The 55230-nt window shown below is 64.2% G+C and carries 55 protein-coding genes (2 of these 55 only partly in view); 23 read left to right on the top strand and 32 right to left on the bottom strand.

Annotation, left to right across the window (positions count from 1 at the left end):
- The 3 genes from AC6I6U_RS12245 to AC6I6U_RS12235 form a co-directional block, all read left to right on the top strand.
- A protein-coding gene (locus AC6I6U_RS12245; protein ID WP_497882195.1) for an alpha-L-glutamate ligase-like protein crosses the window boundary here: on the top strand, window positions 1-695 show its 3' portion. Its footprint begins 292 nt before the window's first position; only the last 695 of its 987 coding nucleotides appear in the window; its start codon lies off the left edge, out of view; its stop codon occupies window positions 693-695.
- 117 nt (window positions 696-812) lie between these two features.
- Window positions 813-2156 (top strand): aminodeoxychorismate synthase component I, encoded by a 1344-nt coding sequence (gene pabB, locus AC6I6U_RS12240; RefSeq protein WP_497882194.1) that lies wholly within the window; start codon window positions 813-815, stop codon window positions 2154-2156.
- A gap of 128 nt (window positions 2157-2284) precedes the next feature.
- A complete protein-coding gene (locus tag AC6I6U_RS12235) occupies window positions 2285-3019 on the top strand; it encodes a phosphoadenylyl-sulfate reductase (RefSeq protein WP_497882193.1) in 735 nt (244 codons plus the stop codon).
- 121 nt (window positions 3020-3140) lie between these two features.
- Here AC6I6U_RS12235 and cysB read toward each other — a convergent pair whose 3' ends face one another.
- From cysB to AC6I6U_RS12215, 4 genes are all read right to left on the bottom strand, one after another.
- Window positions 3141-4115, bottom strand: coding sequence for an HTH-type transcriptional regulator CysB (cysB, locus tag AC6I6U_RS12230; RefSeq protein ID WP_029532283.1), 975 nt, complete (start codon window positions 4113-4115; stop codon window positions 3141-3143).
- Between the two features lie 110 nt (window positions 4116-4225).
- Window positions 4226-4726 carry a universal stress protein gene (locus AC6I6U_RS12225; protein WP_497882192.1) on the bottom strand — a complete coding sequence of 167 codons (501 nt, stop codon included), beginning with the start codon at window positions 4724-4726 and terminating at the stop codon, window positions 4226-4228.
- A gap of 94 nt (window positions 4727-4820) precedes the next feature.
- A complete protein-coding gene (locus AC6I6U_RS12220; RefSeq protein ID WP_497882191.1) occupies window positions 4821-5780 on the bottom strand; it encodes a putative 2-dehydropantoate 2-reductase in 960 nt (319 codons plus the stop codon).
- Window positions 5777-6163 carry a thioredoxin family protein gene (locus tag AC6I6U_RS12215; RefSeq protein WP_497882190.1) on the bottom strand — a complete coding sequence of 129 codons (387 nt, stop codon included), beginning with the start codon at window positions 6161-6163 and terminating at the stop codon, window positions 5777-5779. Before AC6I6U_RS12215 ends, AC6I6U_RS12220 begins: the two co-directional genes overlap by 4 nt.
- 3 nt (window positions 6164-6166) lie before the next feature.
- Between AC6I6U_RS12215 and AC6I6U_RS12210 the strand changes: the two genes are divergently transcribed.
- The gene (locus AC6I6U_RS12210) at window positions 6167-6328 is read left to right on the top strand and encodes a hypothetical protein (RefSeq protein ID WP_497882189.1); all 162 of its coding nucleotides are present in this window, start codon (window positions 6167-6169) and stop codon (window positions 6326-6328) included.
- A gap of 126 nt (window positions 6329-6454) precedes the next feature.
- The gene (locus tag AC6I6U_RS12205) at window positions 6455-7531 is read left to right on the top strand and encodes a 3-deoxy-7-phosphoheptulonate synthase (RefSeq protein WP_497882188.1); all 1077 of its coding nucleotides are present in this window, start codon (window positions 6455-6457) and stop codon (window positions 7529-7531) included.
- A gap of 69 nt (window positions 7532-7600) precedes the next feature.
- Here the strand turns inward: AC6I6U_RS12205 and AC6I6U_RS12200 are convergent, their stop codons facing one another.
- On the bottom strand, window positions 7601-7882 hold the full coding sequence (locus AC6I6U_RS12200) for a GNAT family N-acetyltransferase (RefSeq protein WP_010448985.1): 282 nt from the start codon (window positions 7880-7882) through the stop codon (window positions 7601-7603).
- A gap of 641 nt (window positions 7883-8523) precedes the next feature.
- On the opposite strand from AC6I6U_RS12200, the gene oprI reads away from it, so the two are divergent.
- Entirely contained in the window at window positions 8524-8775 is a 252-nt protein-coding gene (gene oprI / locus AC6I6U_RS12195; RefSeq protein WP_011335311.1) for an outer membrane lipoprotei OprI, read from the top strand.
- A gap of 125 nt (window positions 8776-8900) precedes the next feature.
- Here the strand turns inward: oprI and AC6I6U_RS12190 are convergent, their stop codons facing one another.
- The 3 genes from AC6I6U_RS12190 to AC6I6U_RS12180 form a co-directional block, all read right to left on the bottom strand.
- Window positions 8901-9869, bottom strand: coding sequence for a L,D-transpeptidase family protein (locus AC6I6U_RS12190; RefSeq protein ID WP_497882187.1), 969 nt, complete (start codon window positions 9867-9869; stop codon window positions 8901-8903).
- A 108-nt stretch (window positions 9870-9977) separates the two neighbouring features.
- Window positions 9978-10271: a hypothetical protein gene (locus AC6I6U_RS12185; protein ID WP_497882186.1), complete on the bottom strand. Its 294-nt coding sequence runs from the start codon at window positions 10269-10271 to the stop codon at window positions 9978-9980.
- Between the two features lie 56 nt (window positions 10272-10327).
- On the bottom strand, window positions 10328-10933 hold the full coding sequence (locus AC6I6U_RS12180) for an arylesterase (protein ID WP_497882185.1): 606 nt from the start codon (window positions 10931-10933) through the stop codon (window positions 10328-10330).
- Window positions 10934-10943: 10 nt separating this feature from the next.
- Here AC6I6U_RS12180 and AC6I6U_RS12175 point away from each other — a divergent pair, with 10 nt between their 5' ends.
- From AC6I6U_RS12175 to greB, 3 genes are read left to right on the top strand one after another with little or no spacing between them, the layout of a single operon-like run.
- Window positions 10944-11627, top strand: a complete 684-nt coding sequence (locus AC6I6U_RS12175; protein WP_497882184.1) for an ABC transporter ATP-binding protein — start codon at window positions 10944-10946, stop codon at window positions 11625-11627.
- Window positions 11627-14131 (top strand): ABC transporter permease, encoded by a 2505-nt coding sequence (locus AC6I6U_RS12170; RefSeq protein WP_497882183.1) that lies wholly within the window; start codon window positions 11627-11629, stop codon window positions 14129-14131. The genes AC6I6U_RS12175 and AC6I6U_RS12170 overlap by 1 nt, the downstream gene beginning before the upstream one ends.
- A gap of 34 nt (window positions 14132-14165) precedes the next feature.
- A complete protein-coding gene (greB, locus tag AC6I6U_RS12165) occupies window positions 14166-14663 on the top strand; it encodes a transcription elongation factor GreB (RefSeq protein WP_497882182.1) in 498 nt (165 codons plus the stop codon).
- Between the two features lie 164 nt (window positions 14664-14827).
- On the opposite strand, the gene AC6I6U_RS12160 is transcribed toward greB, so the two are convergent.
- The 3 genes from AC6I6U_RS12160 to AC6I6U_RS12150 all read right to left on the bottom strand — a co-directional run bounded on the left by AC6I6U_RS12160 (window position 14828) and on the right by AC6I6U_RS12150 (window position 17377).
- Complete coding sequence (locus AC6I6U_RS12160) at window positions 14828-15136, bottom strand: class I SAM-dependent methyltransferase (RefSeq protein ID WP_497882181.1); 309 nt, start codon at window positions 15134-15136, stop codon at window positions 14828-14830.
- Between the two features lie 269 nt (window positions 15137-15405).
- Window positions 15406-15840 (bottom strand): DoxX family protein, encoded by a 435-nt coding sequence (locus tag AC6I6U_RS12155; RefSeq protein ID WP_497882180.1) that lies wholly within the window; start codon window positions 15838-15840, stop codon window positions 15406-15408.
- 103 nt (window positions 15841-15943) lie between these two features.
- A complete protein-coding gene (locus AC6I6U_RS12150; RefSeq protein ID WP_497882179.1) occupies window positions 15944-17377 on the bottom strand; it encodes an MltF family protein in 1434 nt (477 codons plus the stop codon).
- Window positions 17378-17615: 238 nt separating this feature from the next.
- Between AC6I6U_RS12150 and AC6I6U_RS12145 the strand changes: the two genes are divergently transcribed.
- The 3 genes from AC6I6U_RS12145 (at window position 17616) to AC6I6U_RS12135 (ending at window position 20305) form a co-directional block, all read left to right on the top strand.
- Window positions 17616-18422, top strand: a complete 807-nt coding sequence (locus tag AC6I6U_RS12145; RefSeq protein ID WP_497882178.1) for a TatD family hydrolase — start codon at window positions 17616-17618, stop codon at window positions 18420-18422.
- 86 nt (window positions 18423-18508) lie between these two features.
- A complete protein-coding gene (locus tag AC6I6U_RS12140) occupies window positions 18509-19987 on the top strand; it encodes a methyl-accepting chemotaxis protein (RefSeq protein WP_497882177.1) in 1479 nt (492 codons plus the stop codon).
- Window positions 19988-20071: 84 nt separating this feature from the next.
- Window positions 20072-20305, top strand: coding sequence for a terminase (locus tag AC6I6U_RS12135; protein ID WP_497882176.1), 234 nt, complete (start codon window positions 20072-20074; stop codon window positions 20303-20305).
- 10 nt (window positions 20306-20315) lie between these two features.
- Here AC6I6U_RS12135 and AC6I6U_RS12130 read toward each other — a convergent pair whose 3' ends face one another.
- From AC6I6U_RS12130 to AC6I6U_RS12105, 6 genes are all read right to left on the bottom strand, one after another.
- Window positions 20316-21113 (bottom strand): acyl-CoA thioesterase, encoded by a 798-nt coding sequence (locus AC6I6U_RS12130; protein WP_497882175.1) that lies wholly within the window; start codon window positions 21111-21113, stop codon window positions 20316-20318.
- A gap of 134 nt (window positions 21114-21247) precedes the next feature.
- A complete protein-coding gene (locus AC6I6U_RS12125; RefSeq protein ID WP_497882174.1) occupies window positions 21248-22012 on the bottom strand; it encodes a CHAD domain-containing protein in 765 nt (254 codons plus the stop codon).
- Window positions 22013-22017: 5 nt separating this feature from the next.
- Window positions 22018-23988, bottom strand: a complete 1971-nt coding sequence (locus AC6I6U_RS12120) for a transglutaminase TgpA family protein (protein ID WP_497882173.1) — start codon at window positions 23986-23988, stop codon at window positions 22018-22020.
- A complete protein-coding gene (locus AC6I6U_RS12115; RefSeq protein ID WP_497882172.1) occupies window positions 23985-24968 on the bottom strand; it encodes a DUF58 domain-containing protein in 984 nt (327 codons plus the stop codon). Before AC6I6U_RS12115 ends, AC6I6U_RS12120 begins: the two co-directional genes overlap by 4 nt.
- On the bottom strand, window positions 24938-25855 hold the full coding sequence (locus AC6I6U_RS12110; RefSeq protein WP_497882171.1) for an AAA family ATPase: 918 nt from the start codon (window positions 25853-25855) through the stop codon (window positions 24938-24940). Before AC6I6U_RS12110 ends, AC6I6U_RS12115 begins: the two co-directional genes overlap by 31 nt.
- Before the next feature lie 121 nt (window positions 25856-25976).
- The gene (locus AC6I6U_RS12105; protein ID WP_497882170.1) at window positions 25977-26255 is read right to left on the bottom strand and encodes a hypothetical protein; all 279 of its coding nucleotides are present in this window, start codon (window positions 26253-26255) and stop codon (window positions 25977-25979) included.
- A 190-nt stretch (window positions 26256-26445) separates the two neighbouring features.
- Here AC6I6U_RS12105 and AC6I6U_RS12100 point away from each other — a divergent pair, with 190 nt between their 5' ends.
- Window positions 26446-27486, top strand: a complete 1041-nt coding sequence (locus AC6I6U_RS12100) for a patatin-like phospholipase family protein (protein WP_497882169.1) — start codon at window positions 26446-26448, stop codon at window positions 27484-27486.
- Between the two features lie 53 nt (window positions 27487-27539).
- Here AC6I6U_RS12100 and AC6I6U_RS12095 read toward each other — a convergent pair whose 3' ends face one another.
- From AC6I6U_RS12095 to kdpF, 6 genes are all read right to left on the bottom strand, one after another.
- Window positions 27540-28235: a response regulator gene (locus AC6I6U_RS12095; RefSeq protein ID WP_497882168.1), complete on the bottom strand. Its 696-nt coding sequence runs from the start codon at window positions 28233-28235 to the stop codon at window positions 27540-27542.
- Between the two features lie 36 nt (window positions 28236-28271).
- Entirely contained in the window at window positions 28272-30923 is a 2652-nt protein-coding gene (locus tag AC6I6U_RS12090) for a DUF4118 domain-containing protein (protein WP_497882167.1), read from the bottom strand.
- An 83-nt stretch (window positions 30924-31006) separates the two neighbouring features.
- Window positions 31007-31558: a potassium-transporting ATPase subunit KdpC gene (kdpC, locus tag AC6I6U_RS12085; protein WP_497882166.1), complete on the bottom strand. Its 552-nt coding sequence runs from the start codon at window positions 31556-31558 to the stop codon at window positions 31007-31009.
- An 86-nt stretch (window positions 31559-31644) separates the two neighbouring features.
- Window positions 31645-33699 carry a potassium-transporting ATPase subunit KdpB gene (kdpB, locus tag AC6I6U_RS12080; protein WP_497882165.1) on the bottom strand — a complete coding sequence of 685 codons (2055 nt, stop codon included), beginning with the start codon at window positions 33697-33699 and terminating at the stop codon, window positions 31645-31647.
- A gap of 10 nt (window positions 33700-33709) precedes the next feature.
- Window positions 33710-35419, bottom strand: a complete 1710-nt coding sequence (gene kdpA, locus AC6I6U_RS12075) for a potassium-transporting ATPase subunit KdpA (protein ID WP_497882164.1) — start codon at window positions 35417-35419, stop codon at window positions 33710-33712.
- Between the two features lie 11 nt (window positions 35420-35430).
- A complete protein-coding gene (kdpF, locus tag AC6I6U_RS12070) occupies window positions 35431-35520 on the bottom strand; it encodes a K(+)-transporting ATPase subunit F (RefSeq protein WP_081005946.1) in 90 nt (29 codons plus the stop codon).
- A 577-nt stretch (window positions 35521-36097) separates the two neighbouring features.
- On the opposite strand from kdpF, the gene AC6I6U_RS12065 reads away from it, so the two are divergent.
- From AC6I6U_RS12065 to xopAW, 4 genes are all read left to right on the top strand, one after another.
- Window positions 36098-36388, top strand: coding sequence for a response regulator transcription factor (locus AC6I6U_RS12065; RefSeq protein ID WP_497882163.1), 291 nt, complete (start codon window positions 36098-36100; stop codon window positions 36386-36388).
- Between the two features lie 335 nt (window positions 36389-36723).
- Window positions 36724-37488: a response regulator gene (locus tag AC6I6U_RS12060; RefSeq protein WP_497882162.1), complete on the top strand. Its 765-nt coding sequence runs from the start codon at window positions 36724-36726 to the stop codon at window positions 37486-37488.
- Entirely contained in the window at window positions 37488-38540 is a 1053-nt protein-coding gene (locus tag AC6I6U_RS12055; RefSeq protein ID WP_497882161.1) for a sensor histidine kinase, read from the top strand. Before AC6I6U_RS12060 ends, AC6I6U_RS12055 begins: the two co-directional genes overlap by 1 nt.
- A gap of 114 nt (window positions 38541-38654) precedes the next feature.
- Window positions 38655-39485, top strand: coding sequence for a XopAW family type III secretion system calcium-binding effector (gene xopAW / locus AC6I6U_RS12050; RefSeq protein WP_497882160.1), 831 nt, complete (start codon window positions 38655-38657; stop codon window positions 39483-39485).
- Window positions 39486-39661: 176 nt separating this feature from the next.
- Here the strand turns inward: xopAW and AC6I6U_RS12045 are convergent, their stop codons facing one another.
- The 6 genes from AC6I6U_RS12045 to AC6I6U_RS12020 form a co-directional block, all read right to left on the bottom strand.
- Window positions 39662-40714: an AI-2E family transporter gene (locus tag AC6I6U_RS12045; RefSeq protein ID WP_497882159.1), complete on the bottom strand. Its 1053-nt coding sequence runs from the start codon at window positions 40712-40714 to the stop codon at window positions 39662-39664.
- Between the two features lie 72 nt (window positions 40715-40786).
- A complete protein-coding gene (locus AC6I6U_RS12040) occupies window positions 40787-41605 on the bottom strand; it encodes a DUF4892 domain-containing protein (protein ID WP_497882158.1) in 819 nt (272 codons plus the stop codon).
- A 129-nt stretch (window positions 41606-41734) separates the two neighbouring features.
- On the bottom strand, window positions 41735-42589 hold the full coding sequence (locus AC6I6U_RS12035; protein WP_497882157.1) for an alpha/beta hydrolase: 855 nt from the start codon (window positions 42587-42589) through the stop codon (window positions 41735-41737).
- Window positions 42586-43395 (bottom strand): alpha/beta fold hydrolase, encoded by an 810-nt coding sequence (locus AC6I6U_RS12030; RefSeq protein ID WP_497882156.1) that lies wholly within the window; start codon window positions 43393-43395, stop codon window positions 42586-42588. The genes AC6I6U_RS12035 and AC6I6U_RS12030 overlap by 4 nt, the downstream gene beginning before the upstream one ends.
- A gap of 111 nt (window positions 43396-43506) precedes the next feature.
- The gene (locus AC6I6U_RS12025) at window positions 43507-43950 is read right to left on the bottom strand and encodes a hotdog fold thioesterase (RefSeq protein ID WP_497882155.1); all 444 of its coding nucleotides are present in this window, start codon (window positions 43948-43950) and stop codon (window positions 43507-43509) included.
- 24 nt (window positions 43951-43974) lie between these two features.
- Window positions 43975-45630, bottom strand: a complete 1656-nt coding sequence (locus tag AC6I6U_RS12020) for an AMP-binding protein (RefSeq protein WP_497882154.1) — start codon at window positions 45628-45630, stop codon at window positions 43975-43977.
- A gap of 213 nt (window positions 45631-45843) precedes the next feature.
- Here AC6I6U_RS12020 and AC6I6U_RS12015 point away from each other — a divergent pair, with 213 nt between their 5' ends.
- Complete coding sequence (locus tag AC6I6U_RS12015) at window positions 45844-46665, top strand: pentapeptide repeat-containing protein (protein ID WP_497882153.1); 822 nt, start codon at window positions 45844-45846, stop codon at window positions 46663-46665.
- Between the two features lie 9 nt (window positions 46666-46674).
- Here the strand turns inward: AC6I6U_RS12015 and sixA are convergent, their stop codons facing one another.
- The 3 genes from sixA to AC6I6U_RS12000 are packed head-to-tail and all read right to left on the bottom strand — an operon-like array spanning window position 46675 to window position 48505.
- Window positions 46675-47124 carry a phosphohistidine phosphatase SixA gene (gene sixA, locus AC6I6U_RS12010; protein ID WP_497882152.1) on the bottom strand — a complete coding sequence of 150 codons (450 nt, stop codon included), beginning with the start codon at window positions 47122-47124 and terminating at the stop codon, window positions 46675-46677.
- On the bottom strand, window positions 47121-47456 hold the full coding sequence (locus AC6I6U_RS12005) for a DUF4389 domain-containing protein (RefSeq protein ID WP_497882151.1): 336 nt from the start codon (window positions 47454-47456) through the stop codon (window positions 47121-47123). The genes sixA and AC6I6U_RS12005 overlap by 4 nt, the downstream gene beginning before the upstream one ends.
- A 23-nt stretch (window positions 47457-47479) precedes the next feature.
- On the bottom strand, window positions 47480-48505 hold the full coding sequence (locus tag AC6I6U_RS12000) for an NAD(P)H-dependent glycerol-3-phosphate dehydrogenase (protein ID WP_497882150.1): 1026 nt from the start codon (window positions 48503-48505) through the stop codon (window positions 47480-47482).
- A 200-nt stretch (window positions 48506-48705) separates the two neighbouring features.
- Between AC6I6U_RS12000 and AC6I6U_RS11995 the strand changes: the two genes are divergently transcribed.
- The 5 genes from AC6I6U_RS11995 to fabB all read left to right on the top strand — a co-directional run.
- Window positions 48706-50832 carry a TonB-dependent receptor plug domain-containing protein gene (locus AC6I6U_RS11995; RefSeq protein ID WP_497882149.1) on the top strand — a complete coding sequence of 709 codons (2127 nt, stop codon included), beginning with the start codon at window positions 48706-48708 and terminating at the stop codon, window positions 50830-50832.
- A gap of 2 nt (window positions 50833-50834) precedes the next feature.
- Window positions 50835-51779, top strand: a complete 945-nt coding sequence (locus AC6I6U_RS11990) for an ABC transporter substrate-binding protein (protein ID WP_497882148.1) — start codon at window positions 50835-50837, stop codon at window positions 51777-51779.
- Entirely contained in the window at window positions 51776-53671 is a 1896-nt protein-coding gene (locus AC6I6U_RS11985; RefSeq protein ID WP_497882147.1) for an ATP-binding protein, read from the top strand. Before AC6I6U_RS11990 ends, AC6I6U_RS11985 begins: the two co-directional genes overlap by 4 nt.
- Before the next feature lie 238 nt (window positions 53672-53909).
- A complete protein-coding gene (fabA, locus tag AC6I6U_RS11980) occupies window positions 53910-54425 on the top strand; it encodes a 3-hydroxyacyl-[acyl-carrier-protein] dehydratase FabA (RefSeq protein WP_497882146.1) in 516 nt (171 codons plus the stop codon).
- 11 nt (window positions 54426-54436) lie between these two features.
- Window positions 54437-55230, top strand: the 5' portion of a protein-coding gene (gene fabB, locus AC6I6U_RS11975; RefSeq protein ID WP_497882145.1) for a beta-ketoacyl-ACP synthase I. 427 nt of this gene lie beyond the right edge of the window; only the first 794 of its 1221 coding nucleotides appear in the window; it begins with the start codon at window positions 54437-54439; the stop codon falls past the right edge of the window.

Genomic DNA, 55230 nt, shown 5'->3' with positions numbered 1-55230 from the left:
TCGCCGACCGCTTCGAGGGGCGCTACCGGACCATTTCCGGGCGGATCATCAGCCACGAGGAAATCGAGCACCAGGTGTCCAGCATCCTTACCGGGCTCTACTCCCTCGGCGGCCATCGCGACCGCGCGCTGATCGAATACCGGGTGACCCCCGACCAGATTTTCAGGAGCATCAGCTACGAAGGCGTGCCGGATATCCGCATCATCGTGTTGATGGGCTACCCAGTGATGGCCATGCTGCGGCTGCCGACCCGCCAATCCAGCGGCAAGGCCAACCTGCACCAGGGTGCCATCGGCGTCGGTGTCGACCTGGCTACCGGCCTGACCCTGCGCGGCACCTGGCTGAACAACATCATCCGCAAGCACCCCGACACCACCAATGCGGTGGATGGCGTGCAACTGCCCAACTGGGACGGTTTCATGAAGCTCGCCGCCGGTTGCTACGAGTTGTGCGGCCTGGGCTACATCGGCGTCGACATGGTCCTGGACCAGGACAAGGGCCCGCTGATTCTCGAACTCAACGCCCGCCCCGGACTGAACATCCAGATCGCCAACGACTGCGGCCTGACCACTCGCGCCCAAGCCGTCGAGGCGCACCTGGAGGCGCTGACGGCTGCCGGCACCAGCGAAACCGTGGAGGAGCGGGTGCGTTTCGTCCAGGGCCTGTTCGGTCACGTCGCGCCACGCAATACCTGACACCTGTGGGGGCGGCTTGTCGGGACATGGATATAACCACTACCGACATCCCTCTAGGAGCATTTCCTACAGGAGATTACAATCGCCCTCCCCGACCCCAAGGCTGATTCGCCCCGCATGTCGACCTGTTCCGTACACCCGCTGCCCTACACCCCCGATCCCGCCCGTTATTTCGCGGCCATTCGCCATGCTCCCGGCGCGGTGCTGCTCGACAGCGGCAGGCCGGCGGCGGAGCGTGGGCGCTACGACCTGCTCAGTGCCTGGCCGCTGGAGCAACTGGCGGTGTTGCCGAATGAAGGTGGCGAAGATTTCCTCACGCGCTTGCGCAACACCCTGGCACAACTGGGGCGGGCGGAATTGCCCGTCGGCGTCGAACTGCCGTTCGCCGGTGGCCTGATCGGCTATCTGAGCTACGATTTCGGACGTCACCTCGAAGCGCTGCCCAGCCACGCCCAGGATGACTTGCACCTGCCCGACGCGCGCTTCGGCCTGTACGCCTGGGCACTGGTCAGCGATCACCAGCAGGCCACCAGCCAACTGGTGTTCCACCCGGCGCTGGAACAGGACGAACGCGAACGCCTGGTCCTACTGTTCAGCCAGCCATCCACAAGCGGGCACGAGTACTTCCGACTGACTGCGCCGATGACCGCCGACCTCGACGCCGATTCGTACCACCAGGCCTTTGAACGCATCCAGCAGTACATTCAGGCCGGCGACTGTTATCAGGTCAACTTCGCCCAGCGGTTCCGCGGACAATGCCAAGGCGATCCGTGGCTCGCCTACCAGGCCTTGCGCGCCGCCTGCCCGACACCGTTCTCGGGCTTCCAGAGCCTGCCGGACAACGGCGCGGTACTGAGCCTGTCGCCGGAGCGCTTCGTCCGGGTCAGCGCCGGCCAGGTGGAAACCCGTCCCATCAAGGGCACCCGGCCACGCGGCCGAGACGCCCATGAAGATGCCGCCAATGCCCGGGAACTGCTGGACAGCCCCAAGGACCGCGCGGAAAACCTGATGATCGTCGACCTGCTGCGCAACGACCTCGGTCGCACCTGCAGGATCGGCAGTGTCCGCGTGCCGGAGTTGTTCAGCCTGGAGAGCTACCCGAACGTGCATCACCTGGTCAGCAGCGTGACCGGCGAACTGGCTGCCGGGCGCGATGCCCTCGACCTGATCGGCGGCAGCTTCCCTGGCGGCTCGATCACCGGCGCACCGAAGATCCGAGCCATGCAGATCATCGACGAACTCGAACCGACGCGCCGGGCCCTGTACTGCGGCTCGCTGCTGTACCTCGACGTACGCGGCGAAATGGATAGCTCGATCGCCATCCGCAGCCTGCTGGTAAAAGATGGCCAGGTCAGTTGCTGGGGCGGTGGCGGGATCGTCGCCGACTCCGACTGGCAGGCCGAATACCAGGAATCCATTACCAAGGTGAAGGTGCTGCTCGATACCTTGCAGACACTCTGAACCAATCAGTATCACCTGGTGTGGGAGCCAGCAAGCGGAGCTCCGCCCGGCCGTCTTCCACAAGCAGTATTTTGTTACTATTGCCGCCTATATGAGCGCAAAGCGCCAATGACTGTAGGAACCGCCTGATGAGTCAATCGTTCGACGTCGCCGAACTCGCCGCGACATACGCCACAAAATCGCCCCAGGACATCCTCAAGCTGGCCTTCTCCCAGTTTGGCGACGACCTGTGGATATCCTTCAGCGGCGCCGAGGACGTGGTGCTGGTGGACATGGCCTGGAAACTGAACAAGAACGTCAAGGTGTTCAGCCTCGACACCGGCCGCCTGCATCCGGAAACCTATCGGTTCATCGACCAGGTCCGCGAGTTCTACAAGATCGACATCGAGCTGGTTTCCCCGGATCACACCCGCCTCGAACCCTTCGTCAAGGAAAAGGGCCTGTTCAGCTTCTACAAGGACGGCCACGGCGAATGCTGCGGCGTACGCAAGATCGAGCCACTGCGGCGCAAGTTGTCCGGCGTGCGCGCCTGGGCCACCGGCCAGCGTCGCGACCAGAGCCCTGGCACCCGCAGCCAGGTGGCCGCACTGGAAATCGACAGCGCCTTCTCGACGCCGGAACGCACCCTGTACAAGTTCAACCCACTGGCGCAGATGAGCAGCGAGGAAGTCTGGGGTTACATCCGCATGCTGGAGCTGCCCTATAACAGCCTGCATGAACGCGGCTTCATCAGCATCGGCTGCGAACCCTGCACCCGTCCGGTATTGCCGAACCAGCACGAGCGTGAAGGTCGCTGGTGGTGGGAAGAGGCCACGCAGAAAGAGTGCGGCCTGCACGCAGGCAACCTGATCAGCAAAGGCTGAAGCCCACGCCGAACCGCAGCGAAGAGGGCCTGGAGAACGCTTTCACTGTTTTCACACCAGCCCCCATGAAAAAGCCCCGAACCAGTCGGGGCTTTTTCGTGTTCGCGATTGCACCGAAAAATCAGTGCACCGGCAGTTCGACACCCTCGAACAGATCTTCCAGCTCCTGCTTGTTGTGGCACTGGATCGCCTTGGCCATCACTTCGCGGGTCAGGTGCGGCGCAAACTTCTCGATGAAATCGCACATGAAGCCGCGCAGGAAGGTGCCACGACGGAAACCGATCTTGGTGATACTGGACTCGAACAGCTCGCTGGCATCGAGCACCACCAGGTCCTTGTCGAGCACGGTATCGACCGCCATCTTCGCCACGATCCCCACGCCCAGGCCCAGGCGCACATAGGTCTTGATCACGTCGGCGTCGGCAGCGGTGAACACCACCTTCGGCGTCAGGCCGCGATGGCTGAAGGCTTCGTCCAGCTTGGAGCGCCCGGTGAAACCGAACACGTAGGTGACGATCGGGTACTCGGCCAGGGCCTCCAGGGTCAGCTTCGGCAGCTTGGTCAGCGGATGCCCCTGGGGCACCACGACGCAGCGGTTCCAGCGGTAGCACGGCATCATCACCAGATCACCGAACAACTCCAGCGCCTCGGTGGCGATGGCGAAGTCGACGGTGCCGTCGGCAGCCATCTCGGCGATTTGCATCGGCGAGCCCTGGTGCATGTGCAAGGCAACATCCGGGTACTGCTTGATGAAGTTGCTGATCACCGGTGGCAAGGCGTAGCGCGCCTGGGTATGGGTGGTAGCGATCGACAGGGTGCCTTTCTTCTCGTTGGAGAACTCCTGGGCGATCTGCTTGATGCTCTCGACCTTGCGCAGGATTTCGCCGGCGGTGGTGATGATGCGCTCACCGGCCGGGGTCACCCGGGTCAGGTGCTTGCCGCTGCGAGCGAACACTTCGACGCCCAGCTCGTCTTCGAGCAGGCGGATCTGCTTGCTGATACCCGGCTGTGAGGTGTAGAGGCTTTGCGCCGTCGCGGAAACGTTGAGGTCGTGGTGCGCCACTTCCCAGATGTAGCGCAGTTGTTGAAGCTTCATATGTATCCCTCAAAGCAGGTAGACGCCACAGGCAGCAGCGGCGATATATAACTATATGAAAGGTTTGAAGAATAAATCTAGAACTTTTTATCAATTCGCTGAATTTCGCCTCAGCTATCGTCGTGCCGACGGCGTTGCAGCAACGGCACGAGGTACACGGGTACTGGCGACAGCTGCAGCACCCGCGTTGCAGTACGACCCAAGTGTGGCTCCGCGCCAGTGCCATGGCTGTGACCTCCGACAATCAACAGGTCGACTGCCAGCCGTTGCGCGAGGGCGAGAATGACGTGCGAAGGATCACCCTGGAGCACCTGGACCGACTGGATCATCGCCAGGTCCTGCTGCCCCTCCCCCAATTCCTCGCGAAAACTGTCCAATACCCGCTGCTCGATATTGGCCATCACGGTGTTAAGACCCTGGCTGTGCAATTGGTTCAATGCCTGCTCATCCAGGTAACTCTGCAACACCGACTCCGCAAACAGCCCCATGGGTTCCACTGCATGCACCACATGCAGGTCAGCCTTGAAAGTTCGTGCCAGGCCCAGTGCATGCTGCATGACGTAAGGCGCATACAGGCCGAGGTCGGTTGCATACAGCATCGAACGAATCATGGGACCTCCTCGATTGCCAGAATGGCGGAGATGGATTGAGCTTAGCAGCGCGCCGACCAGTTCGGCGCCCTGCTGGTCGGGCTAATCCGTAGCCTCAGGCATTGTTAGCATCGATGAAAGCCAGGGCCTGGTACAAGGCGCGAATCCTCGGCAGCTCGCAACCGGCTTGACGGGCCGCAGCCAGCGGACGGGCATACACCGCATCGAGTTCCAGCGGCCGCCGGTGCACGAAATCGTGGTGCATGCTCGGCCAGTAATCCGGCATCCGTTCCGTGACCTTGAATAGATGCTCGGCGTAGCCCGCTGGCAACACATAACCACAGGCCTGCGCGCCTTGCACCACCTCGGCCATCAGCGCCTGGATCAGTTCACGGCTGCTGGTATCGCTCATCAGCGGCGTAGTGCTGGCCCGTAACAGCACCGAGAGGCCGTTATAGGGAACGTTCCACACCAATTTCTGCCAGCGCGCCTGCTGCAGGTTGGCCATCGCCTGGGACTCGATGCCAGCCTGGCGGAACAGCCCTGCGCCCTCCTCGACCAGTGCCTGGCGCGCGGCTTCGTCGTCCTGCAACGGACCGCTGTGATAACCGATGCTCACCGCCCCCAGGGCCTGGTGCACAACGGCTCCGGGACCGGTGCGGTGTACGCAGATGAAACACAGCCCGCCGAGCAGGTGCAGCGAATCGGGCAGCAGCGGGCGCAGGTCCTCTTCCACATCCAGGCCATTCTGCAATAACAGCACCTTGGCGCCAGGTGCCGCGGCCTTGGTGATCAATGGGGCAAGGCCGGCATTGGCAGTCGTCTTGGCGCCTACCAGCAACCAATCGCAGGGCGGCAAGTCGTCGGCCGAGGCGTAGGCCTGGACCGGATCCAGGTGCAGCGGGCCATGCACCGCACTGTCGATATGCAGCCCGCCATCGGCCACCGTGCAAAATTCGCTGCGCAGCAGAAAGTGCACGTCGAAGCCGGCACGCGCCAGCATCACGCCATAGAAACCGCCGATCGCACCGGTACCGATAATACCGATACGCGGCCTTTGAACTGAAAGGGTCATGGCAACTCCTCGGGGATTCGCATCAGGGCCTGCTGCAGGCCGTCGGTCAACTCGCGCAGGCCCAACCGGGAGCGCAAGGCACCATAAAATTCGCCATCCCTGACCACGAACAGGGCCGGCAGGTGAAACACTTCATAACGCTGGACCAGCCCGCCATTGTCAGCGGCGTCGATCCAGCACAGCCGCTCGACTGGCAGCCCCAGCTCGGGCAGGACCTGGCGGGCAAAGCGACAGGATGCACAGCCGACGCTGGTAAAGATCACCAGCGATACCCCTGGCTGGTCCAGCAGATACCGGTCCGCGTCAAAATCGGACAACTCGACCCCCTTCACTATACTGGGAAAGGGTTTTTCCGGTGACCGGCACAGGGAGTCGTTTCTCATGAAATGCGTATTCCGAGCCTGGGCGAAAGCGCATGTTACTCCGGCTACGTGGCCTGGTGCCTGAAACGCAGGCCTGTATTTCTGGTGGGCACCGCCTTTGTCGATCCGCAAACCCGGTTCGGCGCTCGCCTCGAACAGCCCTTCACCAGGGCCCTGCTGGATTAAACAGGCCTCTGCCCATTGCCCGGCCACGGCCTAACGCGCTAAGGTTCGGCTCCCCGACACGCTCATATCGCTGTGCTCCGCCGCGCGGGGCTGGCGACCGGCACCCGTGACCTGACGAGTAACACGATGGCTGATTTACCGATCAACGACCTAAACGTCGCCTCCAACGAGACGCTGATCACGCCTGATCAGCTCAAGCGTGACATTCCCCTGAGCGAGGCTGCCCTGCGCACCGTCACCAAGGGCCGCGAGGTGATTCGCAACATTCTCGATGGCAAGGACCATCGCCTGTTCGTCGTCATCGGGCCCTGCTCGATCCACGACATCAAGGCAGCCCACGAATATGCCGAACGCCTCAAGGTACTCGCTGCCGAGGTTTCGGACAGCCTGTACCTGGTCATGCGCGTGTATTTCGAGAAGCCGCGGACCACGGTCGGCTGGAAAGGCCTGATCAACGATCCGTACCTGGACGACTCGTTCAAGATCCAGGACGGCCTGCACATCGGTCGTCAGTTGCTGCTGGACCTGGCCGAAATGGGCCTGCCGACCGCCACCGAAGCCCTCGACCCGATCTCCCCGCAGTACCTGCAGGACCTGATCAGTTGGTCGGCCATCGGCGCGCGTACCACCGAATCGCAGACCCACCGGGAAATGGCCTCCGGCCTGTCCTCGGCCGTCGGTTTCAAGAACGGCACCGACGGTGGCCTGACCGTGGCGATCAACGCCCTGCAATCGGTTTCCAAGCCACACCGCTTCCTCGGTATCAACCAGGAAGGCGGCGTGTCTATCGTCACCACCAAGGGCAACGCTTATGGTCACGTGGTACTGCGTGGCGGCAACGGCAAGCCCAACTATGACTCGGTGAGTGTCGCCCTCTGCGAGCAGGCGCTGAGCAAGGCCGGGATCCAGAACAACATCATGGTCGACTGCAGCCACGCCAACTCCAACAAGGACCCGGCCCTACAGCCGCTGGTGATGGAAAACGTCGCCAACCAGATCCTCGAAGGCAACCAGTCGATCATCGGCCTGATGGTCGAAAGTCATCTGAACTGGGGCTGCCAGGCGATTCCGAAAGACCTCGCCGACCTGCAGTATGGCGTATCGATCACCGACGCCTGCATCGACTGGGACAGCACCGAGAAAACCTTGCGCAGCATGCACGCCAAGCTCAAGGATGTACTGCCCAAGCGTGGCCGCGGCTGATAGCACGGCCAACGCACGCAAACGAAAACGCCGGGCAATGCCCGGCGTTTTCATGTGTGTTCGATGGATTCAGGTCTTGGCGGCGTGCCGCTGATGCCGCTCCATGTAGCGTTCCACATAGGAGCAGGAAGGAATGACCGTGTAGCCCATGCGCTCGGCATATTCCAGCGCCTGCTCGGTCAATGCCGCCGCAATGCCCCGGCCACGCAATGCGTTGGGCACGAAGGTGCGGTAGATATCCAGGGTCTGCTTACCCAGGTCCATATAGGTCAGGTAGGCACGATGACCGTCCACATTGGTCTCGAATTGATGACCAGCCTGGTCATGGTGGATGGACAACGCCTCGCTCATCACTACTCCTCGCGGGTCTTGGTATTCGACCCTACCTTACCGATGTTTATCCGGCGAAGGAACCTCTACGCCACCCCGTGCCTGTTTGGACAACGAGAAAAGCCGACCGCTCCCTGAAAAAACGAGCACGTATCAAATAGTAGGCACCCTTGGCAAAAATGCTCAAGACACGCTCGTCACGTCAGCCAGCGCCATGTCGATCATAGCGCGGGCAAACATTCCCTTGCGGGTGAAAAGCTGAACGCTGGCTGAAAATTGCCGGAATGTCATGCTGTATGACGCACGCTCCCGGTTAAAGTCACTTTTCAACTAGCAAAAGACACTCCCCGTCCAATCGACGGCAGAGAAAAAGAGTCACCCGTTACAGTTAGAACGATTGCCTGATACAAGCCAGAACTTGCCATCACTATCACATCATTGTGGCGAAAGCTTGTACAGAGCGCTCGGTACGGGTGTTGCAGCTGCATATTTTTTATACAGCGTGATGAAAAGTTAGCTCAAAGACATTCTGTATCAAGAATTTTTTTTGCTTCTTGCGTTACGTCAGTTTACTTACTACAAGTAATGGGTAGTATGTACGCCGACCATTTCCTCACTCTGGGGTTATGGTCATTAATAGAAAGTCCTTGAAGGGGAACACGATGAACAACGTTCTGAAATTCTCGGCTCTGGCCCTGGCCGCCGTTCTGGCTACTGGTTGCAGCAGCGCATCGAAAGAAACCGAAGCTCGTCTGACTGCTACCGAAGACGCAGCTGCTCGTGCCCAGGCTCGTGCTGACGAAGCCTACCGTAAAGCTGATGAAGCTCTGGCTGCTGCTCAAAAAGCACAACAGACTGCTGACGAAGCTAACGAGCGCGCTCTGCGCATGCTGGAAAAAGCAAGCCGCAAGTAATAGTCCTTCGGGGCTGTTATCAAGCCGATCCATTCTTGGATCGGCTTTTTTATGTCCGCATGCTTTATATCCGGGCATGAAAAACCCGCCTGGAGTACAAGCCCCAGGCGGGTCGTTCAAAACCGTTACTGCTGCAAGTCGAGCGGCGCGCTCGATGCCACCGGTGCCACGCCCGGCACGGCGATTTCGGTGGGCAGACCATCTTCGGCAGCGACCACATCCCGCACTTCGTCCCAGTTCACCCGCAAGTTCTTCGCCAGGTCTTCACGCTTGAGCAGGGCATTGATCACCGCAGTGTGCTTGTCGACCACCGATGGGTTGCCATTGTCGTCCAGCGGCGTATGCGCCTCCAGGTAGACCTTGCCGCCACTGATGCCGAACTTGTAGGCCTCGTTGATGATCCGCACCGAAGTCCCCACCGGCACCATGCCGGCCATTTCCAGCACGTTGTTGTTGAACATGCGGAAGCAGCCATGGCTGGTGCGGGTACCGATGCCGAACTTCATGTTCGAACCATGGATCAGATAGCCCGGCGTACCCAGGGTGAACTTGAACGGCCCCAGCGGGTTGTCCGGGCCGGCCGGCACCACGTTGGGCAGCGGATCGCCATTGGCAGCGTGCTCGGCCTTGATCGAGGCCGGGGGTGTCCAGGTCGGATTCGGCGTCTTCGCGGTGATGGTGGTGTGGGCGATCGGCGAGCCCCAGCCCTCACGCCCGATCCCGAGCGGGAAGGTGTAGACCACGTTGCGGCCCTTGGGGAAGTAGTACAGCCGGTACTCGGCCAGGTTGATCACGATGCCTTCGCGCGGCCCCGGCGGCAGGATGAAGCGAGTCGGCAGGACGATATCGGTGCCCGTGCCCGGCAACCAGGCGTCGACGCCCGGGTTGGCCGCGACCATCTCCGAATAGCCCAGGTCGTAGGTGGTGCCCAGGTCGGCAAAGGTATCTTCATACTTGGCCTTGATCACCTGGACCTGGCCGACGATATCCTCGCCCGGCGGCGGCAGCGGCAACTCCAGTGCGGAAACGGGACCTGCCGCACACAGGGCGGCAATGGACAGGCAACGGGTGACGGCAGGAAAGCGCGACAACATCCGGGAAATCCTTCGCATGATCAACGGAGAAATAAAACGCGATTGTACACCCGCCACTGGCCGCCCGGCAGGGACATTGGCGGCGCTTCAGCAGGCAGACAGGCTGGTTTACAGTTCGAAACGCAATTCTGGCCAGATCGGTGGCGTCCCGCGCTTCTGCGATTCGAGAATTGCCCGGCAGAACGGACAAAGGCGCTGGTCGTGGAAAATCGACTTGTCCACGCCCGACCAGCGCGGCTGCGCCGGCAGCAGGCTGCCGCAAAGCGTGCGATCGGCCGAACCACCCAGTTCCAACTGACGCGTGACCAGATGCACCCGCACTTCCTGGCAGGCGAACAGATCCAACTGCTCGTCGGGCTCGATCAGTTGGTAGGCAAATAGGGACCAGGCGGGACGCTGCATCGGGGGCTCCTGACAGGGGGGCGCCACCTTAGCCGAAAAACCGCCGGTAAAAAAGCTCAAAGCAGCGGTTTCAGGGCCGGCCAGACGTTATTGAGCAATTTGTCCTGACCAGCGGGCCCCGGGTGAATCCCGTCGGCCTGCATCAAGTCCGGATGACCGCCCACGCCCTCAAGGAAAAACGGCACCAGTGCGACGTTTTTCTCTTGCGCCAGCGCCGGGTAGACCTCGGCGAAGGCCTTGGTATAGCGAGCACCATAATTGGGCGGCAATTGCATGCCGAGCAACAGCACCTTGGCACCACTGGCGTGGGAGTTGTCGATCATCGACGCAAGATTTTGTTTCAATTGCGTCGGAAGCTGCCCACGCAAGCCATCGTTGCCCCCCAGTTCGATGATCACCAGGTCCGGTTTGTGTTGCGCAAGCAGCGCCGGCAGCCGCGCCTGGCCGCCTGCACTGGTGTCGCCACTGATCGAAGCATTGACCACCTGGTCCTTGAAACCCTCGGTCTTGAGGCGTTTTTCCAGCAGGGCGACCCAGCCGATACGGGTATCCAGGCCGAAAGCCGCGCTGATACTATCGCCAACGATCAGGACCGTGCCCGCCGCAGCATTCTGAGCCATGCACATCAGGGCCAGGGCGGCACTCAAAAACCAAACTCGCATCGGATTCTCCATGGGCGAAAGCATTCTAATCGCGCAGAACCTTAGCAAAGTGGTTCCCAGCGCGGAAGGCGAACTGACCATCCTGCACCCTCTCTCCCTGCACCTGAACAAGGGCGACAGCCTGGCCATCATCGGCGCCTCCGGCTCAGGAAAGTCGACCCTGCTCGGCTTGCTGGCCGGTCTCGACCTGCCCAGCGGCGGCGAGGTAACCCTGGCCGGCCGGACCCTGAGCAACCTCGACGAGGACCAGCGCGCACGCGTACGCGCCGAGCATGTCGGCTTCGTATTCCAGAGCTTCCAACTGCTCGACAGCCTCAATGCCCTGGAAAACGTCATGCTGCCGCTGGAGCTGGACGGTCGCACCGATGCCCGCGAGCGTGCCCTCGGCCTGCTGGAGCGGGTCGGCCTCGGCAAGCGACTGACCCACTCGCCACGGCAACTGTCCGGCGGCGAACAGCAACGGGTGGCGATAGCGCGGGCCTTTGCCGCCGAACCGGACGTACTGTTCGCCGATGAACCCACCGGCAACCTCGACAGCCATACCGGCGAGCGCATCAGCGACCTGCTGTTCGAGTTGAACAAGGAACGCGGCACCACCCTGGTGCTGGTGACCCACGACGAACGCCTGGCCCATCGCTGCCGGCGCCTGATCCGTCTTGATGCCGGCCAGTTGGTCGCGCCCCTGGAGCCTTGATGGCACGCCTGCCGCTGTTGCGCCTGTTCAGTCTTGCCACCCGCCAACTGCAGCGCGATGCCCGCGCCGGTGAGTTGCGGGTGCTGTTCTTCGCCCTGCTGGTCGCGGTGGCGGCGAGTACCGCCATCGGTTATTTCGGCGCCCGCCTGAACGGTGCGATGCTGTTGCGCGCCACCGAATTCCTTGCCGCCGACCTGGTCCTCGACGGTACCTCGCAAGCCCGTCCGGAACAGATCCAGAGCGGTCGCGACCTCGGCCTCCAACACGCCCGGGTGGTCGAGTTCTCCAGCGTGATCGCCACCGACAACGGCATCCAGCTGTCGAGCATCAAGGCCGCCGACGAGCACTACCCCCTGCGTGGCGAACTCAAGAGCGCCGCCGAACCGTTCGCTGCCCAAACCCCTGGCGGCGGCCCGGCTCCGGGCGAGACCTGGGTGGAGGCGCGGCTGATGACCGCACTCGACCTGAAGATCGGCGACAGCATCGACGTCGGCATGAAGACCGTACGTATCGCCCGCGTGCTCACCTACGAGCCGGACCGGGCCGCCAATTTCTACAGCCTGACCCCGCGGGTGCTGATCAACTTGGCGGACCTGCAAGCCACCGGCGTGGTGCAACCCGGCAGCCGAGTGACGTTCCGGGAGCTGTGGCGCGGTCCGGCCAGCGCCCTCGCGACCTACCGTGACCTGCTCAAGCCGGGGCTGGCGGCCAACCAGCGGCTGCTCGATGCCCGCGACGGCAACCAGCAGATCGGCGGCGCCCTGGGCAAGGCCGAACGCTACCTCAACATGGCGAGCCTGGTCGCGGTGCTGCTGTCCGGTGTGGCGGTAGCACTCAGTGCCAGCCGTTTCGCCGCCCGTCGCTTCGACGCCAGTGCCCTGCTGCGCTGCCTCGGTTTGTCCAGGCGCGAGGCCATGACCCTGTTCAGCCTGCAACTGGCGATCCTCGGCCTGTTCGCCAGTATCAGTGGCGCCCTGCTCGGCTGGTTGGCGCAGTTGGGCCTGTTCCAGTTACTCCATGACCTGCTGCCGGCCGACGTGCCACCTGGCGGCCTGACCCCGGCCCTGGCCGGCATCGGCACCGGGCTGGTGGCCCTTGCCGGTTTCGCCCTGCCACCGCTGGCCGCGCTGGGCCGGGTACCGCCGCTGCGGGTATTGCGTCGCGACCTGCTGCCGATTCCGGCCAGTACCTGGATGGTCTATGGCACCGCCCTACTGGCCCTCGGCCTGATCATGTGGCGCCTGAGCCTGGACCTGGTGCTGACCTTCGCCCTGCTCGGCGGCGGCGTAATTGCCGCGCTGGTGCTGGGCAGCCTGCTGCTGCTCGGCCTGCAAAGCCTGCGCCGGCTGCTGGCCGGGGCCCCGCTGCCCTGGCGCCTGGGCCTGGGCCAGTTGCTGCGCCATCCGCTGGCCGCTGCCGGTCAAGCCCTGGCCTTCGGCCTGATCCTGCTGTCCATGGCGTTGATTGCCCTGCTGCGCGGCGAATTACTGGATACCTGGCAGAACCAGTTGCCGAAGAATGCACCGAATTATTTCGTGCTGAATATCCTGCCGGCGGACAAGGACGGCTTCCGCGACCACCTGATCAAACTACAGGCCCAGTCCGCGCCGATCTACCCGGTGGTCCCGGGGCGCCTGATCAGCATCAACGGCGAGCCGGTGCAAGAGATCGTCAGCAAGGACTCCGCCGGCGACCGGGCTATCCAGCGCGACCTCAGCCTGACCTGGGCCGCCGAACTGCCGTCGGGCAATACCCTGACGGCAGGCAACTGGTGGTCGAACCAACCCGGTGGCGATATTCCCGAGGTATCGGTGGAAGCCAAGGTCGCCGCCAGCCTGAAGCTCAAGCTTGGCGACCACCTGGTGTTCAGCGTCGGCGGCAGCCAGCGCGAGGCCAAGGTCAGCAGCCTGCGCAGCATCAACTGGGACAACTTCCAACCGAATTTCTTCATGATCTTCCAGCCCGGCACCCTGCAGGACCTGCCGGCCACCTACCTGACCAGCTTCTACCTGGCGCCCGGTCACGACAAGGATATCGTCGAGCTGTCCCGGGCCTTCCCGGCGGCGACGATCCTGCAGGTCGAGGCCCTGCTCGAACAACTGCGCAGCATCCTCGCCCAGGTCACCATCGCCGTGGAGTACGTGCTGCTGTTCGTCCTGGCGGCGGGCATGGCGGTATTGTTCTCCGGGCTGCAGGCGACCCTCGACGAACGCATTCGCCAGGGGGCGCTGCTGCGCGCGCTGGGAGCCGAGCGGCGTTTGCTGGTCAAGGCGCGGCGTATCGAGTTCGGCCTGTTGGGTGCCGCCAGCGGCCTGCTGGCCGCGCTGGGTGCGGAACTGGTGAGCCTGGTGTTGTACCGTTTCGCCTTCGACCTGCCCTGGCACCCGCATCCGTGGCTGCTCCTGCTGCCGTTGCTGGGCGCACTGATGGTCGGTGGTGCAGGCGTGTTCGGCACCCGCCGGGCCCTTAATGCCAGCCCGCTGACAGTGCTGCGCGAGGGCTGATAGACTCGCGGCCTGTCTCGCAGATGGAATGCCGATGAGCCGCTATCGCCCTCCCCGTACCGCTGGCACCGCCCTGATCACCCCCGAGGGCGAGGCCCGCATGCGCGCCGAGCTGCATGAGCTGTGGCATGTACGTCGGCCGCAAGTCACCCAGTCGGTGAGCGAGGCGGCCGCCCAGGGCGATCGTTCGGAAAATGCCGAGTACACCTACGGCAAGAAGATGCTGCGCGAGATCGACAGTCGCGTGCGCTTCCTGACCAAGCGCCTGGAAAACCTCAAGGTGGTCGGTGATCGCCCCAGCGATCCGAACAAGGTCTATTTCGGGGCCTGGGTAACCATCGAGAACGAGGATGGCAAGGAATCGCGCTATCGAATCGTCGGCCCCGACGAACTGGACCTGAAGCTGAACCTGATCAGCATCGACTCACCCCTGGCCCGCGCGCTGATCGGCAAGCCCCTCGACGCCGAGGTGAAAGTCATGACCCCGACTGGCGAGCAGTTGGTGTACATCACGGCCATCGACTATCCCTGATCCGCGATGCCCCTCCTGAACCGTGGTGACTTCATTCGCGGATAAACCGGGGCGCCGGACCGCCGGCTCCCATGGTTTTGTGGCGCTCACAGGAATGGTGATCGCTGCGATACCCCGTATGAGCAGGATTCATCCGCGAAGGGCCCACCTCAATCCCGACAGGCTCACCGCCGGGTAATCAGCCCCTGCCGCGCCACCCGCGTCAGTTGGTGAATCACCGCCTCGGCCTGCTCCGCGCTCGGCGACTGGATAACCGCCATGTCGAAGCTGTCGTCGGCAAAGCGCTCCAACGAATCGCCATCTTCGGCAAACTGGATGAGGAAGGCCGAGGCGCGCCCCTTGCGGCGCGGCCAGCCATCCAGGCAACGCAGCAGCGTCGGCTGGTTCTTGCCGCACAGGAGAATCTTCGGATTACGTTCGGGAAGGTTAGCCGTGATCGGCACCAGACGTATGACGGGGCGTGGATTGTTCAACGTGCGTGTCTCCGCCTCAACGATCTGCCGGGCAGGTGTGAGGCAACACCGAACCAGCGCTTTAGCGGTATTTCGAAGCCTGGAGCAGACTTCTGGCGGAGTCCTGTCGACTCCCCTGGCGCCCCGCAAGTAGCTGTTTAAATCGGCGCATGAACAGCATCCTAGAGAAGCGCAGGGGCCACTGTCAAGAATCGCACCCGACGCCGCGACGCCAAATACCCAACGAAAAAGGCCCGCGAATGCGGGCCTTTGGTGATGATCCAGGGATTTCAGCGGTTGATGACGCCATCGACCGAGGCCTTGCCGGCACCTTCGATCAGTACTGCCAGCGTGCCGCCCAGCAGGGCCAGGGCAAACTCATAGCCGTTGTTGCTCATGAACAGACCGTTGTGGATATGCACCGAGAAGATCGCCACCACCAGGGTAAAGCTCAGGCCCAGCGCCGCTGGCCGCGCCAGCAGGCCGATGATCAGGGCCAGGCCACCGAAGAACTCGGTACCACCGGCCAGCAGCGCCATCAGGTGGCCTGGCGCCAGACCGATGCTCTCCATCCATTGGGCGGTGCCCGCCAGGCCGTAGCCACCAAACAGGCCGAAGAGTTTCTGCGCACCGTGGGCGGCGAAGATAACCCCCACCAGAATCCGCAGGACAGTCAGGCCGTAGCCGGCACGGGTGTTCAGAACGCGTTGGGTCAGAGTGCTCATGGTTGAATCCTTAATTCAAATGTCGAGTTGATGGGCGCTATATTAATCAGTTTTTAAAATGAAAAAAGCGCAAAAAATCCGACATAACAATCGAATTGATCGATCATTTCCGTGAGGCAATCTTCCTTTCGCTACGTTCCAGAGAATCCCTTTCCAGGGAACCACGCTCCCGATCGAACGCCAGGTAGTACTTGTTCACACTATTAACATAGTTGACCGGCGCCATGCCCACCTGCTCCATCGCCACCCGTTCGACCTGGAAGAACCACTGGTTGGGGTTGAGGCCGCGGCGCCGAGCCTCGGCGCGCATGGCCTGGACCCGCTCCGGCCCCATGTTGTAGGCCGCCAGGACAAAGGCCATGCGCTCGCGCTCGTTGAGCTTGGGGCTGGCGAAGAACTTGCGGCGGATCATCGCCAGGTACTTGGCCCCGGCCTGCACGTTGTTATCGACATTCTGGATATTACCGACGCCGACCCGCTGCGCCGCCGACGGCGTGATTTGCAACAGCCCGGTGGCGCCGCTCGAACCGCGGGCGTTTGGGTCCAGCGCCGACTCCTTGAACGCCAGCGCCGCCAGGTTCAGCCAGTCGATGCCCTGGGCCTTGGCATGCCGCTGCAACACCGGCCGCAGCTTCTCCAGCTTCTGCCGGTCGTCACGGGCCAACGGATAATGCACCTGGTACAGGCGCCGGTAGATCCGCAGGAAGGCCACATCCTGGTTGTCGGGCGCCTTGTAGGTCTTGAAAAACCGATCGATGCTGGCCAGCAGCATGGAAGCATCTCGGCGCACGAACCAGTGCATCTGCCCCGGCTCGCCGACCAGCACCTGCCGATCGAAGCGCAGCTTGGGCATGACCTTGGCCCACCGCTCGGCAATCGGTTGCTCGACGATGGTCAGATGAAAGATCCCGCCCTGGACCATTTCCAACACGTCTTCCACCGCCAGGCTCGGGTCGACCCATTCGACTTTCACTGGCGGCAACTTGTGCAGCGCCAGCTTCTGGTTGATCTGGTTGACCCCATCGGCGGCGGCGCTGCCGGTGGTCAGGGTCAGCGTTCGTCCGGAGAGTTGCTCGACTCGGCTGAAACGCTTTTCGCCCTTGAGCCCCACCAACAGCAACGGCACCGGATTGCCGATCGGCTCGCTGACGCCAACCGCATGGCCAGGCTGGGCTTCGAGCAATTCGCCCGGAGCGACCAGGTCGCCTTCGCCACGCTGCAGCGCGCCGAGCAACTGGTCCTTGGCCTTGGGAATGAGCTTGAGGGTGATTTCCTGATGATCGCGGGCATGGCCGTTCAGGTACTGCTCGAAGGCGCGCAGCCGGTGATACTCTACACCGATCGCCTCGCCCTGGATTTCCCCCGAACTGTTGCGACTCTGGTTGACCAGCACCCGCAGGACCCGACTGCCACGGATTTCTGCCAGGTCGCGAACCTTGGCCGCATGGCCGATTTCCGGTGGTCCGGCCAGCCGAGCAAGCGCCGGCAACGGCAACAGGGACAGGCACAGCAGGAGCAACAGCGAGGGTCGCTTCATCCGTTCTCCGCAAAGAATACTGTCCCGCCGCAAGTCCCCGGACTTGATACGGGTCGATGGAAACCGAGCGTCTCTTGAACGCGATTAAAAGTGCGCAAGACGACCAAGGCGGCGGCGTGAAAGCTGGCGCGGGTGGCTTGCGGCCTTAAGAGACAGTCATAACTCGTTGTAGTTCTTGGTTTTTATTATAAATCTACAGCTCTGGTATGCTTTCCGGCCTGTGGCCTGAGGACGAACCATGCAACTCATCGATATCGGCGTCAACCTGACCAACTCGGCTTTTTCCGGAAAACACCGGGAAATACTCGACCGCGCACAGGCCGCCGGGGTCTGCCAACTGGTCATCACCGGCACCAGCATCGAGGGTAGCGAACAGGCCCTGGAGCTATGCCGGACGCTGGATGAGAGCGGTCGCCAGCTGTTCGCCACGGCGGGTATCCATCCCCATTCCGCCAGCGACTGGAATGCCGACAGTGCCGCTCGTCTGAAAGCCCTGCTCAAGGAGCCGAACGTCTGCGCGGTCGGTGAATGCGGGTTGGATTTCAACCGCGACTTTTCCCCGCGTCCGCAACAGGAAAAAGTCCTCGAGGAACACCTGGCCCTGGCGGTGGAACTGCAACTGCCGGTGTTCCTCCACGAGCGCGATGCCAACCTGCGCCTGCTGGAAATCCTGCGTGACTACCGCGACCGCCTGCCGGCTGCCGTGGTGCACTGCTTCACCGGCGAGCAGCGGGCGCTGTTCAGCTATCTGGACCTGGACCTGCATATCGGCATCACCGGCTGGATCTGCGACGAGCGCCGCGGCACCCATCTGCACCCGCTGGTCCGTGAGATCCCCCGTGGCCGCCTGATGCTGGAAAGCGATGCGCCCTACCTGCTGCCACGCAGCCTGCGGCCAAAGCCGAAGAATGGTCGCAACGAGCCGGCCTTCCTCACCGAAGTGCTGCGCGAAGTGGCTCTGCATCGCGGCGAAACCGAGGCCGACCTGGCCGCCCACAGCAGCGCCTGCGCCCGCGCGTTCTTTGGCCTGCCCTCGATTGCTTGACCCATGTCAACACGTCTTCACCTTGCGTGGAACACAATGATGGCACCTTGCCAATACTGTTTCCGCTCAATCAGAGAAGACCTTCCATGGGTGCCTGGCTTAGCAACATCTCGCTGAAGTACAAATTCTGGGCCGTCAACGCTGTGGCCTTCGTCACCACCCTGCTGCTGGTGCTGTACGCGGTCCAGCTCGAACAGCAGGCCCGCACCGACACCGCACGCGCGGCCGCGCAGGCCGAGGCACGACTGCTGGCCAACTGGCCGGCGGGCCAGGCCCTGCCGCAGAATGACCAGGTGCTGGTATTCCCCAACGGCCAGGCACCCAGCGTCAACGGCCAGATGCTCACCCGCCTGGCCGACGCCCAGGGCTGGGTCGCCTACGACTACATGCCCCTGTTCGGCGACAACCCGCTGCTCGGTGCCGAAGTGATCAGCCGCGGCAACCAGCGGGTGGCCGTGCTCGCCCACGCGCCGAGCCTGGCGCAAGTGTTCAGCGACCGCTTCACAAACTATGCGGTGGCCGTGTTCATCCTGATGCTGGCGATGCTGGGCGCCTCGCAGTTGCTGATCCGCTTCCTGCTCAGCCAACTCAACACCCTCAAGGACGTGATGCTGCACGTCGAACGCACCGGCGACCTGTCCGCCCGCGTGCCACTGGCCTGCAAGGATGAAGTCGGTCAGATGGCCAGCGCCTTCAACGCCATGCAGGCCGGCTACCAGCGCGTGGTCGGCACCGTCGCCCGGACTGCCGCGCAGTTGGACGTCGGCGCAGCGCGCCTGGCCTCGAGCATGAACGATGTACAGCACGGCATGCTCGGCCAGCAGAGCGAAACCGACCAGGCCGCCACCGCCATCAACGAGATGACCGCGACGGTCTATCACATCGCCCAGCACGCCGGCGCCACCCGCGACCTGTCGAAAACCGCCGACACCCTGGCCGGCAGCGGCAAGGAAGTGGTCAGCCGCGTCCAGCAGTCTATCGCCGGTCTTTCCAGCGGCGTGCAGCAGACCGCCGAAATGATCCAGCGCCTGGCCGAGGACAGCCAGAAGATCAACGGCGTGGTCAGCGTGATCCACAGCATTGCCGAACAGACCAACCTGCTGGCTCTGAACGCGGCGATCGAGGCGGCCCGGGCCGGCGAAATGGGCCGGGGCTTCGCGGTGGTCGCCGACGAGGTGCGCAACCTGGCCAAGCGCGTGCAGACCTCCACCGACGAAATCACCACCATGGTCTCGGCGTTGCAGTCCGGCACCCGCGATGCCGTGGACTTCATGCAGGAAAGCTCGTTCAAGGCCGACGACTGCGTCCAGCAGGCCCAGGAAGCCGGGGCCGCCCTGGCCGAGATCACCGGTGCGGTGGCGCAGATGCGCGAGAGCAATACCCAGATCGCCGTGGCCGCCGAGCAGCAGAGCCAGGTCGCGGAAGAAATGAATCGGGCCGTGGTGAGCATCCGCGACGTCACCGAGAACACCGTCCAACAGACCGTGGACTCGACCAGCACCAGCAATGAACTGGCGACCCTGGCCGGTGAATTGAACAAGGCCATAGGCCAGCTCAAGCTATAGACGCGATAGCAAGAGTTGATTCGTCGCCGACGTTTGCCCGACTTATTCTTGGTCCATCGAATCTACGAACCAAGGAGCATCATCATGGGCAAACGTCATCCTGATTTCCCCGCCTGGCAATGGCGCGTGGCACCCGGCACTTCCAGCGATGGAACCCGCGAAGGCCTGCAATTGCTGTCGATGGTGCTGTTCGCCCTGGCCTTCCTGCTGGTGGCCAGCGGCGTCTTCACCCAGGACCTGGCCAATGTCGCCATCGGCGCGATCGGCCTGGTCGCCGCCGCCGCCCTGCAGCGCAAGCGCCATACGCTGGAAGCCTAGGCCTGGCGCCTCAGCCGAAGACGGTGACGGTCTGCCGACTCAGTGCTATCAGGCGGTCGTCCGGGCTCCACAGCGCCGCCGCCACGTGCCCGTAGCCGTCGCGGGCATGTTCGATCTCTGCCAGGTACTTGCACCAGTCCAACGTTGTGAGTTCCTGCAGCGGCTGGACGAACTCGATGGTCCAGGTCAGGCTGCTGCCCGGCGCCATCTGCTTCAGGTGCGGTAGCAGCGCCGGCGGCCAGGCATCCACCAATGCCAGCAGGTGCGCCTCCCTCAATGGCTCCTCCTTGACCTCGCCACGCAGACGCACCCAGCCGCCCATCTGCCGCGAGGTGTTGCCGGTGAACGGAAAGCCGCCGACGCCCCAGCGCAGTGCCAGGTGCCGCATGAACTCCGGAGTCACCCCCTTGAAGTAGGGCACTTCCTGGCATTGCTCCCAGTGCTTGATGAACGGCGCCGGCTCGGCCTCGACTGCCACCACCGACTCCCGCGCCGCACCGAAGCTGCCCTGCACCAGGGTCACCACCTGGCCGTTCTGCACTGCCCGCCCGAGCACCTGGCTGACCGCCTTGCCTTCACGCAGCACCTCGACCTCGAAACTCACCGGTACCAGCGGCTCGACCGGGCCGACGAAGGTCACCGCCAACGACCGCACCGGCCGTTCGGCGGGCACCCGGGCACGCATGGCTTCGTACTGGAGCGCGACCACCAGGCCACCGAAACTGGCACGACCCTGGCCCCATTCCGGCGGAATGGCCACGGCCTGGGGCTCACGACGGACCGCCTCGAGCAAATCTGAAAAATCCATGCACACCTCGGCCAAGAATTCGCTGATATCCACTGCAAACTACAAGCTTGCATCATGGAAGTGAATCTTAACCAGACGCTACGCGAGGTAAAGCGTCCATTCCGGCCAAATGATCTGCCAAACAGGTCGTGGCCTCAGGCGAAACAGCGGTCGCTGAGCTTCTCCAGCATGCGGTCGGCCTTGACTTCGGCGCGAGCCATGGTGGTGCGCCAGCCCTCGACGCAAGGTTGTAGATCCTCCTGGGCTTCGGCCTGGAGCAACCACTGCCAACAGTCATGCCAGTCACCCAGGGCTTCCTGCGCAGCCTTGAGCCGGCGCAGCGCCGGAGCCGGCAACTGGTCCAGCTCCGGATAGGCTTCGGCGGTGTAACGCACCCGCTTGATCAGCAGGCGCAGGCGATGGCGGTCATGACCCGGCGCGTGCAAGACCTCGTCCAACGCTCGCCACTGCTTGGCCAGGCGCTTCTCGATGCGCTTGCGCAGGCCCTTGAGCAGCCCCTGATGCTCAGCGGCACGCAGGAAGCGCGGGAAGGCATCGAGCACATCGAGCAGGTGCTTGAGTTCACTGCTGCGCGCGACTTTCCAGTAGTCTTCGGACAACTGCTCGGTACGCCGCATCGCTGCGACAGGATGGCCCTGACGATGCAGGTAGGCCGCCAGCACCTCGCGATCGCGGATCGGCGTGGTCAACCGCCCGACATCGGCCGCCGCCTGCTCCAACTGCTCGACGCCGGGCAAGCCGCGCAAGGGTCGCAACAGGCTGCGCAGGCGGCGTACCGCAATGCGCAGGTCGTGCAGGCCCTCGTCATCGGTCAGCGCATCGACCCGTGCATGACAGGCCAACAGCCGGACTTCCAGGTTCACCACCTGAACCACCAAACGATCTACCAGGGCCGACATAGACATCACTCCCAAATCGAACTTCCAAGACTGCGACGCAATGACCGCAACGCCTGTTGCAAGGCATCCATCGACGGGGTTTGTGCAGCATAACGCTGGCTGACGAACAACTCGCCAAAGCGGCGGATACTCTGCGCCTGGCGCGGCAACTGCCCCGCCGCGCGCTCGACGAACGCCAGCGGTCCCTCGCCCGGTTCACGCACCAGGCCGCGCCGGCGCAGCAACTTCTCAAAGCTTTCGAACGCCCGCAGTTGCGGGTCGGCTTTCGCCTTCCAGGGGCGCAGCAACCACAACGACAACACCGCCAGGATCAGCACCAGCCCCACCGGCAGCAGCATCCCGGACAGCTCGCCGAACCAGCGGCCCAGCAGCCGGAACTGTTGTTCGCCCTGATAACCCAGGACCCAGCGCTGCCAACCATAATTGAGATTATCCCAGCCCAGGCGCAACTCGTTGAGCCAGGTCAGCCGAGGGTAACGCTGCGGCGAAAACACCGAAGTGCCGGGGGCGCCCTCCTCTGCCGCGAGTGCCTGTTCCAACCCCAGGTCGATCCTTTGCGGCGCTACCGCGTAGGTCGGGTCGACACTACGCCAACCCTGCCCAGCCTGCCAGTACTCGACCCAGGCATGGGCGTCGTACTGGCGCACGCTGAGAAAGCCACCCGCCGGGTTCAACTCGCCGCCCTGGTAACCGGCCACCACCCGCGCCGGAATGCCCGCTGCACGCAACACATAGGTCATCGCCCCGGCAAAGTGCGCACAGAAGCCCTGGCGGCTGTCGAACAGGAAACCGTCGATGCTGTCGGTACCGAGGGTAGGCGGCTTGAGGGTGTAGTGGTAGGGCTCATCGTGAAAATGCTTGAGCAACGCCGCCACCAGCGCCTGCGGTTGGGGATAGGTGCGACGCAGTTCACTCGCCCACTGGCGGCTCCGCGGATCCCCCTGGGCAGGCAGTTGCAGGTTACGGCGGCGCGCACGCTCGTCAAGCTGCAGGTCACGCGGCACCTGCGACCAGGAACTGGCCCGGTACAGCAACGCCTGTTGCACCGGCCGCTGGCGCTGCAGCCGGTAGTCCGCCAACTGATGTGCATCGGCAAGGTCGCTGCGGGCGACATCCAGGGTCGGCAGCCAGGGCTTGCCGCTGGGTTGCAGGATGATGCTGTAGCGCCAGGGCTCACCGCTTGCCTGCCACTTCGGCGTCGGGCTGAAGGCGATTCCCGGTGACTGGCTCCAGCGCCGGCCATCGAACTGCTCCAGGGTCAGCGCTCGCCAGTACAGCTCCCGCCGCGCCGGCAGCGGGCCGTCGAAACTGGCACGAAAGGCCAGCTCGGCGGACCGCCCGAGTTCGGCGACGTCGGCCGGCGCCATGCTTTCGGACAACCCCGTCAGTCCCTTGTCGCTTGGCAGCGGCAACGACCACAACGGCGCGATCCGCGGGAAGAATACAAACAGCAGCAACATCAACGGCAAGGCCTGCGCCAGCAGGGTCGCGGCGAGCTTCAAGGTTGCCAGCGGCCGGGTACCGGGCCCCTGCTGCAAGCCGATCAGCGCCGCCAGCAGCGCCGTGATCGGCAGCAGGCTATAAGCCGCCCAGGGCAGGCTGTCCTCGAACAGATACGCCACCGCCACGCAGAACAACCCGAGAAAGATCAACACCAACGCATCGCGATGAGTCCGGGTTTCCACCAGTTTGAGGATGAACATCGCCACCAGCAGCACCGCACCGGCATCCAGGCCTATCAGGCTGCTGCGCGAAAGCCAGATACCGCCGATGGTACCCAGCAGCAACAGCAACTCCAGCAAGCGACCGGGAAACGCCGCGCGCATGCGATAGACCTGGATCCGCCAGAAGGTACAGCCGAGCCAGAAGGCGACCATCCAAAGCGGCACATGGAACCAGAACGGCAGCATCACCAGCGCCTGAGCCAGCAGCAGCCAGACCAGGCTGGCCCGGGAAATCATCGACGCGCTGTTCATGACGCCTGTCCGAACAGCGCCAGGGCCCGCAGGCAGGCTTCGCAATGGGCCGCACCGCGATTGCTGGCCAGCCGCCGGCCAGGCAGTTGCAGGGCGAACGGCACTTCGCGCCGGGTCAGTTCCAGCACCCAATAGCACAGGCGTGACAGGCGTTGCTCGACATCGCCGCCCAGGGCCAGGAAGTCCAGGCAGTGTTCCTGGCCTTCGAGGCAGGCGAAATCCTTGACCAACAGGCCTTGTCCTCGGGAGTAGGCTTTCCAGTGCAGGCGACGCCAAGAGTCGCCCGGTTGGTAGGGTTTCAGGCCCTGGTAGTCATCGACGCCCTGCCCGTGGGCGAACACGCCCTCCTCGCGCCCATCTTCCGGCACGCTGGCCAGGGTCGGTAGCTCACCCTCCAGCGGCTGTGGATAAACCAGTACCTGCTGGCCCAGGTCGACCCAGCTCCAAGCCCGCAGGATGCCCAGGGGAAAGCTGCTGCGCACGCCGATCCGCGGCGCGGCGAGCCAGCCACGGACCTCGGTCGGCCGGGTCAGTTGCAGTTCGCGCATCCCTGCCGGCGGCACGTCGGCGGTCTGCATCGGTTGGGCCGACCAGCCGAGGTGGATCGCCTGGTGGCGGCTGCCGGTGCTCTCCAGTTGCACCACGAACCGTGCCTCCTCGCCGACGAACACCGCCGGCCCGCTCCCGGCGTTCAGCACCAGCCCGCGCAGGTTACGATAGGTGTGCAGGATCGCCACGACGAACAACGACAGCAGCAGGAAACACAGGCCGTAGGCGAGGCTGTTCTGATAATTGATCGCCACCAGCAGGATCAGCAACAGCAGGGCGGCGAACACCGCGCCGGCCCGATTGGGCATGATGAAGATCCGCCGCTGGGTCAGCACCACCCGCGCCGACGGCGGCAGGCGCCGGGCCAGCCAGGCTTGCCACGCCATGCGCAGCCGGGCGATCAAAGCGCCGGCACCTCGCGCAGCAGCCATTGCACCAGGGCACCACCGCCGAGGCCGGCCGGATCGGCCCGCTCACGCAGGCGATGGCCGACCACCGCCGGCAGCACTGCCTGCACGTCCTCGGGAATCACGTAGTCACGCCCGGCCAGCAGCGCCCAGGCCCGGGCGGCAGCAAGGATCGCCAGGCTCGCCCGTGGCGACAGACCCCAGGCGAATTGCGCTTCGCTGCGGGTCGCGCCAACCAGCCGCAGCACATAGTCCACCAACGCATCACTGGCGCGGACCCGCTTGACCTCCTGCTGCAATGCCGCCAGCTCGCCATGGCTGAGGATCGCTGGCAGTTGCGGCAGCAGATCCCGTCGGGACACTCCCTGCAGCAGCGCCTTTTCCGCGGCACGGGCCGGATAGCCGAGGGACACGCGCATGAGGAACCGGTCGAGCTGCGACTCGGGCAGGACAAAGGTGCCGCCCTGGCTACTGGGGTTCTGCGTGGCAATGACGAAGAATGGCGATGGCAACGGCCGGGTTGCGCCTTCGATGGTCACCTGGCCCTCCTCCATGGCTTCGAGCAGTGCGCTCTGGCTCTTGGGCGTGGCCCGGTTGATCTCGTCGGCCAGCACCAGCTCGGCGAAAATCGGCCCCGGATGGAACACGAAACCGCCGCTGTCCTTGTCGAACACCGAGGTACCGAGGATATCGCTGGGCAGCAGGTCGGAGGTGAACTGGATTCGTTGGAAACCCAGGCCAAGGACCCTGGCCAGGGTATGGCTGAGGGTGGTCTTGCCCATGCCGGGCAGGTCCTCGATCAGCAGGTGGCCGTCGGCCAGAATGCAGGTCAGGGCCAGGCGAACCTGCGCATCCTTGCCCAATATCACCTGGTTGACGGCTTGCAGGCAGGCTTCCAGTTTACTGCGCATCGGCAGACATCCAAACGTGGGGAGACGGCAGGGATATTACCGCAGGCCTTGCAGGAGCGTGCGATGCGGCGATCCGCACGCTCCTGCATAGAGAAAACGGATCCCTCCGTTTCAAACCCGATCAACGACCGGCGCGCGACTCGCGAATGTAGAACCGTGCCTTCTCGGCCTTGGCCGAGCAGCCCTCGTAGGCCTCGAACTGCTGCTGGGTCTTGGCCCCGGTCAGCAGGGAGAGCGCCTTGGAGTAGCTCACGGTTCCGGCAAAACCTTCGGCCTTGGCCAGGTCGAGTTCATGCCAGGCAGCATCCAGCTGGGTACCGCAGGTTTCGCGATAGGCCGTCTTGCCTGCGCAACCGGCCAACGCCAACGCAATCAATGGCACACAGATCCAGGCTTTCATCGATGACACCTCAAGAAAAAAACAGTTGTGCAACGTATGACGGCGCACCAGGCAAAAAGTGCCTTGGCCCACCCTGAAGCTTAGCCAATTCAGGTGAACGGCGGCCATCGCCCCCCTTCGAGCAGCGTTGGCGATTGTACCGCAGCCCGCATTGGGTGCATTGTGGATAACCGGCCGGAAGGAGTGCAGGATGAAAAAGCGTGTTGCCTTGGTGCTGGGCTCCGGTGGGGCCCGCGGTTATGCCCATATTGGCGTGATCGAGGAAATCGAAAAACGCGGTTACGAAATCGCCTGCGTCGCAGGTTGCTCGATGGGCGCGGTGGTCGGCGGCATCTACGCCGCCGGCAAGCTCGACGAGTACCGCAACTGGATCGAGAGCCTGGACTACCTCGACGTTTTGCGCCTGGTCGACGTCAGCTTCCGGCTGGGGGCGATCCGTGGCGAAAAGGTCTTCGGCCAGATCCGCAAGATCGTCGGCGAAATCGATATCGAGAACCTGCGCATTCCCTACACGGCAGTCGCCGCCGACCTGACCAACCAGCAGGAAATCTGGTTCCAGGAAGGCTGCCTGCACCAGGCGATGCGCGCCTCGGCGGCCATCCCGAGCCTGTTCACCCCGGTCATGCAGGGCAACCGCATGCTGGTCGACGGCGGCATTCTCAACCCGCTGCCGATCGTGCCGGTGGTTTCCAGCCACTGCGACCTGATCATCGCCGTCAACCTCAACTCCACCAACCAGAAGCACTACCAGTTGCCGGTGATCCAGCGCCCGCCGGCCTTCAAGAGCCGCTTCAACGCCCTGCTCAGTTCCATGGGCTCGCGCCTGCCCTTTCGGCGCAAGCAGGCCGAGGAATTGCTGCGACTGGAACAGCAGAGCCTCGCGGCGGAATCGGCGGACCTCACCAATCCCTGGCTCGAGGCTGCCGAACCCGCCGGCCAGCAACCGGCCGCGGCGCCCGAGGTCGAGGGTGCGCCGAAGTCCGCCACGGGTTCGTTCATCATCGACAACGTCGGCCCGGCATCCTTGCTCGACCTGATCAACCAGAGTTTCGAAGTGATGCAGACGTCACTGGCGCAGTACAAGATCGCCGGCTACCCGCCGGACATCCTGATCAACGTGCCCAAGCGGGTATGCCGGTTCTTCGAGTTCTACAAGGCGCCGGAGCTTATTGCCCTGGGACGCGAGATTGCCCGCGATACCCTGGATCGCTACGAGGAAGAGCGGCGCTGAAGTGGGTGGAGGACACGCGCCTTTGTGGCGAGCGGGCTCGCCACACGGCATTATCAGGCCTGGTTATCGAGGAGCCGATAGCCAACGCCAGCCTCGGTGACGATGAAGCGCGGTCGGGTCGGATCATCGGCCAGCTTCTGGCGCAGGTGCCCGACGACGATCCGCAGGTAGTGGCTGTCCTCGGTATGGGTCGGGCCCCAGATGTCCTTGAGCAGTTGCTGCTGGGTGATGACCCGTCCGGGATAACGCGCCAGTTGCGCCAGCACCGCGTACTCCTTGCGCGTCAACGCCACTTCCACACCGTCCAGCGACACCCGGCGATACGCCAGGTCGACGGTCAGCGGACCGAACGCCAGCGCCGCCTCCTGCACCTCGCCGGCCGGCACCTGGCGCAACAGCGCGCGGATGCGCGCGAGGAACTCCTGGATGCCGAAGGGTTTGGTCACATAGTCATTGGCGCCGCCGTCCAGGGCCTGGACCTTTTGCGCTTCACTGGCCCGCACCGACAGCACCAGCACCGGCGCCGAGGACCATTCGCGAAACTCGCGCAGCACCTGCTGGCCGTCCATGTCCGGCAGGCCGAGGTCGAGCACCAGCAGGTCCGGCTTGTTCAGCGCCGCCTGGGCCAGCCCCTCGGCGCCGGTGCCCGCCTCCAGCACCCGGTAGCCCTGGGAAGCCAGGCTGATACGCAGGAACTTGCGAATCTGCGGTTCATCGTCGATGACCAGGATGGTCGATATCTGGCTCATGGTTGCCGCATCAGGCTGAGGAATGGCCAAAGCATATCAGGCTTCACTTTCAAATCCCGGCTGCTCCTGCAGCGGCAGGAACAAGGTAATGCAGGTGCCCCGCCCCTCGATGCCTTCCGCCACGCCGATACGCCCGCCATGGGCACCGACCATGCCCTGGCAGATCGCCAGGCCGAGGCCCGTGCCCTGGCCGCCACGATCGCCGCGGGCGGCGGTGTAGAACATGTCGAAAATCTTGCCGCGCTCCTCTTCGGGAATTCCCGGTCCTTCGTCGCTGACCGCAAAAAACAGCTCGCCGTCCGCCGTGCCAGCCTGGATCTGCAGGCGGCCATGGGCCGGTGAAAAACGCGCGGCGTTTTCCATGACATTGACCAGGGCTTGCTCGATCAGCGCCGCGTGCACGTAGAGCAGCGGCAGTTCATCGGCGACCTCGGTGGCGACCTGCAACGGCGCGAGCACTGCCCGCAGCCGGTTCAGCGCACTGCCGACGATATCCGCCGGCGCCACCCAGTCCCGTGCCAGTTTCAGCGCGCCATGGCCGAGGCGGGTCATGTCCAGCAGGTTCTGGATGTAACGGTCGAGTCGCTCGGCCTCGTCGCGGGTGCCTTCGAGCAGTTCCTGGCGATCGGCCAGGGGAATCGCCTCGCCGAGAGCCAGCAGGCTGTCGATGCTGCCGCGCATCGAGGTCAGCGGCGTGCGCAGGTCATGGGACACCGAGGCCAGCAGGGCACTGCGCAGTTGCTCGGTTTCGCCATGCAGGCGCGCCGCTTCCAGGTCATCGGCCAGTTGCGCACGGGCCAGGGCCTGGGCCAGCGGCTGGCTCAGCGCGGTCAACAGGCGGCGGCGCTGGCCGGTCAACTCCTGGCCTTCGCGAGGACGCACGCCAAGCAGCGCCAGCGGCCCCTCCTCCGCCGACAGCGGCCACCACCACCAGCGCCCGAATGGCAAGGTGCCGGTACCCATCCCGGCGGGCTGGTCGTGCTGCCAGGCCCAGTCGGCGGCCGCACGCTCGGCTTCGGAAAAGGCCAACGCACCACCACTCTCGACTTTCCAACCACCCTGGCCATCGCGGTTGAGCAGGCACAGCTCCAACTCTTCCCAGCCGCTGAGGTGTTGTGAGGCGGCACTGACCACCGCCTGGCGATCGGTGGCGGCAGTCAACTTGCGCGACAAGTCGAGCAGTTCACTGGTTTCCTCCTGGGTATCGCGCAGAGCCTGCAATTGCTGGCGCTGGCGCGCGGCAAGGTTGCCGGTCAGCGCTGCCATCATCAGGAAAAACAGCAGCGTCAGCACATCCTCCTCGCGCTGGATCGCGAAGGAAAAATTCGGCGGGATGAACAGGAAGTCATAGCTCAGGAACGACAATGCCGCGCAGGCCAGCGCCGGGCCGATGCTACTGCGCACCGCCACCAGCAGTACCGCGGCGAGGAACACCAGGGAGATGTTCGGCAGCGCCAGCACACTGGCCACGCCCCAGGCGATCGCACTGGCCAGCAGCGTCGCGAGCATCGCCAGCAGGTAATCGAGCCAGACCACCGCCTGCGGCTCCCGGACCCGCGGCGGGCGCTGCGCCTCCTGGCTGTCGAGCACGTTGATTTCCAGCCCGCGGGCATTGCGCAGCAACCGCGCCGCCAGCCCGCCGCCGAACCACCGACGGCGCAAGCGCTGGCGAGACTGGCCGACCAGTACCAGGCTGGCGCGCCGCTCGGCGGCATGCTGGATCAGGGTCTTGGCCACCTCGCCAGCCCGCAGCAACACCACCTCACCACCGAGGCGCTCGGCCAGTTGCTGGGCGCTCTGCAGGCGCTGGCGTGACTGCTCGTCGCGGCTGCTGCCGTTGTCCACATGCACCAGGCTCCAGGGCAGGTGCCGACGCTGGGCCACCCGACTGGCATGACGCACCAGGCGCTCGGCCTGGGCATCGCCATCGACCCCTACCAGCAGGCGCCCGCGAATCGCCGGCGCGGCCTGGCCGAGAGTCCGGTAGCCGAGGGCCAGGTCATTGTCGACCTGGGCGGCCGCCGTCTGCATCGCCAGCTCGCGCAGGGCGGTGAGGTTGGTCTGGGTGAAAAATGCATCGATCGCCGCCCGCGCCTGCTCCGGCACGTAGACCTTGCCATCGCGCAGGCGCTCGAGCAGCTCGCGGGGCGGCAGGTCGATCAGCAGCAGTTCGTCGGCTTCCTGCAGAACCCAGTCGGGCAGGGTCTCGCGCACTTGCACGCCGGTGATGCCACGCACCTGGTCGTTGAGACTTTCCAGGTGCTGGACGTTGACCGTGGTGAACACGTCGATGCCGGCGGCCAGCAGTTCCTGGACATCCTGCCAACGCTTGAGGTGGCGGCTGCCGGGGGCGTTGCTGTGGGCCAATTCATCGACCAACACCAGGGTTGGACGGGCCTTGAGCAGGCCGTCGAGGTCCATTTCCTCCAGCAGTACACCGCGGTATTCGGAGCGCACCAGGGCCAATTGCGGCAATCCCGAAAGCAAGGCTTCGGTTTCCGCACGGCCATGGGTTTCGACCACGCCGGTCAGCACCTTCACGCCCTGGCGCAGTTGCGTGTGGGCCGCCTGCAACATCGCGTAGGTCTTGCCCACGCCCGGCGCGGCGCCCAGGAAGACCTTGAGTCGACCACGACCAGTGCGGGGCAGTTCGGCGAGTAGCGCGTCGGCGCGACCGGAATCACTCATGTACGGGGTTCTCACTGTTGGAACGGATACTGCCACCCGGATAGGGGGTTACGGTGTTGGGTAGGACCGGAGGGCCTCGTCGCCTACTTCGAGATATCGGCCAGCGCCGCATTCAATGCAAGCACATTGACCACCGGTGGGCCAATCAGCGGCTGCTCGATATGCGCCTCCAGCAGTTTCTCGACGGTGGCCGTCGGCAGGTTGCGCGCCTGGGCCACCCGCGCCAGTTGATAGCGAACCGCGGCCGGTGGCAAGTGCGGATCGAGGCCGCTGCCGGAGGTGGTCAGCAACGCCAGCGGTACCGGCCCCTGGCCCGGTACCGCCTGCTTGGCCGCCTCGTCGAAAATCCGCGTCGCCAGCGCCGGGTTGCTCGGTGCCAGGTTGCTCGCGCCGCTGGACACCGTGGCGAAAGCTCCGGCCGAAGGGCGCGAGTGGAACCAGGCATCGCCGGTGAACTCCTGGGCGATCAGCGACGAACCACGGACCTTGCCGTCGGCATCGCGCAGCAGGCTGCCGTTGGCCTGCTCGGGGAAAACCGCCTGGGCCACGCCGGTGACCACCAGCGGGTAGGCAATGCCGGTGACCAGGGTCATCAGGGTCAACAGGCTCAGGGCTGGGCGCCATACAGTGGACATGTTCTGTTCCTCGATTCGGGTAATGCAATGATTGAGCTGGCGTGTTCGCGGGCAAGCCCGCTCCCCCAGGGAGCGGGCGGCATGGGCTACACCAGGTGCAACGCGGTCAGCAGCAGGTCGATGGCCTTGATGCCAACGAACGGCACCAGGATTCCACCCAGGCCATAGATCAGCAGATTGCGGCGCAACAGGTGCGCGGCACTTGCCGCCTGCACCCGCACACCACGCAATGCCAGCGGGATCAGCACGACGATGATCAGCGCGTTGAACACGATCGCCGAAAGGATCGCGCTCTGTGGGCTGGCCAACTGCATGATGTTGAGCACGCCGAGCTGCGGGTAGATCGCCGCGAACAGCGCCGGCAGGATGGCGAAGTACTTGGCCACGTCGTTGGCGATCGAGAAGGTGGTCAGCGCACCCCGGGTCACCAGCAATTCCTTGCCGATCTGCACCACGTCCAGCAGTTTGGTCGGGTCGCTGTCGAGGTCGACCATGTTCGCCGCTTCCCGCGCGGCCTGGGTGCCGTCGTTCATCGCCATGCCGACGTCGGCCTGGGCCAGCGCCGGGGCGTCGTTGGCACCGTCGCCACACATCGCCACCAGCCGGCCGTCGTTCTGCTCCAGGCGGATGCGCGCCAGTTTCTTCTCCGGCGTGGCCTCGGCCAGCACGTCATCGACCCCGGCCTCGGCCGCGATTGCCGCGGCGGTCAGCGGGTTGTCGCCGGTGACCATCACGGTGCGGATGCCCAGCTTGCGCAGTTCGGCGAAACGCTCGCGAATCCCCGGCTTGACCACGTCCTTGAGGTGGATGGCCCCGAGCAGCTTGCCCTCGGCACAGACCAGCAACGGTGTGCCACCGCTCTGGGCGATCTTGTCGATCTCGCGGGACAGCGCCGGCTGCAGGTCGCCGCGTTGCTGGCCAAGGAACGCCAGCAGCGAATCCACCGCGCCCTTGCGGTACACCCGGCCCTGGTGGTCGACACCCGACAAGCGGGTCTCGGCGCTGAACGGTACGGCGGTCAGCTCGGTTGCGGCCGGTTCAGCCTGGGGATACAGGTCACGCAGGTACTCGACGATCGATTTGCCTTCGGCTGTCTCGTCGGCCAGCGAGGCCAGCAACGCTCCCTCGGCCAGCTCGCGCACCGGCACGCCGGGCGCTGGGTGGATCGCCGAGCAACGACGGTTGCCGAAGGTGATGGTGCCGGTCTTGTCCAGCAGCAGCACGTGCACGTCGCCGGCCGCCTCAACTGCCCGGCCGGACTTGGCGATCACGTTCAGGCGCACCAGGCGGTCCATCCCGGCAATGCCGATGGCCGACAGCAGGCCACCGATGGTGGTCGGGATCAGCGTCACCAGCAGCGCCACCAGGAACACCAGCGGCAGGCTGCCGCCGGCGAAGTGGGCAAACGGCTGCAGGGTCACCACCACCAGCAGGAAGATCAGCGTCAGGCCGATCAGCAGGATATCCAGCGCCACTTCGTTGGGAGTTTTCTGGCGCTTGGCGCCTTCCACCAGGGCGATCATGCGGTCGAGAGTCGACTCGCCAGGGTTGCTGGTGATTCGCACCAGCAACCAGTCGGACACCAGCCGGGTGTTGCCGGTGACCGCCGAACGGTCACCACCGGACTCACGGATGACCGGCGCCGACTCACCGGTGATCGCCGCCTCGTTGACCGCGGCGATGCCTTCGATCACCTCGCCGTCGCCGGGAATCATCTCGCCGGCTTCGACACGCACCACATCGCCCTTGCGCAGGCTGGCGGCAGGTACTACCTGGAAGCTGTTGTCAGCCTTGCGCCGCCGGGCGCTCAGACCCTCACTGCCGGCCTTGAGGCTGTCGGCGCGGGCCTTGCCACGTCCTTCGGCAAGGGCTTCGGCGAAGTTGGCGAAGAGCACGGTGAACCACAGCCAGATGGCGATCTGCACCGCGACGAAGGTCGGCACGGCCTCGTTGGGAATCAGGCAGAGGATGGTGGTCAGCACCGCCGTCAACTCCACCACCAGCATCACCGGCGCCCGTTGCAACTGGCGCGGGTCGAGCTTGACGAAGGCCTGCACCAGCGCCGGCCGCCACAGGTCGGCAACGGCGGTCCGGGGCTGCTCGACGACAGCCGGTTTTGTTGCGGGAAGCGGCATGTTCATCATCAGGTCCTCAGTTCTTCAGTCCAGGCACAAACAGGTTCAGGTGATCGGCAATCGGTCCCAGGGCCAGGCTCGGCAGGAACGTCAGGCCGCCGACCAGCAGGATGGTCACGGTCAGCAGGGTGACGAACAGCGGGCCATGGGTCGGGAAGCTGTTCTGCCCGACCGGCACGGTCTTCTTCAGCGCCAGGCTGCCGGCCAGGGCGAGGACCGGGAGGATGTAGCCGAAGCGGCCGATCAGCATACCCAGGCCCAGCATCAGGTTGTGGAACGCAGTGTTGCCGCTGAAGCCGCCGAACGCCGAGCCGTTGTTGGCACTGGCCGAGGTGTAGGCGTAGAGCAACTGGCTGAAGCCGTGGGCGCCGGGGTTACTGATCGCTCCGGCCGGGCCTGGCAGGCTGGCGGCGAGTGCGCCGAGCACCAGGGTACCGACCGGCATCACCAGCAGCGTCACCACCAACAGTTGCACTTCCCGCGCCTGGAGCTTCTTGCCCAGGTACTCCGGGGTCCGGCCGATCATCAGCCCGGCGAGGAACACCGCGATCAGCACGTTCAGCAGCATGCCGTAGAGGCCCGCTCCGACGCCGCCGAAGATCACCTCGCCAACCATCATGTTGACCAGCGCGACCATGCCGCTCAGCGGGTTGAGGCTGTCATGCATGGCGTTCACCGAGCCGTTCGAGGCGGCGGTGGTGGTCACCGACCAGAGCACGCTGCCGGTGGTGCCGAAGCGGCTCTCCTTGCCTTCCAGCGGCGCGGTCTGTTCCACCAGCGGGTTGTTCAGCGTCGGGTTCGGCTGGTACTCGGCATACAGCGACACCGCGCCGCCGATCAGCAGCAACGCCAGCATGCAACCGAGGATCGCCCGGCTCTGGCGCAGGTCCTTGACGTAGTGGCCGAAGGTGAACACCAGCGCTGCCGGAATCAGGATGATCGACGCCAGTTCGAACAGGTCGCTCCAGGCCGTCGGGTTTTCGAACGGGTGCGCCGAGTTGACGCCAAAGAAGCCACCACCGTTGGTACCCAACTGCTTGATGGCGATCTGGCTGGCTGCCGGGCCGAGCGGGATCACCTGGTCGGCACCCTGCAGGGTCACGGCGTTGATGTAGTGGGCGAAGGTCTGCGGCACGCCCTGCCAGACCAGCAACAGCGCCAGCAGCAGGCACAGCGGCAGCAGGCCATAGAGGGTGGCGCGGGTCATGTCGACCCAGAAGTTGCCCAGGGTACTTGCCGAGCGGCGGGCGATGCCGCGGCACAGTGCGACCAGCACGGCCAGGCCGGTGGCGGCGCTGACGAAGTTCTGCACGGTCAGGCCGACCATCTGGCTGAGGTAGCTGAGGGAGGCCTCGCCACTGTAGTTCTGCCAGTTGGTATTGGTCATGAAGCTGACCGCGGTGTTGAACGCCAGCGTCCACTCCTGGCCCGGCAGGTTCTGCGGGTTGAGCGGCAGGTACTGTTGGAACAGCAGGATCGCGAACAGCAATGCGAAACCGGCGAAGTTGAAGGCCAAGAGCGCCAGGGTGTATTTCTGCCAGCTCTGCTCGGTCTTCTCATCCACCCCGGACAACCGATAACAGGCCCGCTCCACCGGCCCCAGCAACGGTGTCAGCCAGGTACGCCGGCCTTCCATCACGTTGTAGTAGAAACGCCCCAGCGCCGGTGCTGGCAGCAGTACCAGCGCCAGGAAAGCCAGGATCAGCCAATAGTCATAACCGTGCATAACCGCCGCTCCTAGTTCCGATCCGCACGCAACAGCGCGACAAGTAGATAGATGAACAGCGCCACTGCCAGCAGCAGCGACACCCCGTCCAGAATGCCCATGGGATTTCTCCGTAATACGGCGATTGCCGCGTGTGTAGGCATTGTCTGAAGGAAGGCTGTAAAGGAACGAGAGCGAAGCCCGCAGTGACGCGTAAAGAAGCCGTAAAGAGTGCAGCGCCGACCGCTGCGACAAGCCAGATGAACACGGCAGGAACACACCACACTGCCATTCAATAGCCACTAGTGCTGTTGAAAAAAGCGACCAATGGACAGGAAATTTTCCTCCCCATGAATTGGCGCCCCCAGGATCTTTTCCCTCAGCGCCACGAGGGCCGTCGGACAGCCCGGGGTGTCGGCTAACCAGCTGTTAAGGGGGGATTTTTTAGCGTTGCCGAGCGGCGTGGCGATATTTTGCCTAAAGCCAGGAGCGCCGAAAAACAGCGCAGCGAAATCGGCTCAAAAGCATTCGACCTGTCATTTTTAACAGGTTCCAAAGCGGCACTTTGTGTTTATAACTTCAAGGGCAGCCTCTGGAACCTGCCAACCGGGCAGGCGCATTTTTCGGCATGGCTACCCGAGCAACTCGGCCAAACCATCATCAAGCGTCTTCCATCGCACTTTTGCGGGAGTTTCCGATATGCACGCCCTACCCACTACCCCATCCTCTCCCTACCCACCTGTACTCAACCCGAGCGCTGCCGATTCATCCCTGCCCCCACATCCCCAGGCCATCACCCTGACGCGCAAGGAACAGGAAGTCATGCGCTGGGCCGCACTGGGCAAATCGTCCTGGGAAATTGCCCAGATCCTGACCTGCACCGAATCGGCGGTGAACTACCACTTCGCCAACATCCGCACCAAATTCAAGGTTTCGTCGCGCTGGGCCGCGCTGCGCCAGGCGGCGCACATGGGCCTGGTCCAGTTGTAACACTGCTCGAACAACCTGATCGTCACACGAGGCGATTGCCCCGGCGGTTGTGACCCTCAGGGGGTCATTCCTACCGACTGGCAGGGCTACCTGCGTCAGCCTGCTACCCATATTGATGATGCCTGCCCAAGGATTCAGGCGCACAATCGTCCCCTCGCCAAGCATTTGTATCGATCACGATACAAAACCGACAACCCCCCAACATGCGCCCGCACTAGGCTCACGCGCTATTCGGCTGGCCGACCTTTCCCCCTTGGCACGGCACGCCTATCCTGTAACCATCACATGATCCCGCATCCGGGGTTGGCGATATCAATCGGCAGATAATCACACGCATGCAGAACACCCCCGCTCCTCTGGCTGATGTCAACAAACCGCTATCGCCGGGCGATGACAAGCGCTGGAATGTCCGCGCGCTGATCGTCGACGACGATATCCCGATCCGTGAACTGCTGATCGACTACCTCGCCCGCTTCAGCATCCAGGCCGTCGGCGTCACCGACGGCGCAGCGATGCGCCAGGCCCTGCAACTGGAAACCTTCGACGTGGTGGTGCTGGACCTGATGCTGCCGGGCGAAGATGGCCTGTCGCTGTGCCGCTGGCTGCGCGCCGAGTCGGACATCCCGATCCTGATGCTCACCGCCCGCTGCGAACCCACCGACCGCATCATCGGCCTGGAACTGGGCGCCGATGACTACATGGCCAAGCCATTCGAGCCACGGGAGCTGGTGGCGCGAATCCAGACCATCCTGCGCCGGGTGCGCGACGACCGTACCGAGCAACGGGCCAACATCCGTTTCGACAACTGGCGGCTGAACAGCGTGCTGCGCCAGTTGATCGCCGACGACGGGCTGGTGGTGCCGCTGTCCAACGCCGAGTTCCGCCTGCTCTGGGTGTTCATCGAACGACCCCGCCGGGTACTGAGCCGTGAGCAATTGCTCGACGCCGCCCGTGGCCGCTCGATCGAGGCCTTCGACCGCAGCATCGACCTGCTGGTCTCGCGGCTGCGGCAGAAGCTCGGCGACGATCCGAAATCGCCGCAGTTGATCAAGACCGTTCGCGGTGAAGGCTACCTGTTCGACGCGCGAGACATCGGCTGATGCGTCCCCGCTTCAACACGCTGTTCGGGCGCCTGTTCGGCGTGTTGATGCTGGCCATTATCCTGGCCCACCTGCTGGCCTTTCTCTGGTTCCGCCATTACGGTGGGCCACCGCCTCCGCCTCCGCCGCCCATGGGCATGGAGCAGAACTTCGACCCGCGCATGGGACCGCCACCGCCCCACCATCGGCGCCCTCCAAGGCCATGGTTCGGCGGGCCGCTGGTGCCGCTGACCTTCCAGTTCATCGCCCTGGCGATCGCCGCCTGGTATGGCGCCAAGCTGCTGACCCGGCCGATCCAGCGTCTGAGCGAGGCCGCCGAACGCCTGAGCGAGGACCTCGACAGTCCGCCGCTGGACGAAACCGGCCCCCTGGAAGCCCGGCAGGCGGCCGCGACCTTCAACCTGATGCAGCAACGCATCCGCGAGCAGGTGCAGCAGCGCGGACGCATGCTCGGCGCGGTGTCGCACGACCTGCGTACGCCGCTGTCGCGGCTCAAGCTACGCCTGGAGCAGATCGACGACGTGAAATTGCAGGGCCAGATGCGCCAGGACCTGAACGACATGATCGGCATGCTCGACGCCACCCTGAGCTATCTGCATGAACAGCGCACCAGCGAAGCCATGCAATGGATGGACGTGCAAGCGCTGGTCGAGTCGCTGTGCGAAAACGCCCAGGACCAGGGCGCGCAGGTGCGTGCCAGCGGTCACTGTGCGCCGTTGCTGGTGCAGCCGATGGCCTTGCGCTCGTGCCTGAACAACCTGATGGACAACGCCCTGCGCTACGCCGGCGATGCCTTGATCACCCTGGAGGACAGCCGCCGGCAGTTGGTCATCCGGGTCATCGACCATGGCCCTGGCATTGCCGCCGACAAGCGTGAAGCCGTGTTCGAGCCGTTCTATCGCCTGGAAGGTTCGCGCAACCGCAACTCCGGCGGCGTCGGCCTGGGCATGACCATCGCCCGCGAGGCCGCGCAACGCCTGGGCGGCGAGCTGCAACTGGAGGAAACCCCCGGGGGCGGCCTGACTGCGGTGGTCACCCTGCCCCGCGCCTGAATGGCGTGTGTGGCACCCGGTACAAAGCCCACATACCCTCGACACTTGCCCTTGGGAATCTGCATGAGCCGGTGTAGCGCCGCCGGCCTTGCCAACACTTAGGGAGTGAGCACCATGATCGGTAGCGTCAGCAGTCTACTGAGCTACGTCGGCTACAACAGCACGACGACAGCCACGCAACGCCAGCAACAATTTCAGAAACAGCTGCTCGCCAAGCTCGACACCGACGGCGACGGTTCCGTCAGTCAGGACGAGCTGAAGACCGCACTGTCGAAAGACGGCGACAACAAGCTGCTCACTGACCTGAGCCAGAACTTCACGTCGCTCGACAGCGATGGCAGCGGCGGTATCAGCCTTGACGAACTGGCCGCCCTCAAGCGCCCGGAACATGGCGACCAGGCGCCCGACACGAAGCTGGCCGACGCTCTGCTCAAGGCCCTGGACAGCAATGGTGACGGCAGTCTCAGCAACGACGAGCTGGCCAGCGGACTGACCACTGCCGGCATCAGCACCGACAGTTCGTCACTGTTCTCGTCACTGGACAAGGATTCGAGCGGCAGCCTCAGTGTTGACGAGCTGGCCGCGGCCTTCGCGCCACCGCCGCCGCCGACGCAGTTGTCGAGCAGCCAGTTGTTCAGCCAGCTGGATACCGATGGCGACGGCAGCATCAGCCAGGCCGAACTGGCCAGTGCGCTGCAGGGCAGCTCTGACAGTTGCGCGACCAACGCCACTACCAGCACCACCACCGCCAGCACCAGCGATACCACCAGCGCCCTGTTGCTCAAGGCCCTGGCCGACGCCAGCGGCGTATCGAGCACCAGCACGACCCGGACGGCCCAGGACAACATCGCCGAAGCCCTCAGCCGGTTGCTGGTCAACCTCAACACCCAGTATCAGAACCGCAACACCGTGACGGCGACCAGCAGCACCGCCGCTGCGGCCTGATACCTGAGGGGCACCGCCAAAATCCGTGGGAGCCGACCGGGCGGCGCTCCGCTTGCTGGCGATAGCGATATTTCCAGCGCCGCAGGATGCACTGAATGGCCGCCTGCGGCGGATCGTCGGAACGCCGCCCGCAGCAAGCCGGCTCCCACAGGGGCGGGGTCCTCTGAAGCTGGGCCTCAGCTTTTCTCTTCGCGCCGTCCCTGGCTCGCGCTCCAGTCGAGCAGCAGGCTGTAGGCCACCGCCAGCAGGGTCGGGCCGATGAACAGGCCGATGAAACCGAAGCTGATCAATCCGCCGAAAACACCCAGCAGCACCACCACCAGCGGCAGATTGCCACCCCGGCTGATCAGGTATGGCTTGAGCACGTTGTCCACGCCACTGATGATGAACGTGCCCCAGATGCCGAGGAACACCGCCATGCCGTACTCGCCCTTCCAGACCAGCCAGGCCGTGGCTGGAATCCACACCAGCGGCGGCCCCATGGGGATCAGGCTGAGCAGGAAGGTCGCCAGGCCCAGCACCAGCGCCCCCGGCACCCCGGCGATCAGGAAGCCGATCAGCGCCAGCACGGCCTGGGCCGCCGCCGTGCCGATCACGCCGTTGACCACCCGTTGCACCGTGCCGGCCACCAGTTCCTGGTAGTAACCGGCGCGCTCACCGATCAACCGCTCCAGCAGGCTGAGGACGAAGGCCGCCAGCCGCGGGCCGTCCCGGTAGAAAAAGAACACGAAGAGAATGCTCAGGGTCAGTTCGAGAATCCCGCTGCCGATCTGCGCACTGCGGGCCAGCAACCAGTTGCCGACCTGGCCCAGGTACGGCTTGACCGTCACCATCAGCGCAGCGCCCTGCTGGTCGACGGTGTTCCAGAAACCCACCAGGCGCTCGCCGATGATAGGCACACCGGCCAGCCAGGCCGGTGCCTCGGGCAGGCCATCGACCTGGACATCCTTGACGAAAGCCACCGCATCACGCACATGGTCCGCCAGGTTGAGCCCCAGCCACACCAGCGGCGCGGCCACCAGCACCATCCAGCCGAGGGTCAGCAACCCCGCAGCGAGCGCCTCGCGGCCACCCAACAGGCGTGTCAGCAACAGCATCAGCGGCCAGCTGGCAAAAGCCAGTACCGCGCCCCAGAACAGCGCCGACCAGAACGGCGCCATCACCCACAAGCTGGCGCCAAACAGCACCAGCAGCAGTATCTGCACCAACAGCCGATCATTATTGAGCATGGGGATTCCACAGAGAGATTCAGAAAGGAAAGTTTAGGCGAACTCACCCGCGTGCGTTCGCCCCTGTCGCCGTCAGCGCAACAGTTCCAGATGCAGGCCAGTACTCTGGCTGTCCCCCAGCTCCAGCCGGGCGGCCCTGACGCCACCTGCCACCAGCGCCTGGCGCCAGGCCTCGGCGGATGGGCCCGAGAGGCTGACGCGGGAAGTGGTATCGAGGTTCAAACCACGGGTCAACAGGGTGACCCAGGTGGCCTGCGGCTCGCCGGCCAGTTTCGGCAGGTCGAGCTTGCCGGTGTCGCGCAACTCGCGCAGCAGGGTCGCCGAGGTCGGCAGCAACTCGCCCAATGGCGCATTCGCGGCAAACTGCTCGACATGCAGGTACGCCCGGCGATTGCCACGGGTGATGCTGTACAAGGCCATCAGCGAATCGTCCTGTGGCGCCGCCAGGCGCAGCAGCAGGTAGGCCTGCTGGTCGTCGGCACCGGACAGCAGCGGATTGCCGAAGACCTCGTTGGCCCACAGGCTGTTCTCGCCGCAATCGCGGGCCTGGCACCAGAACAGCAGTTGCGCACCTTCCTTCTGCAAGGCTTCGCGGGCAGCCGTGAAGGCTTCGTTGGCGGTGTGCTCCGGTGGCAGTTCGTAGGTCACCGAGGTCATCTGCCCACGGGCATTGATCTGGCCTTCGCTGCGCAGCCGGTTGCTGATCTTGCGGATCGAGCCTTGCGGATAGATGCGTTCGAGTTCGATGGGAGCCCGGTAGCCGACGATCTGGGCGTCGGCCAGGCGGGGCACCAGCGGCAGGTCATGGCTGCCAGGGACGTCGGCGGCCAGCAGTGCGCTGCTGAAACAGGCCAGGCCCAGGGCCCAGGCTGAGGTTGTGGACAATTTCATCGGATCGGCAGCGCCTGGATGGTGGGCACGGGTGCCGGAACGGGACGACACGAAGTCGCGGCGTGAGCGAGGTCTGGCATGGTTGTCTCCCTTTCAACCCGCCAAGCCTCGACAGTTGCCGGGCGCAAGTCAAGGAATGGCGAAGAAGCGATTGAAACAGTCTGCGACAAGGACTGCCCCGGCCTCGTCGTTCAGGTGCAGATGGTGTCCGCCAGGCAGCACCTGCTGTTGAAAGGGTAGCTGCCCCAGCAGGCTGCGGTGCTGGGCGAGCATGCCTTGTTCGGCCACGACCAACTGCGTCGGGCAGGCCACGCGGCGGACGAAGGCCATCGCCTGCTCTTCGGTCAGGCGCAACGGCGAAGCAAGGGTCAGGCGGTTGTCGCTGCGCCAGGTGTAGCCGCCGGGGACCGGCATCAGGCCACGCTGGGCAAGCAGCTCGGCGGCGTCGCGGCTGACCGCCACCAGGCCCTTCATCCGCGCCTCGACGGCCTGGTCCAGGCTCGGGTGCACGGACTTGCGCTTGTCCTGCAGCCGCAATTGCGCCTGCAGGGCCATGCCCAGGCGCTCGGCTGCACTCTCGCCGCTGGCGGTCGGCGGGATCACGCCGTCGATCAATGCCAGGTGCGAGACCCGCTCGGGCAGCGCCCCGGCCAGCACCACCGAGACGATCGCGCCGAGCGAATGCCCGAGCAGGGCGAATCGCTGCCACCCCAGTTGCTCGGCCACCTGCAGCACGTCATGGACATAATCCCAGAGGGCATAACCCGCCCCGACCGGGCGGTGCCCGGAATGTCCGTGGCCGGCCATGTCGAGGGCGACGATGCGCAGCCCCTTCAACTTCGGTGCCAGCCGCACGAAGCTGTTGGCGTTGTCCAGCCAGCCATGCAGGGCGATCACCGGCAAGCCATCCTCCGGGCCGAACAGGTGGGCCGCCAGTTCGATATGCGGCAGGCTCAGGCGCACCTCCTCGACCGCCGCGCTCATGGCTGCGCCCCTTCGCTGGCGCGCCGCTCCCAGCGGGCAAAGATGTCCTTGAGCAGTTGCGCGGTGTCTTGCGGACGTTCCAGTGGAAACATGTGGCCTCCGGGCATGCTCAGGGACTCACCCTGGGGCAGTCGCCCCACGGTGCGGGTGTGATGTCGCATGACCACGCGGCTCGAACGACCGCGCACCACCGCCAATGGCACCTTCAGGTGCCGGGCCAGGCCAGGGCTGGTATGGGGGACGCCGCGATAAATCTTGATTTCGGTATCCGGATCGAAGCTCAGCCGCAGGCGATCGCCTTCGACGCGCAAGCCATGTTGCAGGTAGGCGTCTAGACAATCCGGATCGAATCCGCGAAACAGGCTCTTGCCGGAAAAGTACTGGCGCGCGCTCTCCAGGTCGCTGAACTCCTCGCGCCGGCCCAGGGTGCGCCCGGCCGGGGTCAGCCGATCGATGAAGCCCAGGCGCTTGGCTGCGCGGATCACCCACTGATCGGTACGGGTCAGCACCGGCGAGTCGAGCATCACCAGGCCCCTGTACAACTGCGGCCGCCGCAGGGCCGCATGCAGGTGCAGCACACCGCCAAGGGAATGGCCAACGCCCCAGACCGGGCCAGGCTGCTGTTCGAGGTGATGGATCAGTTCGTCGACCAGGTTGCGCCAGTTGTCGTCGACCGGGAAGCGCGGGTCGTGGGCATGCTGTTGCAGATGGGCAACCTCATACTCCGGCGACAGGGCGGCAAACAGCTTGCCATAGGTACCCGAGGGAAAACCGTTGGCGTGGGCGAAGAACACGTGCTGCGACATACCGGAACCATTTCAGGGAAAACAGGTGTTCATTGTCGACAGGACACCCGCCACCAGCAATGACCGTAACTGCCAGGAATGATGACAGTCCGGCCATGGCTATGGCGCCACTCAGCGATTCGGTGGAGTCTGGCCCAGCGGCACCACGGCCATGGTCAGGCGCGAGACGCAGTTGGTCTTGCCGTCGTCGCTGCTCAGGCGGATGTCCCAGACATGGGTACTGCGACCGATATGGATCGCGGTCGCTACCGCCGTGACACGACCGCTGCGCACCCCGCGCAGGTGATTGGCGTTGATTTCCAGGCCCACGCAGTAGTACTGGCTCGTGTCGACACACAGGTAGCTGGCCATCGAGCCAACGGTTTCGGCCAGCACCACCGAGGCGCCGCCATGCAGCAGGCCGAACGGCTGGTGGGTACGATGATCGACAACCATGCTGGCGGTCAGCGACTGCTCATCGTAGGACTCGAAGCGAATGTCCAGCACCTCGCTGATGGTGTTCTTCGCCGAGGCATTGAGTTGGTCGATATTCGGAACGGTACGCCACAAGGCCATCTTGCAATCCTCGATTATTGTTGGTCAGTCCTGCCACACGACCGGCTCGCCGAGCTCGCTCCAGGCCTGGAAACGCGGGCCATAGCGTTGCTCGATGACCGGTCGCTTGATCTTCAGCGTAGGGGTGAGAAAGCCGTTTTCCACCGCCCAACTATCTTTCACCACCACCAGCGCACGCAAGCGCTGATGTTTGTCGAGAGCCTGGTTGACCTCCTCCAGCAACGCCGCCAAGCCCGCCTGCAGCTCCGTCCGGGCGGCCTGGGTGGCGCTGGCCGAGAGCACGCACAGGCCCAGCGGGGCAGGCAGGCTGTCACCCACCACACAGACCTGTTCGAGCCAGGCATTGGCCGCCAGGCGGTTCTCGATCGGCGCCGGGGCTACGTACTTGCCCTTGCTGGTCTTGAAGATTTCCTTGAGTCGCCCGGTCAGGCGCAAGTGGCCGCCGGCATCCTGCTCGCCCTTGTCGCCGGTGCGCAGGAAGCCATCGGCGGTCATGACCTCGGCGGTTTTCTGCGGGTCCTTGTAGTAGCCGAGCATGATCGCCCCGCTGCGCACCAGCACCTCGCCCTGCTCGTCGATGCGCACCTCGACGCCCGGACACGCCTGGCCGATCCACCCAGGCAGGTGCTGGCCGACCCGGCAGACATGGGAGTAGCCGCTGTTTTCAGTCATGCCATAGACTTCCAGTACCTCCAGCCCCAGGCGCTGGTACCACTGCAGCAATTGGCGCGGCACTGGCGCGGCGCCGGACAGGGCGATGCGCAAGGCATCCAGCCCCAGCCCCGCCAGCACCTTGTGCCCGACTCGCCGGCCGATCAGCGGTAGGCGCAGGAGAAAATCCAGCCGCGCCGGGGTGACCTTTTCGAAGACTCCCATCTGGAATTTGCTCCAGATCCGCGGCACGCCAAACATCGACGTGGGTCGCGCGCGCCTGAGGTCGACCAGGAAGGTTTCCAGGCTTTCGGCAAAAAATACCGTCTGCCCGGTGAATATCGATGCCAGTTCGACAAACATCCGCTCGGCCACGTGGCACAGCGGCAGGTACGACAGCACCCGATCGCCCTCGCCCAGGCCGAACAGGCCGATGGCGTTGTTGGCAGCGAACGACAGGGTCGCGAAGCTGTGCATCACGCCCTTGGGCTGGCCGGTGGTGCCGGAAGTGTAGATGACGGTCGCCAGTTGCCCGGCGGCGGGTCGCGGATCGTCCTGGATCGGTGAACAGCCTTGCAGGTCGTGCCAGCGAAAATCGAATGCGCCTGGCGGGCACAGCGGCAGGCCGATGGTCGGCAAGCCGGGCCTGAGCCCCGCCGACATGCCCGGCCAATCATCGAGCTTGCCGATGAACGCCAGCGCGACCTCGGCGTGATCGAGCACCTGGGCGACGGAGTCCGCCGTCAGGTTGGGGTACAGCGGCACCGAGACATGCCCGGCCATCCAGATAGCCAGGTCGGCAATGATCCAGTGGGCGCAGTTCTTCGAGATGATCGCCACATGACTGCCCGGTGGCAGTTCCCGTGCCCGCAACCAGTGGGCCGCGCAACGGGCCTGGTGGCCGACCTCGGACCAGCTCAGCGTCTGTACCTCGCCGCCGCCCACCGGCTGGACCAGGTACGACTGGCGAGGGTGGCGAGCTTCGCGCTCGTAGAAGACGTCCAGCGGTAAACGAAAAGCGGCAGACATAAGACTCCCTCCCTTGTTTTTATCCCGGAACAAAACCAACCAAGCACTTGCTTGGCTGACTATTTCATGGGCGACGCGACGCTGCAAGCCCATCGATTGCAATGGGCCCGTCCGAGAGGGGGGCATGCGTCAGAACAAGGGGGTGGAATCTGATAGCTGCAGATCGGCGGCTCGGGTCGAATCGCCCGTTTCCCAGCCCTTTACGAGGCGTTCATGTCGACGATAGGCAATCTCCTGCGCAGTTTCATTCCCTTGCCCAACCGCCGGCCAAAAGCCGGACCGCCGCCGTTCCTGGCAGGAACGGATTTCTACCGGCAGGCCAGCCCGGGCCAGTCCCCGCTGGCGCAGCCGTCACTCCTGGAACGGGACATGACCTTGCTGGGGCTCAAGGATTCGCTGGAGTCGGCACGGGAATTTCTCGGCGGCACCTCCTCGCTGGGGGCCTACCCGTTGTGCGCCTTGCTGGAGTTGATGGTGGCCAGCGCCATCCGATTTCCCAACATCCTGCGCAGATGGGATGGCGTGGCACTGGAGGGCGGCGGTCGGGTGTCGCTGCATGTGCAGAAAAAGCTTTTCGACCTGCGAGTACCGACCACGCTGTCACCCCAACTGACCAAGGCCCTGAAAAACTGTGCCCTGAACATCGCCGCGAACACCGATGACAGCGCCAGGACAATGCTTGACGACTTCGATATCCACCAGCCATTCAGGGAATGGCACAAGAATGCGATCTGTCAGGTACTGCGCATGCTGCAGGTGACCAACGTCAACATGACCGGTGTCGACCTGAGCGGCGGCGACCTGGCCGGCGTGCGCTTCTTCGGCCAGTACCACGAGGCGAACTTCATGGCCGCCAACCTCAAGGGCGCGATGCTCTCGAGTGGCTTCAAGGGCAACAACTTCGACCATTGCGACCTGCGCCACACCCTGCTGTCAGGCTATTTCGAGCAATGCACCTTCAGGGGCGCGAAGGTCAATACCGTGACCTTGAAGCAGGCTCGCAGCGAGCTGACCGGGGCCGTCCTGACCCCGTGAGGCAACCGGCTAGGCGTGACGAACACCATTGAGGGTCATGGCCCCGGCCAGTGGCCAATCTCCTTCCAACTCCGCCAGGCTGGCAGTGTCCATCGGTTGCGGGCTGCGCAGATGGCCGGCTTCGAGCAGGCCGATCAGGCTGCCCACCAGCGGCTGGTGGCTGACCAGTAACAGGTTGTCGGCCGTATCGAGCTGCTCCAGCACCCGCGAAGGATGGCTGTCGGGCGTCAACCAGGGCACGGTGATGATCGCCGGCTCGAAGCCCAGCACTTCGCGCACCAGTTGTGCGGTCTGCTGGGCCCGCACGTAGGGACTGGCGTAGATCGCCGCCAGCGGCTGGCCGATCAGGTGGGCGGCACTGCGCAGCACCTCCTGGCGACCGTGGGCGGTCAGGTTGCGTTCGGCATCACTGCTTACCTGCGGCTCGGCCTGGCCATGGCGCAATACCCACAATTTCACAGCTTCGGCTCCTCGTCACGCGCAGGGTGCGCAACTGGTGGCACGCTGTGCGGGGATTCGCCTTGCGGCGCACGTGGGGCCGGCCAGTCGGCGAACGGCCAAGGCTTCTGGTCGGTATGGAAGGTGCCGAAACGGCCGATCTGGGCGAGGAACTGGCTGAGGCTGTCGCCGAAGTTCATCAGATTGCCGCTCGGCGCGCCGTAGAACAGCCGGTAGACCAGTTGGATCAGCACCACCGCGCCGAGGATGAACTGGGCAACCTGCCAGACCAGCAGGAACACCAGCATCCACAGGATGCGCAGCACGATGGACTCATACTTGGCTTCGTTCATGTCTTGCTCCCGTTGCGTGGAAATCAGTTGAAACCGCTGGTGGAAATGAAGTCGACGTCGGTCTTTGGCTCGGCGCGCATCAGCAGGGCGATCACCTGCTCGAGCGTGCGGCCCTCGAACAGGATCGCGTGCAGGCCGGCCACCAGCGGCATATAGACGTTCAACTCCTGGGCCTTGGCCTTGAGCACCTTGAGGGTGTTGACCCCTTCGGCCACTTCGCCCAGGCGGTTGACCGCCTCCTCCAGGCTCAGGCCCTGGCCGAGGGCGTAGCCGACCTGGTAGTTGCGGCTCTTGGGCGAGGAACAGGTGACGATCAGGTCGCCGACCCCGGCCAGGCCGAGGAAGGTCATCGGGTTGGCGCCCTGGCTCACGGCAAACCGGGTCATTTCCGCCAGGGCACGGGTAATCAGCATGCTCTTGGTGTTTTCGCCCATGCCCAGGGCGACGGCCATACCGGCAATGATCGCGTAGACGTTCTTCAACGCCCCGCCCAGCTCGACGCCAAACCGGTCGGCACTGGCATAGACGCGCAAGGTGCTGCCGTGCAGGGCGGCCTGGACGCGGCTGCAGAGTTCCTCGTCAGCACTGGCGACCACTGTGGCGGTCAACGCATGCTCGGCCACTTCACGGGCCAGGTTCGGCCCCGACAACACGCCAATACGCGCCTGCGGGGCGATGTCTTCGAGGATTTCGCTCATCAGCTTGAAGGTCTGGGCCTCGATACCCTTGGTCAGGCTCACCAGCAGCTTGCCACGCAGACGCTCGGCGTGATCGGCCAGTACGCTGCGCAGGGCGCTCGATGGCAGGGCGACGAAGAACAGCTCGCAGCCTTCAAGCGTGGCGACCAGGTCGGTCACCGGCTCGACCGCCGGATTGATCTTGATCCCCTTGAGGTAGCGCGGATTCTCGCGATTGACACGAATGGCCTCGGCCTGTTCCGGGTCGCGCATCCACTGGCGCACCCGGTGACCGTTCTCGGCCAGCAGGTTGGCCACGGCGGTTCCGAAGCTCCCGCCCCCCAGGACCGCAATAGGGTGCTGTTCAGTCATATGCAATCCGTTTTTACCAATGGCGATGGCCGCATTATACGGAGCCTCCGGGCGGCAGCCAGTCCCAAACGCAGTCGACAGGTGGCATCACTGGGGCGAGGACTTTTCCCCGCTCGCGGACGGAATGCAGGCGCAATGCCATGGCAAACCCGTCCAGCTCGGTTAACATGGGCGGCTACTACTGTCATCAAGGCTGAGCCGTGCAACCTGGCCCTCCCCACCGCCGCTCCTCCGTACTCCTGGCGCTGCTGTTCAGCACACCCGTGCTGGCCGACGATCTGTTCCTGGAAAACCAGCCGCTACCCGAGGTATTGACCGCTACTCGGCTCAAACAATCCCCGGCGTCGGTGCCGGGCAGCATGACAGTGATCGACAACGAACTGATCAAGGCCAGTGGCGCCCGCGATATCGCCGAGCTGCTGCGGCTGGTACCGGGCATGATGGTCGGCTACACCAACGGTAACCAGGCGGCGATCAACTACCACGGTACCGACGCTTCAAATGCCCGGCGCATGCAGGTCCTGATCGACGGCCGCTCGGTGTACCGGGCGGGCCTGGCAACGGTGGACTGGAGCGACATTCCGGTGGCCATGGAGGATATCGAGCGCATCGAGGTCTTCCGCGGACCGAACACCGTCAGCTACGGGGCGAATGCGCTGATGGCGGTGGTCAATATCCTCACCAAGTCGCCCGGCAGCACCCACGGTTCGCGGCTCAAGGTCACCCGTGGCGCACGCGGCATCAATGACTGGTACGCCAGCCAGGGCGTCGGCTGGAACACCGGCGACCTGCGCCTGTCGATGTCCGGCCAGCAGGACGACGGTTTCGACAGTAATCGCGTCGGCGCCGACTACCGCGACAGCCGGCGGTTGAACCGCTTCAACCTGTCGGTCAGCCAGATGCTCAACGACAGCCAGAGCATCGACTGGCAGTTGAACGCGAAAGAAGGCACCAACCAGCGACCGTACACCTACCAGGCGGTGTTTCCCGATATCGAGGAAGCCGGCAACAACTCCGACGTGGTGGCCAAGGACTACGCCGGTTCCCTGCGCTGGAACCTCGACCTCAGCCCGCAGCACAGCCTCTACGTGCAAGGCTCGGCGCAGCACTGGGACCGCCAGCAGGTCTGGCGCGCCTGCGATGCCAAGGTGTCGTTCAGCCCGCAACTGACCCAGTTGTGGCAGCTCAACCCCAATTACGCGGAAAACCTCGCGCGGCACATGACCCGCTATTCGGTCGGCAGCCCGCCCGCCGGCAACGCCACCGAACAGGCGCTGGCCAATCAGGTGCTGGATCAGTGGTTTAACCAGGGCGCCAGCGAATCGGTCTGTGGCGATATCGACCAGAGCACCCGCGAAACCCGCTATGACCTGGAAATCCAGGACACCCTGAGCCTGTCCGACAGCCTGCGCCTGGTCAGCGGCATGAACTATCGTTACGACAGGGCCGATTCCGAAACCTATTTCAACGGCACCCTCGATGACAATACCTGGCGCCTGTTCGGCCAGCTCGAATGGCGCGCCAGCGAACACTGGCTGCTGCAGGGTGGCGCCATGTACGAAAACACCCAGCTGACCGGCGACTCGCTGACCCCGCGCTTTGCCGTCAACTACCTGATCAACCCGCGCCATGGGCTGCGCGCGGTGTATTCCGAAGCGATCCGCTCACCGGACATGTTCGAGAACAACGTCAACTGGAGCTACCGGGTGACCAACCTGGATTCGCCCACCTACGGCCAGAACAGCGGCCAGTATTTCGTCAAGACCCGCGGTCCGGGCAATCTCGACAAGGAGCTGATGCGTTCACGGGAACTGGGCTACAACGGTTTCTTCGCGGATATCGGACTGAACCTCGACGTGAAGCTGTTCCATGACGAAATCACCTCGATGGTCAGCTCGCCCCTGCGTAACAACCAGTACATCGCCAGCAACGCCAACAGCGCGCGTTTCAGCGGCAGCGAAACCCAGCTCGACTGGCGCCTGGGCAGCGCCGACCGGCTGCGCCTGACCTACGCCTATGTCGACGTACAGGCCAGCAACCCTGCCGACACCCAGTTCACGGCGCGCAATAGCGGCTCGGCCGGCTGGATGCGCGATTGGGGCGCGGGCTGGTCGAGTGCGTTGTTCTACTACGGCGACGATGCGATCAACCAGTACCGTTTCGAACGGGTCGACCTGCGGGTCGCCAAGCGCATTCCGTTGCACAAGGCCAGCCTGGAGCTGGCGGGAGTGATGCAGCAGCGCCTGGACAATCAGCCGCTCACCTGGCCCGACAACAACTACGACCAGCGCCAGGTTCTCTACTTCAGCGCCGAGCTGGAATTCTGAGCATGAGCGAAAATCGGTCAAGGATGACACGGGCCTGTACCGGCTGGCTGCCAAGACTGGCCGCTTGCCTGCTGGGCCTGCTGCTGGTCTCCCAGCCCCAGCAACAGGCCCGGGCCGCCGATGTGCTGCTGACCGGGGCCGAAGACAGCCCCGGCGTCCAGGGATTCACCAGCGCCCTGGCGCAGCAGCGCCCCGAAGACCGAGTGCGCTTCGTGCCTTTCGGGCAATTGCCCGCGCCGAGCAAGCTGCCAGCCGGGACGCGACTGATCCTGCTCGATCCGCAGAGCCTCGACTGGCGCCTGGCCGACAGCCAGGGGCCGGCCACCCTGGTGCTGCGCATCAGCCGCCTGCAGGCCCGCCAAAGGCTGGGCCAGCAACTGCCACATTCCCTCAGCCTGCTCTGGAGCGACCCGCCGCCGGCCCGCCAATTGCGCCTGATCCGGGCCGTACTGCCGCAAGCCCGGCGCGTAGGCGTGCTGTACGACGACGACAGCGAATTCCTGCTTGCCGAACTGCGCCAGGCCGCCCAGCCACTGGGCCTGGAAATCGTCGCCCAGCGCTGGGACAACACCGTCGACAGCCGGCCACTGCAGGATCTGCTGCGCAACAGCGACGTGCTGCTGGGGATCGACGACCCGACGCTGTACAACCCCAAGACCGCGAAAAACCTGCTGCTCAGCAGCTACGCCCGGCAACTGGCGTTGATCGGGCCGAATGCCGGCTTCGTCAAGGCCGGCAGCCTGGCCAGCAGCTACAGCGACCAGAACGACTGGCTGGCGATCCTCGACAAGCTGCTCGACCAGCCCGCTTCCAGCTGGCCGCGCGCACTTTATCCAGCACACTTCAAGGTCCTGAGCAATCCGCAGGTCGCCCGTTCGCTAAGCCTCGAGACCATCGATGAAACGTCCGTCGCCATCCGGCTGGCCGAAGGAGAAACGCATCCATGAATCTTCGTCGGCATTGGGGCATCAACGCCCGCACCCAGATGATCAGCCTCGGCCCGGCGCTGTTGCTGACCCTGCTCCTGATCAGTTTCTTCACCTTCGTGCGAATCCAGGACCTGCGCCAGGAAGTCAACCACACCGGCCAATTGATCGCCAACCAGCTGGCGCCGGCCACCGAATACGGGGTCATCTCCGGCAACAATGACGTGCTCGAAAGCCTGATGAAGGCCAGCCTGGCGACTCCGCACGTGCGTTTCCTCGAGGTCCAGGACCGTAGCAACAACATCCTGGTGTATGTCGAGCAGCCGGCCGAAAGCCACAACCGGGCCCAACAGGTCGAGATCTTCCAGGCGCCGGTGCGCCTGCAGCGGATCAAGCTCGATAGCGATTTCCTCCAGGGCGCCTACGCCAACTCCACGGCAACCGGCGAGGATTACCTTGGCCGGGTGATCGTCGGCATGTCCAATGGCGCCTTCAACGAGCGCCAGCAGGAAATTCTGCTCAAGGCCGGAATCCTTGCCCTGTTCGCGCTGCTCTTCACCTTCCTGCTGGCGCGCCGTCTGGCAGCCAACCTGTCGCAGCCGATCAGCGCCATGGGCCATGCGGTGAAAGCCATCCAGCAAGGCGACTACAAGACGCCGCTGCCGGTGCCCGACGACACCGAGCTGGGTGACCTGGCACGACATATCAACAACCTTGCCAGCGGCCTCGAACAGGCCAGCCGCGAGCAGCACCAGGCCATCGCACAGTTGATCCAGACCCGCGAGGAAGCGGAACGGGCGAACAACGCCAAGTCCGACTTCCTGGCCATGATGAGCCACGAGCTGCGCACGCCGATGAACGGTGTCCTGGGAATGCTGCAGTTGCTCGAAACCACGGAAATGAGCGAGGAACAGGCCGAATACGCGGCGCTGGCCTCGGAGTCCACCGAACACCTGCTCAAGGTCATCAACGATATACTCGATTTCTCACGGATCGAACGCTCGGCGCTGGAGCTGGAACACATTCCGTTCGGCCTCGGCGAACTGATCAGCAGTTGCGCCCAGGCCTTCCAGCACAGCGCGGCCCAACGCGGCCTGCAACTGAACCTGCGGTTCCCCGCCGGCCTCGACAACCTGCAGGTCAAGGGCGACCCGACGCGCATTCGGCAGATCCTGGTCAACCTGATCGGCAACGCCCTGAAATTCACCGAACAGGGCAGCGTCAGCGTCGAACCGGCCTGGCAGGTGCTGGACAACGAGGTGATCTGGTTCAGTTGCACGGTGCGCGACAGCGGTATCGGTATTTCCACCGAGCGCCTGGAACTGATGTTCGATGCCTTCCAGCAGGCTGACAGTTCCATTTCCCGCCGTTACGGCGGCACCGGCCTGGGCCTGCCGATCGCCCGGACCCTGGCCGAGCGCATGGGCGGCACCCTGCACGCCCACAGTGAAGAAGGCCAGGGCTCGGTGTTCACCCTGGAAATCCCGCTGGCCCTGCAGCGCCTGGTCGAGCCGGAGGCACTGCCGCAATTGCTGGCCGGGCACGGCGAGGGTCGCAAGGTGCTGCTGGTGGAAGACAATCCGGTGAACCAGACCGTGATCGAGGCGATGCTGCACAGTCTGGGGTTCGAGGTCAGCCTGGCACATGACGGTGCCGAGGCCATCGAGGGTGCAAGAAATGGCCTTTTTGCCGCCATCCTGATGGATTGCCGGCTACCGCTCGTCGACGGCTATGAAGCCACCCGACAAATCCGCCAATTGCCTGGCTGCGCCGAGCTGCCCATCATCGCACTGACCGCCAATGCCTTGCAGGGTGACCGTGAAGAGTGCCTGCAGGCGGGGATGAACGATTATCTGGCCAAACCCTTCAAACGCACCGATCTGCAGCGAATTCTCCAGCGTTGGGTGCCCTGAATTACCACGTGCGACTGGCGTGAAAGGCGAAAGTGCGGCAGTCTTAGGCACCCGAACGAGCCGCGAAACCGGCTTGATTTATAATTTCAGTGCACAAGTGTACATTCATGTCCCTTGTGCTGTGACTTTCACTACAACGCAATAGTCTATGAGTAGGCTGTCGATTCGAGGCATGAGGGCTTCGATCGGCCGGGAAGCTACACCCCACCCTGCCGCATGGAACTATTGAGGAGCTCGCATGACCAAACAAAACGCCTTTACCCGGGAAGAACTGCTGAGCTGCAGTCGCGGTGAGCTGTTCGGCCCAGGTAACGCGCAACTGCCCGCCCCGAACATGCTGATGGTGGATCGCATCACCCATATCAGCGAAGAGGGTGGCAAGTACGGCAAAGGTGAATTGGTCGCCGAACTGGATATCAATCCGGACCTGTGGTTCTTCGCTTGCCACTTCGAAGGCGATCCGGTAATGCCGGGCTGCCTGGGCCTGGATGCCATGTGGCAGCTGGTCGGTTTCTTCCTCGGCTGGCAGGGTCTGCCGGGCCGTGGCCGTGCCCTGGGTTCGGGCGAAGTGAAATTCTTTGGCCAGGTCCTGCCGACCGCCAAGAAAGTCACCTACAACATTCATATCAAGCGCGTCCTTAAAGGCAAGCTGAACCTGGCCATCGCCGATGGTTCGGTCAGTGTCGACGGACGCGAAATCTACACCGCCGAAGCCCTTCGGGTCGGCGTGTTCACCTCCACCGACAACTTCTAAGGGTTATCCGCATGCGTCGCGTCGTTATCACTGGTCTGGGCATCGTTTCTTGCCTGGGCAATGACAAAGAGACCGTCTCCGCTAACCTGCGTGCAAGCCGCCCTGGCATCCGCTTCAACCCGGAATATGCCGAAATGGGTCTGCGTAGCCAGGTTTCCGGCTCCATCGACCTCAACCTCGAAGAACTGATCGACCGCAAGATCTACCGCTTCGTCGGCCACGCGGCGGCCTACGCCTACCTGGCCATGAAGGACGCGATCGCCGACTCCGGCCTGAGCGAAGAGCAGGTATCCAACCCGCGTACCGGCCTGATCGCCGGCTCCGGTGGTGCCTCGACCCTGAACCAGATGGAAGCGCTGGACACCCTGCGCGAGAAAGGCGTCAAGCGCGTGGGTCCATACCGCGTGACCCGTACCATGGGCAGCACCGTTTCCGCGTGCCTGGCCACTCCGTTCAAGATCAAAGGCCTGAACTACTCGATCTCCTCCGCCTGCGCCACCAGTGCCCATTGCATCGGTACCGCCATGGAGCAGATCCAGATGGGCAAGCAGGACATCGTCTTCGCCGGTGGCGGTGAAGAAGAGCACTGGAGCCAGTCGTTCCTGTTCGACGCCATGGGCGCCCTGTCCACCCAGTACAACGACACGCCAGAGAAAGCCTCGCGTGCCTACGACGCCAAGCGTGACGGTTTCGTCATCGCCGGCGGCGGCGGCATGGTGGTGGTCGAGGAGCTGGAACACGCCCTGGCCCGTGGCGCGAAGATCTACGCCGAAATCGTTGGCTACGGTGCGACCTCCGACGGCTA

The organism is Pseudomonas sp. UTLPPB19802 (assembly GCF_059730225.1).
Note: the sequence above shows the minus strand (reverse complement) of the source record. Positions and strands in the feature narration are given on the sequence as shown.

Coding starts and splice junctions, on each gene's coding strand:
- AC6I6U_RS12090 (WP_497882167.1), bottom strand. CDS start 30,923: ATGAGTGATTCCGGTCGCGCCGACGCGCTACTCGCCGAACTGCCCCGC.
- AC6I6U_RS12115 (WP_497882172.1), bottom strand. CDS start 24,968: ATGGCTGCTGCGCGAGGTGCCGGCGCTTTGATCGCCCGGCTGCGCATG.
- AC6I6U_RS12170 (WP_497882183.1), top strand. CDS start 11,627: ATGGCACGCCTGCCGCTGTTGCGCCTGTTCAGTCTTGCCACCCGCCAA.
- AC6I6U_RS12225 (WP_497882192.1), bottom strand. CDS start 4,726: ATGATTCGTTCGATGCTGTATGCAACCGACCTCGGCCTGTATGCGCCT.
- AC6I6U_RS12000 (WP_497882150.1), bottom strand. CDS start 48,505: ATGACTGAACAGCACCCTATTGCGGTCCTGGGGGGCGGGAGCTTCGGA.
- kdpC (WP_497882166.1), bottom strand. CDS start 31,558: ATGTCCACTGTATGGCGCCCAGCCCTGAGCCTGTTGACCCTGATGACC.
- cysB (WP_029532283.1), bottom strand. CDS start 4,115: ATGAAGCTTCAACAACTGCGCTACATCTGGGAAGTGGCGCACCACGAC.
- AC6I6U_RS12005 (WP_497882151.1), bottom strand. CDS start 47,456: ATGAACGAAGCCAAGTATGAGTCCATCGTGCTGCGCATCCTGTGGATG.
- AC6I6U_RS12060 (WP_497882162.1), top strand. CDS start 36,724: ATGCAGAACACCCCCGCTCCTCTGGCTGATGTCAACAAACCGCTATCG.
- AC6I6U_RS12105 (WP_497882170.1), bottom strand. CDS start 26,255: ATGAAAGCCTGGATCTGTGTGCCATTGATTGCGTTGGCGTTGGCCGGT.
- AC6I6U_RS12235 (WP_497882193.1), top strand. CDS start 2,285: ATGAGTCAATCGTTCGACGTCGCCGAACTCGCCGCGACATACGCCACA.
- xopAW (WP_497882160.1), top strand. CDS start 38,655: ATGATCGGTAGCGTCAGCAGTCTACTGAGCTACGTCGGCTACAACAGC.
- AC6I6U_RS12040 (WP_497882158.1), bottom strand. CDS start 41,605: ATGAAATTGTCCACAACCTCAGCCTGGGCCCTGGGCCTGGCCTGTTTC.
- AC6I6U_RS12065 (WP_497882163.1), top strand. CDS start 36,098: ATGCACGCCCTACCCACTACCCCATCCTCTCCCTACCCACCTGTACTC.
- AC6I6U_RS12035 (WP_497882157.1), bottom strand. CDS start 42,589: ATGAGCGCGGCGGTCGAGGAGGTGCGCCTGAGCCTGCCGCATATCGAA.
- AC6I6U_RS12155 (WP_497882180.1), bottom strand. CDS start 15,840: ATGAGCACTCTGACCCAACGCGTTCTGAACACCCGTGCCGGCTACGGC.
- AC6I6U_RS12130 (WP_497882175.1), bottom strand. CDS start 21,113: ATGGATTTTTCAGATTTGCTCGAGGCGGTCCGTCGTGAGCCCCAGGCC.
- AC6I6U_RS12100 (WP_497882169.1), top strand. CDS start 26,446: ATGAAAAAGCGTGTTGCCTTGGTGCTGGGCTCCGGTGGGGCCCGCGGT.
- AC6I6U_RS12145 (WP_497882178.1), top strand. CDS start 17,616: ATGCAACTCATCGATATCGGCGTCAACCTGACCAACTCGGCTTTTTCC.
- AC6I6U_RS11990 (WP_497882148.1), top strand. CDS start 50,835: ATGAGCGAAAATCGGTCAAGGATGACACGGGCCTGTACCGGCTGGCTG.
- AC6I6U_RS12125 (WP_497882174.1), bottom strand. CDS start 22,012: ATGTCGGCCCTGGTAGATCGTTTGGTGGTTCAGGTGGTGAACCTGGAA.
- AC6I6U_RS12150 (WP_497882179.1), bottom strand. CDS start 17,377: ATGAAGCGACCCTCGCTGTTGCTCCTGCTGTGCCTGTCCCTGTTGCCG.
- AC6I6U_RS12190 (WP_497882187.1), bottom strand. CDS start 9,869: ATGTTGTCGCGCTTTCCTGCCGTCACCCGTTGCCTGTCCATTGCCGCC.
- AC6I6U_RS12180 (WP_497882185.1), bottom strand. CDS start 10,933: ATGCGAGTTTGGTTTTTGAGTGCCGCCCTGGCCCTGATGTGCATGGCT.
- AC6I6U_RS12015 (WP_497882153.1), top strand. CDS start 45,844: ATGTCGACGATAGGCAATCTCCTGCGCAGTTTCATTCCCTTGCCCAAC.
- AC6I6U_RS12030 (WP_497882156.1), bottom strand. CDS start 43,395: ATGTCGCAGCACGTGTTCTTCGCCCACGCCAACGGTTTTCCCTCGGGT.
- AC6I6U_RS12020 (WP_497882154.1), bottom strand. CDS start 45,630: ATGTCTGCCGCTTTTCGTTTACCGCTGGACGTCTTCTACGAGCGCGAA.
- AC6I6U_RS12120 (WP_497882173.1), bottom strand. CDS start 23,988: ATGAACAGCGCGTCGATGATTTCCCGGGCCAGCCTGGTCTGGCTGCTG.
- AC6I6U_RS12140 (WP_497882177.1), top strand. CDS start 18,509: ATGGGTGCCTGGCTTAGCAACATCTCGCTGAAGTACAAATTCTGGGCC.
- greB (WP_497882182.1), top strand. CDS start 14,166: ATGAGCCGCTATCGCCCTCCCCGTACCGCTGGCACCGCCCTGATCACC.
- AC6I6U_RS12205 (WP_497882188.1), top strand. CDS start 6,455: ATGGCTGATTTACCGATCAACGACCTAAACGTCGCCTCCAACGAGACG.
- AC6I6U_RS12045 (WP_497882159.1), bottom strand. CDS start 40,714: ATGCTCAATAATGATCGGCTGTTGGTGCAGATACTGCTGCTGGTGCTG.
- AC6I6U_RS12025 (WP_497882155.1), bottom strand. CDS start 43,950: ATGGCCTTGTGGCGTACCGTTCCGAATATCGACCAACTCAATGCCTCG.
- kdpA (WP_497882164.1), bottom strand. CDS start 35,419: ATGCACGGTTATGACTATTGGCTGATCCTGGCTTTCCTGGCGCTGGTA.
- kdpB (WP_497882165.1), bottom strand. CDS start 33,699: ATGAACATGCCGCTTCCCGCAACAAAACCGGCTGTCGTCGAGCAGCCC.
- AC6I6U_RS12215 (WP_497882190.1), bottom strand. CDS start 6,163: ATGAGAAACGACTCCCTGTGCCGGTCACCGGAAAAACCCTTTCCCAGT.
- AC6I6U_RS12055 (WP_497882161.1), top strand. CDS start 37,488: ATGCGTCCCCGCTTCAACACGCTGTTCGGGCGCCTGTTCGGCGTGTTG.
- kdpF (WP_081005946.1), bottom strand. CDS start 35,520: ATGGGCATTCTGGACGGGGTGTCGCTGCTGCTGGCAGTGGCGCTGTTC.
- AC6I6U_RS12200 (WP_010448985.1), bottom strand. CDS start 7,882: ATGAGCGAGGCGTTGTCCATCCACCATGACCAGGCTGGTCATCAATTC.
- AC6I6U_RS12210 (WP_497882189.1), top strand. CDS start 6,167: ATGCGTATTCCGAGCCTGGGCGAAAGCGCATGTTACTCCGGCTACGTG.
- AC6I6U_RS12095 (WP_497882168.1), bottom strand. CDS start 28,235: ATGAGCCAGATATCGACCATCCTGGTCATCGACGATGAACCGCAGATT.
- AC6I6U_RS11985 (WP_497882147.1), top strand. CDS start 51,776: ATGAATCTTCGTCGGCATTGGGGCATCAACGCCCGCACCCAGATGATC.
- AC6I6U_RS12135 (WP_497882176.1), top strand. CDS start 20,072: ATGGGCAAACGTCATCCTGATTTCCCCGCCTGGCAATGGCGCGTGGCA.
- AC6I6U_RS12175 (WP_497882184.1), top strand. CDS start 10,944: ATGGGCGAAAGCATTCTAATCGCGCAGAACCTTAGCAAAGTGGTTCCC.
- fabA (WP_497882146.1), top strand. CDS start 53,910: ATGACCAAACAAAACGCCTTTACCCGGGAAGAACTGCTGAGCTGCAGT.
- AC6I6U_RS12110 (WP_497882171.1), bottom strand. CDS start 25,855: ATGCGCAGTAAACTGGAAGCCTGCCTGCAAGCCGTCAACCAGGTGATA.
- AC6I6U_RS12220 (WP_497882191.1), bottom strand. CDS start 5,780: ATGACCCTTTCAGTTCAAAGGCCGCGTATCGGTATTATCGGTACCGGT.
- oprI (WP_011335311.1), top strand. CDS start 8,524: ATGAACAACGTTCTGAAATTCTCGGCTCTGGCCCTGGCCGCCGTTCTG.
- AC6I6U_RS12185 (WP_497882186.1), bottom strand. CDS start 10,271: ATGCAGCGTCCCGCCTGGTCCCTATTTGCCTACCAACTGATCGAGCCC.
- pabB (WP_497882194.1), top strand. CDS start 813: ATGTCGACCTGTTCCGTACACCCGCTGCCCTACACCCCCGATCCCGCC.